Source organism: Microbacterium rhizophilum, assembly GCF_039605615.1.
In the GTDB taxonomy this organism is placed as follows: domain Bacteria; phylum Actinomycetota; class Actinomycetes; order Actinomycetales; family Microbacteriaceae; genus Microbacterium; species Microbacterium rhizophilus.
Map to the genome: position 1 here is coordinate 1 of NZ_JBCNUN010000011.1, position 43432 is coordinate 43432.

Annotated in this window: 38 protein-coding genes and 1 riboswitch; of the genes, 15 read left to right on the forward strand and 23 right to left on the reverse strand. The window is 72.2% G+C overall.

The genetic code is table 11. The annotated features are described in order from the left end of the window. Nucleotides 1–175 precede the first annotated feature (175 nt). Complete coding sequence (gene rlmN / locus AAD528_RS15200) at nt 176–1423, reverse strand: dual-specificity RNA methyltransferase RlmN (RefSeq protein WP_345752928.1); 1248 nt, start codon at nt 1421–1423, stop codon at nt 176–178. A 56-nt stretch (nt 1424–1479) separates the two neighbouring features. Then, entirely contained in the window at nt 1480–2361 is an 882-nt protein-coding gene (locus AAD528_RS15205; RefSeq protein ID WP_345752929.1) for a PhzF family protein, read from the reverse strand. Between the two features lie 108 nt (nt 2362–2469). Between AAD528_RS15205 and AAD528_RS15210 the strand changes: the two genes are divergently transcribed. From AAD528_RS15210 to AAD528_RS15225, 4 genes are all read left to right on the forward strand, one after another. Then, on the forward strand, nt 2470–3495 hold the full coding sequence (locus AAD528_RS15210) for a TIGR03617 family F420-dependent LLM class oxidoreductase (protein ID WP_345752930.1): 1026 nt from the start codon (nt 2470–2472) through the stop codon (nt 3493–3495). Nucleotides 3496–3600: 105 nt separating this feature from the next. After that, nucleotides 3601–4881, forward strand: coding sequence for an Nramp family divalent metal transporter (locus tag AAD528_RS15215; RefSeq protein WP_345752931.1), 1281 nt, complete (start codon nt 3601–3603; stop codon nt 4879–4881). A gap of 71 nt (nt 4882–4952) precedes the next feature. Next, entirely contained in the window at nt 4953–5687 is a 735-nt protein-coding gene (locus AAD528_RS15220; protein WP_345752932.1) for a phosphotransferase, read from the forward strand. Between the two features lie 56 nt (nt 5688–5743). After that, complete coding sequence (locus tag AAD528_RS15225; RefSeq protein WP_345752933.1) at nt 5744–6259, forward strand: nitroreductase family deazaflavin-dependent oxidoreductase; 516 nt, start codon at nt 5744–5746, stop codon at nt 6257–6259. A 10-nt stretch (nt 6260–6269) separates the two neighbouring features. Here AAD528_RS15225 and AAD528_RS15230 read toward each other — a convergent pair whose 3' ends face one another. The 3 genes from AAD528_RS15230 to AAD528_RS15240 form a co-directional block, all read right to left on the reverse strand. After that, on the reverse strand, nt 6270–7058 hold the full coding sequence (locus AAD528_RS15230; RefSeq protein WP_345752934.1) for an energy-coupling factor transporter transmembrane component T family protein: 789 nt from the start codon (nt 7056–7058) through the stop codon (nt 6270–6272). After that, nucleotides 7055–8560 carry an ABC transporter ATP-binding protein gene (locus tag AAD528_RS15235; protein WP_345752935.1) on the reverse strand — a complete coding sequence of 502 codons (1506 nt, stop codon included), beginning with the start codon at nt 8558–8560 and terminating at the stop codon, nt 7055–7057. The genes AAD528_RS15230 and AAD528_RS15235 overlap by 4 nt, the downstream gene beginning before the upstream one ends. Nucleotide 8561: 1 nt before the next feature. After that, nucleotides 8562–9185, reverse strand: a complete 624-nt coding sequence (locus AAD528_RS15240) for an ECF transporter S component (RefSeq protein ID WP_345752936.1) — start codon at nt 9183–9185, stop codon at nt 8562–8564. Beyond that, nucleotides 9177–9286, reverse strand: a riboswitch (TPP riboswitch). (Overlaps the previous gene by 9 nt.) An 82-nt stretch (nt 9287–9368) precedes the next feature. On the opposite strand from AAD528_RS15240, the gene AAD528_RS15245 reads away from it, so the two are divergent. Next, nucleotides 9369–11021 (forward strand): D-alanyl-D-alanine carboxypeptidase family protein, encoded by a 1653-nt coding sequence (locus AAD528_RS15245; RefSeq protein WP_345752937.1) that lies wholly within the window; start codon nt 9369–9371, stop codon nt 11019–11021. A 106-nt stretch (nt 11022–11127) separates the two neighbouring features. Here the strand turns inward: AAD528_RS15245 and AAD528_RS15250 are convergent, their stop codons facing one another. The 3 genes from AAD528_RS15250 to AAD528_RS15260 all read right to left on the reverse strand — a co-directional run bounded on the left by AAD528_RS15250 (nt 11128) and on the right by AAD528_RS15260 (nt 15963). After that, on the reverse strand, nt 11128–12072 hold the full coding sequence (locus AAD528_RS15250) for a DUF559 domain-containing protein (RefSeq protein WP_345752938.1): 945 nt from the start codon (nt 12070–12072) through the stop codon (nt 11128–11130). Between the two features lie 85 nt (nt 12073–12157). Beyond that, complete coding sequence (locus AAD528_RS15255; protein ID WP_345752939.1) at nt 12158–14239, reverse strand: ABC transporter ATP-binding protein; 2082 nt, start codon at nt 14237–14239, stop codon at nt 12158–12160. Beyond that, nucleotides 14236–15963: an ABC transporter ATP-binding protein gene (locus tag AAD528_RS15260; RefSeq protein ID WP_345752940.1), complete on the reverse strand. Its 1728-nt coding sequence runs from the start codon at nt 15961–15963 to the stop codon at nt 14236–14238. The genes AAD528_RS15255 and AAD528_RS15260 overlap by 4 nt, the downstream gene beginning before the upstream one ends. A gap of 188 nt (nt 15964–16151) precedes the next feature. On the opposite strand from AAD528_RS15260, the gene AAD528_RS15265 reads away from it, so the two are divergent. Both AAD528_RS15265 and AAD528_RS15270 read left to right on the forward strand, forming a co-directional pair. Then, nucleotides 16152–17795, forward strand: coding sequence for a sensor histidine kinase (locus AAD528_RS15265; protein WP_345752941.1), 1644 nt, complete (start codon nt 16152–16154; stop codon nt 17793–17795). Further along, complete coding sequence (locus AAD528_RS15270; RefSeq protein ID WP_345752942.1) at nt 17792–18955, forward strand: hypothetical protein; 1164 nt, start codon at nt 17792–17794, stop codon at nt 18953–18955. The genes AAD528_RS15265 and AAD528_RS15270 overlap by 4 nt, the downstream gene beginning before the upstream one ends. A gap of 20 nt (nt 18956–18975) precedes the next feature. On the opposite strand, the gene AAD528_RS15275 is transcribed toward AAD528_RS15270, so the two are convergent. The 8 genes from AAD528_RS15275 to AAD528_RS15310 form a co-directional block, all read right to left on the reverse strand. After that, nucleotides 18976–19716, reverse strand: a complete 741-nt coding sequence (locus AAD528_RS15275) for a response regulator transcription factor (RefSeq protein WP_345752943.1) — start codon at nt 19714–19716, stop codon at nt 18976–18978. 173 nt (nt 19717–19889) lie between these two features. Then, nucleotides 19890–20549: a signal peptidase I gene (locus AAD528_RS15280; RefSeq protein WP_345752944.1), complete on the reverse strand. Its 660-nt coding sequence runs from the start codon at nt 20547–20549 to the stop codon at nt 19890–19892. Then, a complete protein-coding gene (locus AAD528_RS15285; protein ID WP_345752945.1) occupies nt 20546–21322 on the reverse strand; it encodes a hypothetical protein in 777 nt (258 codons plus the stop codon). Before AAD528_RS15285 ends, AAD528_RS15280 begins: the two co-directional genes overlap by 4 nt. Continuing rightward, nucleotides 21313–22299 carry a hypothetical protein gene (locus tag AAD528_RS15290; protein WP_345752946.1) on the reverse strand — a complete coding sequence of 329 codons (987 nt, stop codon included), beginning with the start codon at nt 22297–22299 and terminating at the stop codon, nt 21313–21315. The genes AAD528_RS15285 and AAD528_RS15290 overlap by 10 nt, the downstream gene beginning before the upstream one ends. After that, nucleotides 22299–22850, reverse strand: coding sequence for a TasA family protein (locus AAD528_RS15295; protein WP_345752947.1), 552 nt, complete (start codon nt 22848–22850; stop codon nt 22299–22301). Before AAD528_RS15295 ends, AAD528_RS15290 begins: the two co-directional genes overlap by 1 nt. Before the next feature lie 85 nt (nt 22851–22935). Beyond that, entirely contained in the window at nt 22936–23499 is a 564-nt protein-coding gene (locus AAD528_RS15300; RefSeq protein WP_345752948.1) for an alternate-type signal peptide domain-containing protein, read from the reverse strand. Between the two features lie 333 nt (nt 23500–23832). Continuing rightward, nucleotides 23833–24669, reverse strand: coding sequence for a TIGR03620 family F420-dependent LLM class oxidoreductase (locus AAD528_RS15305; protein WP_345752949.1), 837 nt, complete (start codon nt 24667–24669; stop codon nt 23833–23835). 39 nt (nt 24670–24708) lie between these two features. Then, on the reverse strand, nt 24709–25797 hold the full coding sequence (locus AAD528_RS15310; RefSeq protein ID WP_345752950.1) for an enoyl-CoA hydratase/isomerase family protein: 1089 nt from the start codon (nt 25795–25797) through the stop codon (nt 24709–24711). Between the two features lie 156 nt (nt 25798–25953). Between AAD528_RS15310 and AAD528_RS15315 the strand changes: the two genes are divergently transcribed. Beyond that, a complete protein-coding gene (locus AAD528_RS15315; RefSeq protein ID WP_345752951.1) occupies nt 25954–27372 on the forward strand; it encodes an ATP-binding cassette domain-containing protein in 1419 nt (472 codons plus the stop codon). Nucleotides 27373–27389: 17 nt separating this feature from the next. On the opposite strand, the gene AAD528_RS15320 is transcribed toward AAD528_RS15315, so the two are convergent. Next, nucleotides 27390–27758, reverse strand: a complete 369-nt coding sequence (locus AAD528_RS15320; RefSeq protein WP_345752952.1) for a hypothetical protein — start codon at nt 27756–27758, stop codon at nt 27390–27392. A 100-nt stretch (nt 27759–27858) separates the two neighbouring features. Between AAD528_RS15320 and cofG the strand changes: the two genes are divergently transcribed. Genes cofG through cofC form a run of 4 tightly spaced genes read left to right on the forward strand, consistent with a single transcriptional unit; the run spans nt 27859 to nt 33407 of the window. Then, entirely contained in the window at nt 27859–30270 is a 2412-nt protein-coding gene (cofG, locus tag AAD528_RS15325; protein ID WP_445974734.1) for a 7,8-didemethyl-8-hydroxy-5-deazariboflavin synthase CofG, read from the forward strand. After that, nucleotides 30267–31748, forward strand: coding sequence for a flavin-containing monooxygenase (locus AAD528_RS15330; protein ID WP_345752954.1), 1482 nt, complete (start codon nt 30267–30269; stop codon nt 31746–31748). Before cofG ends, AAD528_RS15330 begins: the two co-directional genes overlap by 4 nt. A gap of 22 nt (nt 31749–31770) precedes the next feature. Next, the gene (fgd, locus tag AAD528_RS15335; RefSeq protein ID WP_345752955.1) at nt 31771–32781 is read left to right on the forward strand and encodes a glucose-6-phosphate dehydrogenase (coenzyme-F420); all 1011 of its coding nucleotides are present in this window, start codon (nt 31771–31773) and stop codon (nt 32779–32781) included. 32 nt (nt 32782–32813) lie between these two features. Continuing rightward, nucleotides 32814–33407, forward strand: a complete 594-nt coding sequence (gene cofC, locus AAD528_RS15340; RefSeq protein WP_345752956.1) for a 2-phospho-L-lactate guanylyltransferase — start codon at nt 32814–32816, stop codon at nt 33405–33407. Between the two features lie 31 nt (nt 33408–33438). Here the strand turns inward: cofC and AAD528_RS15345 are convergent, their stop codons facing one another. The 4 genes from AAD528_RS15345 to pyrE form a co-directional block, all read right to left on the reverse strand. Further along, a complete protein-coding gene (locus AAD528_RS15345; protein WP_345752957.1) occupies nt 33439–36471 on the reverse strand; it encodes an alpha-mannosidase in 3033 nt (1010 codons plus the stop codon). Nucleotides 36472–36553: 82 nt separating this feature from the next. Beyond that, nucleotides 36554–37204: a GntR family transcriptional regulator gene (locus AAD528_RS15350; RefSeq protein ID WP_345752958.1), complete on the reverse strand. Its 651-nt coding sequence runs from the start codon at nt 37202–37204 to the stop codon at nt 36554–36556. A 231-nt stretch (nt 37205–37435) separates the two neighbouring features. Then, the gene (locus AAD528_RS15355; RefSeq protein ID WP_345752959.1) at nt 37436–38338 is read right to left on the reverse strand and encodes an ROK family protein; all 903 of its coding nucleotides are present in this window, start codon (nt 38336–38338) and stop codon (nt 37436–37438) included. 2 nt (nt 38339–38340) lie between these two features. Then, on the reverse strand, nt 38341–38916 hold the full coding sequence (gene pyrE, locus AAD528_RS15360) for an orotate phosphoribosyltransferase (protein ID WP_345752960.1): 576 nt from the start codon (nt 38914–38916) through the stop codon (nt 38341–38343). A 186-nt stretch (nt 38917–39102) separates the two neighbouring features. On the opposite strand from pyrE, the gene AAD528_RS15365 reads away from it, so the two are divergent. Continuing rightward, nucleotides 39103–39948 (forward strand): exodeoxyribonuclease III, encoded by an 846-nt coding sequence (locus AAD528_RS15365; protein WP_345752961.1) that lies wholly within the window; start codon nt 39103–39105, stop codon nt 39946–39948. A 107-nt stretch (nt 39949–40055) separates the two neighbouring features. On the opposite strand, the gene AAD528_RS15370 is transcribed toward AAD528_RS15365, so the two are convergent. Together AAD528_RS15370 and AAD528_RS15375 are read right to left on the reverse strand one after the other, a co-directional pair. Next, complete coding sequence (locus AAD528_RS15370) at nt 40056–40751, reverse strand: winged helix-turn-helix transcriptional regulator (RefSeq protein WP_345752962.1); 696 nt, start codon at nt 40749–40751, stop codon at nt 40056–40058. Nucleotides 40752–40754: 3 nt separating this feature from the next. Continuing rightward, a complete protein-coding gene (locus AAD528_RS15375) occupies nt 40755–41198 on the reverse strand; it encodes a VOC family protein (protein WP_345752963.1) in 444 nt (147 codons plus the stop codon). 177 nt (nt 41199–41375) lie between these two features. Between AAD528_RS15375 and AAD528_RS15380 the strand changes: the two genes are divergently transcribed. Next, on the forward strand, nt 41376–42671 hold the full coding sequence (locus AAD528_RS15380; RefSeq protein WP_345752964.1) for a sensor histidine kinase: 1296 nt from the start codon (nt 41376–41378) through the stop codon (nt 42669–42671). Then, a complete protein-coding gene (locus AAD528_RS15385) occupies nt 42668–43303 on the forward strand; it encodes a response regulator (RefSeq protein ID WP_345752965.1) in 636 nt (211 codons plus the stop codon). The genes AAD528_RS15380 and AAD528_RS15385 overlap by 4 nt, the downstream gene beginning before the upstream one ends. Nucleotides 43304–43432 lie beyond the last annotated feature (129 nt).

The window sequence follows — 43432 nt, forward strand, 5'->3', positions numbered from 1 at the left end:
AGTGTCACCACCAAACACACCCGAAGTGTCACCGATGTCCTGATACAGAACTGTCACCAATGTCCTGCGACATGACATGCCGGATCGGGCCGGATCAGGCGTGTCCCCGCTCAGAGGACGTGTTCTGAGGGGAGTACAGCAGGTCGGGAGTACAGCAGGTCGGGAGGCGCGAGGGTCAGACGCCCGCCGCGGCGGCCTGATCCTCTTCCGTGGCGACGAGCTGGCCGCAGGCGCCGTCGATCTCCTTGCCGCGGGTGTCGCGGATCGTCGTGGGGACGCCGGCGTCGTTGAGGCGGCGCACGAACTCGCGCTGCACGGACTTCTCCGACGCGTCCCACACGGAGCCGGGGGTCGGGTTCAGCGGGATCGGGTTGACGTGCACCCAGCCGCGGCCGCGCGCGTTGAGCTTCTCGGCGAGGAGGTCGGCGCGCCACGGGTGGTCGTTCATGTCGCGGATGAGGGCGTACTCGATCGAGACGCGGCGGCCGGTCTTCTCGAAGTAGCCGCGCGCGGCGTCCAGCACCTCGTCGACCTTCCACCGCGAGTTGACCGGGATCAGCTCGTCGCGCAGCTCGTCGTCGGGCGCGTGCAGCGAGAGGGCGAACGTGACCGGGATGTCCTCGTCCGAGAGCTTCCGGATCGCCGGGGCGAGCCCGACGGTCGACACCGTGATGCCGCGGGCGCTCATGCCGAGTCCGTCCTTCTTGTCGACCATGGTGCGGACGGCGTGCATCACGCGGGCGTAGTTGGCCAGCGGCTCGCCCATCCCCATGAACACGATGTTCGTGACGCGCTCGTCGGCGTGCTCGCGGCGTCCGAGCTCGCCGTTCGCGATGGCGCGGTTGGCGCGCACGATCTGGTCGAGGATCTCCGCCGCCGACATGTTGCGCGTCAGGCCCGCCTGGCCGGTCGCGCAGAAGGGGCAGTTCATGCCGCAGCCGGCCTGCGACGAGACGCACAGCGTGATGCGGCCGGGATAGCGCATCAGCACGGACTCGACCAGCGCGCCGTCGTGCAGGCGCCACAGGAACTTGATCGTGTCGCCGTTGTCGGTCTGCAGCCGACGCACCTCGGTGAGGAGGTTCGGCAGCACCCCCGCCACGAGCTCCTGGCGGCCGGCCGCCGGGAGGTCCGTCATGTCGGCGGCGTCGCTCGTCCAGTGCTGGAAGTAGTGCTTCTCCAGCTGCTTGGCGCGGAAGCCCGGCAGGCCGAGCTCCTTGACCTTCTCGACGCGCTGCTCGGGCGTCAGATCGGCCAGGTGCACGGGCGGCTTGCCGCGCTTGGGGCTCGCGAACTGCAGCAGCGGCCGTCCGGTGTCGTCCTTCTGCTGCTGCCAGCCCTCGGTCTGGGGCCGGACCTGACGCGTGCCGCCGGTCGATCGAACGGGCGTGTTCGCGGGGCGGCGCGCGGGCGTGTCGGTCATGGACCCAGGCTAGGGGAACGCTCCTGCGAGCGCGCTGGTGCGGATCCGGTGACGAATCAGCGGATCGGCAGCGCCGTGCCCGACACCGTGATGCCGCCGCGCGGCGGGATGTCGACCTCCAGCACGCTCGGACGCCCGACGTGCGCGCCCTGGTGCACGACGAGCCCGGCGGGCGCACCCGCCCCGAGCACGTCCCGGACGTATGCGCCGAGCGCGGCGGCGGCCGATCCGGTCGCCGGATCCTCCGTGATCCCACCCGTGGGGAAGAGGTTGCGCGCGTCGACGACCGGCTCGGGTGCCTCCGGATCGGAGAACCGGACGATCGTGACGGTTCCGGTCCAGCCCGCGCGATCCATGAGCGCACGCATCGCGGCCGGATCGAAGGCGAAGCCGTCGAAGACATCCCCGTCACGGAGGGCGACGATCGGGTGCGGATTGCCCGCGAACGCCTCGCGGAGCGGCCAGCGCGGGTCGAGGTCGTCGCGCGTGACGCCGATCAGACCGAGCAGCTCGTCGGCCAGGCCCGCGTCGAGCTCGCGCACCCACGGCTCGACGCTCGTGAACGACGCGCGGGGAGCCGGATCGCCGGCCTCGGTCCGGATCACCACCTCGCCGACCGGCGTGGCGAAGCGGAAGGCGCCCACGCCCCTGCGCTCGGCGGACGCCACGGCCAGCGCGATCGTGGCGTGCCCGCAGAACGGCACCTCCGCGCTCGGCGAGAAGTAGCGCACTCGCATCCGGCGGGCGTCGCCCCCGATCCCGGGCTCGACGACGAACGCCGTCTCGGAGTATCCGACGTCGGCCGCGATGCGCTGCATCCGCGCGTCGCCGAAGCCGCGGGCATCGAGCATCACTCCGGCGGGGTTGCCCCCGCCGGCCGCGGCCGGGAACGCCGCGAGTCGGAGGATGTCGATGTCGGTCGTGGGGACGTCGGTCATGCGGCCATTATCCGGACGGCACGGGGATGTGCGGTGATCCCGGGTGCTGGATCGGCAGGATCCGACAGGGGAACGGCCGCTGGAGGACGGATCGGGCAGGATGGCCGGATGAGTGAGACGACGGGGTTCCACATCGAGGTCGGCACGCGCGACGCCAGCCCGCGGGGCGCGGAGAGCGCGGCGCGATTCGCGGCCGAGTCCGGCTTCGAGGGCCTGCAGCTGACCGAGCTGCAGCACGATCCGTTCATCGGCGCGGCGCTCGCCGCGCGCGAGGCGCAGCGCGCGGGACGGGCCATCCGCGTCTCCACCGCGATCGCCGTCGCGTTCGCCCGCAACCCGATGACCGTGGCGGCGGCGGCCAATGACGTGCAGCTCGCCGCCCAGGGCCGCTTCGCGCTGGGCCTCGGGTCGCAGGTGCAGCCCCACATCGAGCGGCGCTTCTCGATGCCGTGGTCGGCACCGGCACCGCGCATGCGCGAGTTCATCGGCGCCGTGCGGGCGATCTGGCGCGCGTGGGAGACGGGCGACAAGCTCGCGTTCCAGGGCGAGCACTACCGGCACACGCTCATGACGCCCATGTTCGATCCCGGCCCCAACCCGCACGGCAACCCGCCCATCTGGCTCGCGGGCGTCGGGACCGCCATGACGCGCTTGGCCGGCGAGGCGGCCGACGGCTTCGTCGCGCACGCGTTCACGACGCGCGAGTACCTGTCCGAGGTGAGCGTGCCCGCCCTCGCCGCAGGACGCGCCCGCTCCGCCCTGACCGAGCCCGTGAAGCTGATCGCGCTGCCGTTCGTCGTCGTGGGGCCGGACGCGGCCGCGCGCGCCGCCCAGGAGGCCGCCGTCCGCCAGCAGATCGCGTTCTACGGCTCGACGCCCTCGTACCGCGCGGTGATGGAGCTGCACGGCTGGGCGGACACCGCCGATCGGATGCACGACGCGTCCCGCCGCGGCGAGTGGCGCGAGATGGCGGGGCTCGTGGACGACGACATGCTCGACGCGTTCGCGGTCGCCGGCACGCCCGCCGAGGTGCGTGCGGCGCTCGACGACCGCTTCGCGGGCCTCGCGGACACGGTCTGCATCGGCGTTCCCGACGCCGCCGCCCCGGAGGACATCGCCGCCCTCGCGGGCTGACCCCACGACCTGGTGACTTCTCCCCATCCCGGACGGGATGGCCCGAGAAGGGCCGGGGCCGCCCGATAGGGTCGGGCGCATCATCGATCCGATCGAGGAGGACGGATGAGCGCACAGCAGACAGAGGACACGACGGACACCCCGCGCTGGCGGGTGATCGGCCCCGGGCTGGTGGTCGCCGCGACGGGCGTCGGCTCGGCCGACATGGTCGCGACGCTCGTGGCCGGGTCCAACTACGGCTACATGCTGCTGTGGGCGGTGGTCCTGGGCGTGATCCTCAAGATCGTGCTGGTCGAGGGCGCCGGCCGCTACACGGTCGCGACCGGCAACACGATCTTCGAGGGCTGGCGCTCGCTCGGCCGCTGGCCCGTCTGGTACTTCGCGCCCTACATCGTCATCTGGGGCTTCGTGTACGGCGCCTCCGCGATGAGCTCGACCGCCCTGCCGATCGCGGCGCTGTTCCCCGAGGGCAGCTTCGGCGCCAACACGTGGTTCTGGGCGATCCTGACCGGCCTCGCCGGCTTCGTCATGATCTGGTTCTCGAAGTACAAGATCTTCGAGCGCATCAGCGCGGCGCTCGTCGGCCTGATGTTCGTCACGATCGTGATCCTGGCGATCATCGCGGCCCCGAACTTCCTCGAGACGATCTCGGGCCTCGTGCCGATGATCCCCGAGGGCGGCGTGTTCAACACGCTCGCGCTCGCGGGCGGCGTCGGCGGCACCATCACGCTCGCGGCATACGGCTACTGGCTGCGGGAGAAGGGCTGGGACAAGCCGAAGTTCCTGCGCGTGATGCGGATCGACAACACCGCCGCGTACGTCATGACCGGGATCTTCGTGATCGCGATGCTGATCGTCGGCGCCGAGGTCGTGCGCGCCGCGGGCCTGGCACTCTCGGCCGGCGACCAGGGCCTGCTCGAGCTCGATGCCGTGCTGCGCGAGCGCTACGGCGACTTCGTCGGCGTCTGGTTCCTGGTCGGCTTCTGGGCCGCGGGCTTCTCTTCCGTGCTCGGTGTGTGGAACGGCGTCTCGCTGATGTTCGCCGACTTCATGGGCAACGTCACGGGCAAGGGATCTGGTCACCCCGACTCGCAGGCCGGCGGCAAGTGGTTCAAGGTCTACCTGGTCTGGCTGACGTTCCCGCCGATGCTGCTGCTGATGCTCGACCAGCCGATCTTCCTCGTGCTGCTGTACGGGTTCCTCGGCGCGCTGTTCATGCCGTTCCTGGCATTGACGCTGCTGCCGATCCTGAACACGGATCGCGTGCCGCGCGAGTTCCGCAACAAGTGGTACCTGAACGTGGCGCTCGGCATCACGACGCTGCTGTTCATCGCGCTCGGCGTCTACCAGGCGTACAACGCGATCGTGGGCGCGCTCGGCGGCTGACGCGACCGCACCGAGCGTGGGTCTCGGGCGATGCCCGGGACGCGCGCTCGTGTGGAGGGCAGGATGGGCGCATGTCGCTGCGCTCGTTCATCCCGGATGCCGGCATGGCCGTGCCCGATCGCGTGCGCGCCGTGGCGGGGGACGCCGAGCTCGTCCCCGTGTGGCGCAACGAGCTGGGCGGGCTGACGTTCCGCGCGGGCGACCGGCACGTGAAGTGGGGGCCGCGGCACGGGGAGGCGTCCATGGCCGAGGAGGCCGAGCGGCTCGCGTGGGCGGCGCGCTGGACGCCGGTGCCCACGGTGCTCGAGCACGGCGAGACCGACGACGAGGAGTGGCTCGTGACCGCGACCATCGCGGGCGAGTCCGCGGTCGCGCCGCGGTGGAAGGACGATCCCGGGACCGCGGTGCGGGCGATCGCCTCTGGTCTGCGGGCGATGCACGACGCGCTTCCCGTCGAGCAGTGCCCGTTCGACTGGTCCGTGCCCGTGCGCGTCCTGCGGGGGCGCGAGCGGGGGGTCATCCTGGCGTCGGACTTCGGCGATCCGCCGCCGATCGATCGGCTGGTCGTATGCCACGGCGACGCGTGCTCGCCCAACACCCTGATCGGCGACGACGGCCGCTGGATCGCGCATGTCGACCTCGGCGCGCTGGGCGTCGCCGACCGCTGGGCCGACATCGCCGTCGCGACCATGAGCCTCGAGTGGAACTACGGTCCCGGCTGGGACGCGACGTTCCTCGCGGCGTACGGGGTCGACCCGGATCCGGTCCGCACGTCCTACTACCGCGCCCTCTGGAACGCCACCTGACCACGGACCCCGACCAGACCCTGGCCACCGACACGCCGGAGCGGCAGGATCGAGACATGTCGCGAATCGTGCAGGGGGTGCGGTCGGCGCTCGCGCCCGTCACGCGCACGCGGGTGTTCCGCTGGATCGGGCCGATCGCCCTGCCCGTGGCGGAGCGGATCGTGCGCGCCCTCAGCGGCGGCCGCGCCCAGGTATCGGGGCTGCTGGTGCCGTCGCTCACGCTGCACACGGTGGGCGCGCGATCCGGCGACTTCCGCGCCAGCGAGCTGATGTACACGCCGGACGGGAGCGGATCCGCCCTCGTCGCGGGCACCAACTTCGCGCGAGGGCGCCACCCCGGCTGGACGCACAACCTCATCGCCCACCCGGAGGCCGAGATCGAGGTGCGCGGGCGCCGGTATGCCGTCGTGGCGACGCGCATCGACACGGATCCGGATGAGCGCGAGGCCGCGTGGGAGCGGATCCAGCGGCAGTGGCCGGGCTATCGCGCGTACGAGCACGACTCGGGACGCCAGGTGCGGCTGTTCCGCCTGCGCCTGGTGCGCGAACTGGACGGCCCGGCCCCGTCCTGAGCGCGTCCGGTCAGTCCGCCGGACCGAGGATCACGTTCCACGATCCCGTCGCGACCGACACCGTGACCGCGATCGCCGAGATCGCGGCCCCCGCGACGAGCAGCGCCCACTCGAGCGCGCCCCAGCGCGACGGCCGCGCCCACGTGCGCGGCGTCGGCGCGCCGAATCCGCGCGCCTCCATCGACGTCGCGAGCGTCGAGCCGCGCCGGATCGCCAGCACGATCAGCGCGAAGGCCATGCCGAGCAGGCGGCGCAGGCGCCCCGCGTCGGCGACGCCCCGCGCGCGGCGCGCGACCGCGAGCTCCCGCCAGTCGTCGACCAGCAGGCCGACGAGGCGCAGGCCGCCGAGCGCTCCGAGCACGAAACGGGTCGGCAGCCGGACACGCTGCGACAGCCCGTCCGCGAGGTCCGTCGGATCCACGGTCGCGAACAGCGCGATTCCCGGCAGCGCGATCGCCATGATCCGGAACATGGCGGCGAGCGCGAGGGCGAGCGATCCCTCGCTGATCCGCACGAACAGCCATTCGAACAGGATCGCCCCGCTCGCCTGCCCGTACAGCGCGATCGTGAGGCCCGTCAGCGGGGCGCCGATCCAGACGGGGGACGTCCGCAGCCAGAACTCGCGCCAGCCGAGCCCCGCCGCGAGCATCAGCGGCACCTCCAGGACGAGCGCCGTCACGGCCGACACCCAGTCCACCGTGAGGATGAGGGGCAGCGCGATGAGGAGCCCCGCCCCGAGCTTGGCGACGGGGTTCGCCCCGACGAGGAACCCGGATCGCGCGCGGGTGGCGGGGATCACGTCCGCTCCCCCGCGGGCAGCGCGAGGACCCGCGCGCGGAGCGCTTCGAGGACGTGCGCGTCGTGCGTGATGGCCGCGACCGCGACCGGCGGCTCGTCGCCGCGGCCGTCCCGCACCGACGCGATGATGTCCACGAGCTCGGCCCACGTGCGGGCGTCCTGCCCGAAGGTCGGCTCGTCGAGCACGACCACGCGCGGGCGCGTCGCGAGCATGGCCGCCACCGTCAGCCGCCGCTTCTCGCCACCCGAGAGCGTGTGGGGGTTCGCCTCGGCCAGGCGATCGAGCCGCAGCCGCGCGAGCAGCTCGTCCACACGGGCGCGCACCTCGGGCTCGGGCAGCTTCAGCGCGCGCGGCCCGACCTCCAGCTCGCGCCGCACGGTGGCGGTCAGCAGCTGATGATCCGGCGACTGCAGCACGGTGCCGATGCGGGTCAGCAGCTGCCGCGACGACCACCGGATCGGCGCCGGGTCCGCCCCCGCCGCGAGGACGGCGGCCGCCTCGACGACACCACCGACCGGAGGCAGCAGGCCCGCGAGCGTCCGGCCGAGCGTGGACTTGCCCGCGCCGTTGGGCCCCGTGATCCCGAGCACCTCGCCCGCACGCAGCGCGACGTCGAACGGCCCGGCGACCGGGCGCCGCGCCCGCCCGACCTCCAGGTCGCGCGCGGTGACGAGCACCTCGCCGCCGGACGCGACCGGCGGCGCCGGGTGCCGTGGCGGGATCCCGGGCACCCACACCCCGCGCTCGGCCAGCAGGGTCCCCTGCGCGCGCAGCACGTCGTCGGGTGCGCCGTCCGCGAGGACCCCGGATCCGTCGGACCCCGCGTCGAGGACGACGATCCGGTCGATCAGCGGCAGCCATACGTCGAGCCGGTGCTCGACGACGACGAGCGTCGCGCCCGTGCGGTCGAGCACGCGCGCGACCGCGTCGCGCACCGAGACGGCGCCCTCGGGGTCGAGGTTGGCGGTGGGCTCGTCGAGCAGCAGCAGGCCCGGCCCCATCGCGAGCGCGCCCGCGAGTGCCAGCCGCTGCTTCTGCCCGCCCGAGAGCGCGGACGTCGACCGGTCGAGCGGCACGTCCAGCCCGACCAGGTCGAGCGCCTCGCGCACGCGCGGCCAGATCTCCTCGCGCGGGACGCCGAGGTTCTCGCAGCCGAACGCCACGTCGTCGCCGACACGGGCGAGCACGGCCTGCGCGTCCGGGTCCTGCTGCACGAGCCCCGCCCTGCCCCGCGCGTCGCGAGGGTCCCTGCTGTCGAGGAGGAGCGATCCGGTCTGCTCGCCCTCCTCGTCTCCGCCGAGAACACCGGCGAGGGCGTGCAGGAGCGTCGACTTGCCGGATCCGCTCGCGCCGAGCAGCAGCACGCGCTCTCCGGGGGAGATCGACAGGTCCAGCCCCTGCGCCGCCCAGGCCCGGCGGGTCGCGTAGCGCCAGCCCCAGCCGCGCGCCTCGACGGCGACGGGGCCGCGCGACCGGGACGCCGTGCGCGCGTGGACCGTCACGTCAGACGCGCTTGGCCGAGGACCTGCCCGACGCGAACCGGTTGAGCGCGCCCGTGGCCGCGAGGCCGCGCGTGATCGCCCAGCCGCCGACGCCCGCGATCAGGGCGCCCGAGACGGTCGTGGAGACGATGTACACGGTCGCGAACAGCGCGTCCGCCCCGGCGTACCAGAGTACGAGGTCGTTGATGCCGCACGCGACCCCCGCCGCGGCGCCGGCGAGGACCGCGACCGGCAGCCGGAAGGACGCGTAGAGGAACACCGCGAAGATCAGCTCGGCGCCAAGACCCTGGACGAGGCCGGACACGAGCGTCAGCGGACCCCAGGTGTTCCCGATCAGCGCCGAGATCGTGGCGGCGAGCAGCTCGGTGTACAGCGCGGCGCCGGGCTTGCGGATGATCAGGCCGCCGAGCACGCCGGCGATCAGCCACGGGCCGGCCATGAGACCGCCGAGGCCCGGCAGCGCGGCCGTGAGCAGGGCTCCCGGGGCCTCGTAGCCGATGTTCCAGAGCGCGAAGGTCACCGCGCAGGCGACGCCGACGACGCTGGCGACGACGATGTCGACGACCCGCCAGGTGAAGCGGCGGCCGGTCTTCGCACTCGGGGCGACGGACGTGAACGTGTTCATCTCTCTCCTCCCTGCGCCGGCATGATCCGGATCAGGTTCGACGGTCGAAGCGCGGTTCGCTTCCTCTCAGCCCGGCTCGCCGGACTCCCGTGGTGTGTGAGGGAGATTCTAGGGCGGATCCGGCGCGCTCGCTGACCAGCGGATCTCCGGCTTCTTCGGGGGATCGGCGGGTACCGTGATCGAGTGGCCCTCGACGAACTCCCCCCACGCCGCGCGCACGCCGCCGATGACGCGGCATCCGCCCCCGCGACCGAGTTCGCCGACGGCACGAGCGCCGACGCGTTCGGGGAGACGCCGGATGACGAGCTCGAGGCCACGCAGGCGTTCGACGTCGCGGGTTTCATCGCGTTCGAGAAGAGCGCGACCCGGCGCGCGGTGTCGGCCGATGACGTGGATCCGCAGCCGCCGGCCACGGAGGGACGGCGCGCGCGCCGCGAGACGGCGCTCGTCGTCGAGGCCCTCGGCTTCGCGGCCGCGGCGGACGAGCCGCGCGGCCCCACCACCGCGGCGCTCGCCTGGGTGGACCCGGCGGCGCTCTCCACGCGCCCCGCCCCGACCTCGCTGAGCACGTCGTCGCACGTGCCCGCCACGACCGACCTGCTGCCGCCGCCCCGCCGGCGCCGGCGCGGCTCGGCCGCGGCACCGCTGATCACCGCCGGCGCGCTCGCGGTCGCCTACCTCGGCGGCTGCGCGCTGTGGCCGCTCGGAAGCGTCGCGCCCACCGTCTCGGAGGCCACCGTGGCACCGGCGCCCGGGCACCCGCTGGGCGTGACCTGGCCCGGCGCCGGCACGGCCGCGGTCGGTGCCGAGGGTCTCGGGACGATCGCCGCGCTGAACAGCGAGGCCGTGCCGATGGCGAGCATCGCGAAGCTCGTCACGGTGCTGATGATCCTCGAGGAGGCGCCGCTCCCCGTCGGCGAGGACGGCCCGTCCTACGCGTTCACCGCGGCCGACAACCAGCTGTACTGGCAGTACCGCTTCCAGAACGAGTCGGCGCTCGACGTGCCGATCGACGGCACCCTCACGGAGCGCGAGATGCTCGAGGGCATCCTCATCGGATCCGCCAACAACTACATCGACCGCCTCACGACCGAGCTGTGGGGCTCGAAGGACGCGTTCGTGCTGGCCGTGCCGGAGTGGCTCGACGCGCACGGGCTGAGCGACATCACGATGGTGGACCCGAGCGGCATCGATCCGCGCAACACCGCCACCCCGGCGGCGCTGGTCAAGCTCGCAAGCGCGGCCCTGGCGGATCCGGTCATCGCGGAGATCGTCGCGATGCCCGAGATCGACCTGCCCGGCGCGGGGGTCGTGAAGAACACGAATCCGCTGCTGGGCGAGCCGGGCGTCGTCGGCGTCAAGACCGGCACGCTGCTCGACGGCTGGCGGGAGCAGTGGAACCTGCTCACGGCCAAGGACATCACGATCGGCCAGACCACCGTGCGCGTGTACGCCGCGGTGCTCGGGCAGACGGACGAGAAGGCGCGAGAGAGTGTGAGCCGCTCGCTGCTCGAGCAGGTGGAGCACTCACTGCAGCCGGGGCCGTCGGTGGCCGAGGGCACCACGATCGCCACCATCACGACCGAGTGGGGCGAGGACGCGCAGGTCGTCGCGGACGACGACGCCTCGGTCGTGCTGTGGGATCGCGGCACGGCCGCGGTCGAGACCGACTACGACGTCGAGGTCGGTCTCGCCGACGGCGCCGAGGTGGGCGAGCTCACCGCCACGGGCCCGTTCGACTCGACCAGCGTGCCCCTCCGCCTCGAGGGCGACGTCCCCGGCCCCTCGCTCCTCTGGCGCCTCACGCACCCCCTCGACCTCCTCGGGCTCCAGTAGGCGCTTCGCGCCGCCGCCACCAGCGGAGGAGAAGTCCCTCGACAAGGGGCGGATGGCGGCGATCCGTCCTCCATCCTGGATTTCTCCTCGGTCCACGGCGGCGCGGTCACGCACGCGCCCGGTGGAGACCCTGCGCGATGGCGGTCAGGATCAGGTCCTGGACGGTCGCCCAGTCGTTCATCAGCTGCCAGTACCCGATCCGGATCACGTGGTAGCCCATCAGTCGCAGCCGTGCGTCATGCTCGTTGTCCTTGAGCCGTTGCGCGTCGACGTGATGGCCGCCGTCGATCTGGAGGACCAGACGATCACCGATCAGAATGTCGACGGGGCGGCCGGCGATGACCGTCTGGCGGCGCAGCGGGATCCCGAGCCGGAGTCGGCTCAGACGGCTGAACGCGATCGTCTCGGTGCCCTCGTCGGCGAAATTCCGCGCATCGGCCAGAAGCCGACGCGCGTCGGGAGGCAAGGGCAGCCCCCGGAGGACGTCGACGTCCACCAGCTCTCTGCGGATCGCCGCCTCCCACGCGGCCAGCCCGTGCTCGTACGGCTGGCAGGTGGCGAGGATCACCAGCGCGTTGATCAGTGGGTCCTCGAGTCCATCGGGGTCCCGCGGGATCACGGGCTTCGCCCAGTGCACGTGCGCCGAGATCGGCGCGAGCAGCTGCCCGTTCGCGCGCACCGCGAGGTGCGGCTCATCGATCTCGTGCGTCCACAGGCCCTGCCGGCGTGCGACCGTGACGCAGGTGAGGACAGCGCCCACCTCGACCGCCTGGCGCAGCTCGGCATTCACCAGCGGCAGGCACAGCCAACCGTGACGTGGTCGGTGGATCCGTCCGGCGGCGAGCGAGCGTCGCAGCGCATGCCGGGTGACGCCGAGTCGTGCCAAGGTCGGTGTGCGCGCGATTCCGCCGAGTCGCATGAGTGCGGTCACAGGGTCCATGCCGCCATGGTGGCGATCACGCCCACCCGGAACGGGTCGATTCGCGAGTCGGGGACGAGCCGGAGTCCGTCGCGCACCTGTGGACGACTCATCCGCGGGGGCACTGTCCACCCTCACGGAAGGAGAAATCCCCCAGCGAGGGGCGGATCCCGGTGATCCGTCCTCGCTGAGGGATTTCTCCTCGCCCGGCGGCGGGTCAGGCCGAGTCGGCGCCGGCCGCGGCCTCCTGGACCGGGACGGACGCCGTGCCGGTCGGGGCCTCGGCCGCCTCCACGGCGTCGATGTCGACCGCGGCGTGCTCGAACTGCGACTGGTACAGGCGCCAGTAGGCGCCCTCGCGGCCGATCAGCTCGTCGTGCGTGCCCTGCTCGACGATGTCGCCGTGCTCCATCACCAGGATGAGGTCCGCGTCGCGGATCGTCGACAGGCGGTGCGCGATCACGAACGACGTGCGCCCCTGGCGCAGCGCCGCCATGGCGTTCTGCAGCAGCTGCTCGGTGCGCGTGTCGACCGAGCTGGTGGCCTCGTCGAGGATCAGCACGCTCGGCTGCGAGACGAACGCGCGGGCGATCGTGAGAAGCTGACGTTCGCCGGCCGACACGTTGGCCGCGTCCTCCTCGAGCACCGTGTCGTAGCCGTCCGGCAGGGTGTGCACGAAGCGGTCGACGTAGGTCGCCTTGGCCGCCTCGACGATCTCCTCGTCGGTCGCGTCCTGGCGACCGTACCGGATGTTCTCGCGGATCGTGCCCGAGAAGAGCCACGGATCCTGCAGCACCATGCCGGCGCGCTCGCGCACGTCGTGCCGGGTCATCTTCGAGATGTCCTGGCCGTCGAGCAGGATCGCGCCGCCCTCGAGCTCGTAGAACCGCATCACGAGGTTCACGAGCGTCGTCTTGCCCGCGCCGGTCGGGCCGACGATCGCGACGGTCTGACCCGGCTCGACGCGGAACGACAGGTCGCGGATCAGCGGCTGCTCCGGCGTGTACGAGAACGCGACGTTCCGGAACTCGATCACGCCACGGCCGTCCGGCGCCTTCGGAGCGCCCTCGGCGTCGGGCTCCTGCTCGTCCTCGTCGAGCAGCTCGAACACACGCTCGGCCGAGGCCGTGCCCGACATGACCGCGCTCGTCATGCCGCCGAGCTCCATGAGGGGCTGAGTGAACTGCTGCGAGTACTGCACGAACGCCTGCACGTCGCCGATGCGCAGCTGACCGCTGGCGACCATCACGCCGCCCAGCACGGCGATGCCGGCGTACGTGAGCGAGCCGATGAACTGCACGCTCGGCATCATCAGGCCCGAGAAGAACTGCGCCGTGAACGCCGACCTGAACAGCTCGTCGTTCTCGGCGGCGAACGCCTCGCGATTGGCCTTCTCGCGACCGTAGACCTTCACCAGCGCGTGACCGGAGAACGCCTCCTCGACGCGCGCGTTCAGACGGCCGACCTTGGCCCACTGCGCCTGGAACGCCTTCTGCGAGCGCGGTCCGATCACGCCGAAGATCACGGCCATGAGCGGCAGCGCCACGAGTGCGACCAGGGCCAGCTGCCACGAGATCGAGAACATCATGATCAGCACGCCGACGACGGTCAGGATCGACGTGACCGCCCCCGACAGCGACTGCTGCAGCGTCTGGGTCATGTTGTCGATGTCGTTCGTGACGCGCGAGATCAGCTCGCCGCGCTGGACCTTGTCGAAGTAGGCCAGGGGCAGGCGGTTGATCTTCTCCTCGACCTGCTGACGCACGCGCCACATCGTCTTGACCATGACGATGTTGATCACATAGCCCTGCAGCCACTGCAGGAGCGCCGAGACCACGTACAGCGCGAGCACCCAGCGGATGACGACGCCGAGAGCGGCGAAGTCGATGCCGACGCCGAGCTCGAAGTGCTGCATCGCCGCGATCGTGTTCGCGAAGTCGGTCTGACCGGCCTGGCGCAGCGCCTCGACGACCTGATCCTGCGTCATCCCCGCCGGGAACTGCGCCCCCAGCATGGTCGACATGAAACCCTCGAACACGATGTTCGTGGCCTCACCCAGCACCTTGGGCGCGATGATCGACAGCACGACGCCGACGGCGCCGAGCACGAGCACCAGCCCGAAGACCCACTTGTACGGGCCCAGCAGCCCGACGAAGCGGATGAAGCTCGGGCCGAAGCTCTTCGGCTTGCCGGGAGGCGGAGAATCCCAGCCGCCGCCCTCCTGGCGCGCCTTCTCGGCGAGTTCGGCCTCGATGCGGGCCTGCTCGTCGTTCACGACCTCGTTCTCGACGGCGCTCATGCCCTGGCTCCCAGCTGCGAGTCGACGATCTCGCGGTAGGTCTCGCTGCTCGCGAGCAGCTCGTCGTGCGAGCCGACGCCCGCCACGCGGCCGCCCTCGAGCACCACGATGCGGTCGGCGTCGGTGATGGTCGACACGCGCTGCGCCACCACGATCTTCGTGACGTCGGGCAGCTCGCGCCACAGCGCCTGCCGCAGGCGGGCGTCCGTGGTGAGGTCGAGCGCCGAGAACGAGTCGTCGAAGATCAGGATGTCCGGCCGGCTGACGATCGCTCGCGCGATCGCGAGCCGCTGCCGCTGGCCGCCCGAGACGTTGGTGCCGCCCTGGGCGATCGGCTCGTCGAGCTGCTTCGGCTTCTCGCGCACGAAGTCGGCGGCCTGGGCGATCTCGAGCGCGTCCCACAGCTCGTCATCCGTGGCGTCCTCGCGACCGAACCGCAGGTTCGAGGCGATCGTGCCGTTGAACAGGAAGGGGCGCTGCGGCACCAGGCCGATGCCGGCCCACAGCACCTCGAGGTCGGCTTCGCGGACGTCCACGCCCGCGACCCGCACCGACCCGGCCGTGACGTCGTACAGGCGTGGGATCAGGTTGATCAGCGTGGTCTTGCCGACGCCGGTGGATCCGACGATCGCGACGGTCTCGCCGGGCCCGGCCCGGAACGAGACTCCCGAGATGACGGGCTCCTCGGCTCCCGGGTAGGTGAAGGCCACGTCGTCGAGCACGATCTCGCCGCGGGCCGGCAGCTCGGTCACGGGCGAGGCGGGCGGCGTCAGCGAGCTCGGCACGGCCATCACCTCGCCGATGCGGTCGGCCGACACGGCGGCACGAGGGATCATCACGGTCATGAACGCGGCCATCATCACGCCGCCGAGGATCTGGCCCACGTACTGCATGAACGCGAACAGGGTGCCGATCTCCACGTTCCCCTCGTTCACCTCGAAGGAGCCGAACCACACGACCCCGACGACCGTGACGTTGAGCACGAGCATCACGAGGGGGAACATCAGCACGAACAGCGAGCCCACCTTGCGGCCCACCGCCGCGATGTCGTCGTTGGCCGCGCCGAAGCGCTGCTCCTCGATCGGCTCGCGGACGAAGGCGCGCACGACGCGCACGCCCGTGAGCTGCTCGCGCATCACGCGGTTCACGGCGTCGAGCCGGGTCTGGTAGCTGCGGAACAGCGGCACCATGCGCCAGATGATGAGCCCCATGAGCACGAGCAGCACGGGCACGGCGACCCCGATGATCCAGCTCAGCCCGACGTCCTGTCGGATGGCCATGATGATGCCGCCGATCGCGAGCATGGGGGCCTGCACGAGCATCGTGGCGCCCATCATCGCGAGCATCTGGATCTGCTGCACGTCGTTCGTGTTGCGGGTGATGAGCGATCCCGCGCCGAACTGCGAGACCTCTCGCTCGGAGAACGATCCGACCTTCTCGAACACGTCGGAGCGGAGGTCCCGACCGGTCGCCATGGCGGCGCGGGCGGCGCACGCGGTCGCGATGATCGAGGCCACGATCTGGCCGAGAGACACCGCCAGCATGAGCATGCCGGTGCGGACGATGTAGCCGGTGTCGCCGCTGGCGACGCCCTCGTCGATGATGTCCGCGTTGAGCGAGGGCAGGTACAGCGCGGCCATCACGGAGGCGAACTGGAAGACCAGCACGCCGGCGAGGAGCCACTTGTATCGCCAGAGATATCGGAACAGGAGCTTGCCGAGCACGGGGGCCTCCACACAGAACACCTCGCACGGGCGCGCGCGAGGACGGATCGACTCTGCCACCCCTCTCGGACATTCCACCAGCGACGGCGCCCGCTGTCCGCTGAAGGCGCAATCGGGGCCGGTAGCACGATCCGGCGCTCGGCGGGAGCGCATCGTGGACGTCCGCGGGCACAGGGTAACGTCGCCACATGGCCCCCGACTCCCGATCGCCGCGCGATCCGTCTCGGGAGCGCACCGTCATCCTGAACCAGCTGCTGCTGGGTCTGATCGCGCTGATCGCCGGAGTGCTCGTGCTGGGCGCGGGCGAATACCGGAGCCTGGACGCGCTGATCGTCGGGATCGGCCTGATGTTCCTCGCGTGCGCATGCGCGGTCGTCATCCGCTGGGACCGGCTGCCGTCCTACACCGTCGCGATCATCCCGTTCGCGGACGTCGTGGCGATCGCGTTCCTCGAGATCTCCCAGCCGCTCGTGGGCATCGGCCTGCTGTGGGTGTTCCCGGTGCTGTGGGTCGCCGTGGTGTTCGGACCGCTGCTCACGGCCGCCGTCACCGTGGCCGTGATCGCGATCTACTGGTCGCTGCTGGCCACGTCCGACTCGGAGTTCCAGGTCCGCGGGCTGATGCTGCCGCTCACCGTCATCGCGCTGGCGTCGTTCGGACAGCTGCTGTCGCGGCGCACCGCCGCGCAGCGCACCCTGCTCGCGCGTCAGTCGCGCATCCTGCGCGGGGCGTTCGAGCGCGCCCGCAGCCAGGAGGCGCTGCTCAGCGAGGTGCTGCAGACGGTCGACTTCGGCGTCATGCGCGTGGGCTACGACGGGCGGATCGCGGTGACGAATCCGGCGCACGCGCGCATGTACGGCGAGCCGGATGCTCCGCTGTTCCGCGCCGACGGCATCACTCCGCTCCCGCCCGACGAGCGGCCGCTCGCCCGGGCCCGACGCGGCGAGTCGTTCGACGGCGTGGACCTGTGGCATGGCGGCCTCGGCAGCGCCCGCCGAGCCCTGCACGTGACGGCACGACCGGTGCGAGCGGACGGCGATTCCGGCATCGTGGTCGTCTCGCGAGACGTCACCGCCGAGCGCACGGCGCTGCGCGCGCGCGACGACCTCGTCGCCTCGGTCTCGCACGAGCTGCGCACCCCGCTGACCTCGATCATGGGGTTCCTCGACCTGGCGCTCGACGATCGCTCCGTGCCCGCGCCCGTGCGCCGGAACCTCGAGGTGGCCGAGCGCAACGCCCAGCGTCTGCTCGCGCTCGTCAACGACATGCTCTCGGCCTCCGCCGATCCCCACGCCGACCTCGACACGCGACTGCGGCTCGCGCCCATGGACGTCGCGGCCGTGCTGAGCCAGGCCGTCGAGTCCGCCACTCCGCGCGCGGCCGAGCGCGGGATCGTGATCGATGCCGAGGGGATCGAGCCGACGACCGCGCACGCGGACGCCGCCCGTATCCGCCAGGTCGTCGACAACCTGCTGTCCAACGCCATCAAGTACGCGCACCACGCCGGACGCGTGTGGATCGGATGCACGAACGAGGGCGACCACGCGATCATCGCCGTGCGCGACGACGGCCCGGGCATCGCCGCGGCGGAGCAGGAGCGCCTGTTCGAGCGCTTCTACCGGGCCGACGCGGTGCGCCGGTCGAGCACGCACGGCAGCGGCCTCGGTCTCGCGATCAGCCGCGACATCGTGCGCGCGCACGGCGGGGACATCCGGCTCCAGAGCGAGGCCGGCGAGGGCGCGACGTTCGTGGTCACACTCCCCGCCGCCGCCCCGGTGACCACCCCGCCCGTCCCGATCCCCGACCCGGCCCGCGCCGAGGAGGACCGATGACCGAGCTCGATCTGTTCACCACGTCGTTCGTCACCGCGGTGGTCGTGATCTCGGCGGGAGTCGTCTTCCTGTTCGAGACCGTCGTCCGCCGCGAGAGCGGATCGGGACGGTACTGGGCGGCGTCGTTCGTCGCGGGCATCCTGACGACGTTCTGCTACGTCGCGTGGTCCGTGGACCGGGATCTGTGGCTCGCCGTCGCGCTCGGCAACGCGGCGTTCGTCACGCAGATGGGCATGATGTGGCTGGGCTGCCGCGTGTACAACGGCCGGCTGGGTCTCCTGCACCGCTGGCTGGTCGCGGGCGTGGTCTTCCTGGCACTGGCGGCCGCGGCGCTGGATCGCGAGGCCGGCGACTGGGCCGGCGCCGCGGTGCTGTTCACGGGCGTCGCGCTGTTCGCCGCGCTCGGCGCGCTCGAGACCCTGCGCGGCGCCCTGCGCGCGGTGTTCGCGGCCTGGGGACTGACCTTCGTGCTCGGCATCGCCGGGGTGTACTACGCGCTGCGCACGGTCGTGTTCCTCGCCGCCGGCCCGGACAGCTCCCTGTTCGCGGAGTGGTTCGACACCAGGATGGCGTCGTTCGTCACGATCCCGCTGACGATCATCGCGGTCGTGACGACATCGGTGCTGCGCGTGACGTCCGTGTCGTCGCCGCCCGTGCCCGGATCCCTCGCCGCGACCCGCACCCGCACGGTGCTCCTTCCGCGCGAGATCATCGTGCGCGCCCTGGAGGACGTCGCGGGACGCAGCGAGCGCGCCGCGACGCCCCTCGCGGTCGTCGTGATCCGCATCTCCGGGCTCGCGGAGATCGCCACGGCCTTCGGACCGGAGACCGCGGAGCTCATCGAATCGAGCTGGCACGACGCCCTGCACCGTCACCTGGCCCCGCTCAGTCCCGCGGGAGCGCTCGACGACGTCACGGCCTGCGTCGTCATCGATCCGCACACCGCGGACGAGGCCGCCGCCGCGGGCGACGACCTGCGGCAGAACCTCATCGACGAGCTCGCGTCGCTGAAGGACGCGGTGCTGCCGGCGATCGGCGTCGGCTTCGCCCTGACCGAGGACTTCGGATATGACGCCGGCGTGCTCGTGGCGGCGGCGGCGGAAGCGGCGGAGCGGTCGGCGACGACGTCCGGCCTGCCGGTCGTGCGCGCCGAGCGCTGATCCGGCGGCCGACCCCGCGCTCAGGCGGCCGTGAGGCGGTAGCCGATGCCGCGGACCGTCTCGATCCAGCGCGGGCTCGTCGCCGACTCGCCGATCTTGCGGCGGAGATTCGCCATGTGCACCTCGATGGCGCGCAGGTCGTGGTCGCTCACGAAGCCGCCGTGGCGGTCGCCGCGCAGCGCGAGCGAGAGCTGATGCTTCGAGACCACGCGCGATCCGGCTTCGAGCAGCTCCTGCAGCAGGTCGAACTCCGTGCGGGTGAGGTCGAGCGGCGCGTCGTCGGCCGTGGCCGCGCGCATCTCGGGATGCAGCCGCAGCCCGCGGTGCTCGAGCCAGCCCTCCTGCTCGGGCGGGCCATCGGGCTCCGCGGGCGGCGCCACCGCTCCCGCGATGCGGGGCCGGCGCAGCATCGCCTCGATCCGGGCGCGCAGCTCGCGCGGCCGGAACGGCTTGGTGACGTAGTCGTCCGCGCCCGCCTGCAGGCCCTGCAGCACGTCGATCTCCTCGGACCGCGCGCTGAGCATCACCAGATACGTGGGGCTGATCTCGCGGATGCGTTTGGCCGTCTCGAAGCCGTCCATACCGGGCATGCTGACGTCGAGCGTGGTGATCACGGGGTCGAACTCGCGCACGAGCTGGACGCCCTCGGCACCGGTCGAGGCGGCGTGCACGTCGAACCCGCCCTGGGTCAGAACCTCGGCGAGAAGGCCCCGGATGTCGGGATCGTCCTCGATCACGACGGCGACACGTGGGTCCTCCACTGCACCGCCTCTCGCACGATCCGAATCCGAGGCGAAGATATCGCAGAAAACTCGGCGGAACGCACCGCGCTCCCGGAGCCCGGGATTTCCGGACTGGATCCAGGATCCCGTATCGCGGACATGGCGAGCACCGGATCCGAGCGCACCGGGACGCCGGATCAGCTGGTCGGGACTCACGAGCGGCGTCTCCTGCGGCGGCGATCGACGATGCCGCTCACGACGAGCCAGCCCGCGTACGCGAAAAGTCCCCCCGAGACGATGGGCACGATCCAGCTGCGCGCGGATCCGCTCACCGCGCTGTTGACCCATCCGATCCAGGGCACGGCGTACCAGACGGTGCCGCGGATCTGCACCGGCATCACCGGATCCGGGTCGGGCACGTCGTTCGCGTCGCCCTGCGTGATGAAGCGCAGCTCGCCCGAGGCGGAATCCGTGATGCGCGAGATCACGCGGTGGCTCACGAGCGCGGCCTGACCCGACTCGAGCTGGAAGGTCAGCACGTCGCCGATGCCGATCTCCTCGACGGGCGTCGGCTTGACGACGATCAGGGTGCCCGGGGGCAGATTCGGGCGCATGGACCCCGTCAGGATCGTCAGCGGGATGCCGCCGACCGCCGCCGGAACGCCGATCACGAGGACGCCCAGGCCGAGCACGAGAACCAGGATCCCGATGCTGACGCCGCGGATCAGGGCGCGCAGCGTCTCGCGCAGGCCGCTCGGCCGGGGCGCCTCGTCCGCGGCGCCGGGCTCGGAACCGGCTTCGACCTCGTCGCCGGGATCGGGCGCACCGCTCGGGGCCGCCAGTGCGTCGCGGTGCGCGCGGCGCTCGCTCACGCGCGGCGGCGTCGGCGCCGCCGCGCCAGAAGAAGCATCAGCCATCCCGCACCCCCCAATGCGCTACCCACGATAACCGCGGAGAGCGCGACGGTGCCGCCGGTCGCGGCGAGGCCGCCCGGTCCGGGGATGAAGTCGCCGGGCCCCGGGACGGGCGGCGCCGCCGCCGCGTCGTCGGGGTCCTCGGTGGGAAGCGCGGCAGGCGGCGCCGGATCCAGTCCGGGGTTGTTCTGGACGAACTGGGGGCAGCCGTCCTCGTCCACCCCGGCGACCGTGGCGTCGGTCAGCCCGAACCACAGGTCGAAGTCGATCGCTTCGTTCTGGACCTCTTCGCCGGACAGACCCGGGTCGAGCTGCACGCCGAGATCGACCGCGACGGACTCGCCGGGCGCGAGCATCTGCGGCGAGACGACGGACGTGCAGACGCCGAGATCCGCGACGGCGGTGGGCGCGAGGCCGGGCCCGCGCTCATCCTGACCCGAGAGGCGGAACGCCCGTTCGGCTGCGGGACTCTGGCCGCTCGGCTCTCGCACGACGACGACGAGCACGCCGGACGTCTCCTCCGCATTGCGGACGTGCATCGTCGCCGTGGTGCGGTCTCCGGGAACGAGCCGGAGACCGTCCGCGAAGAGCGAGGCCGGGGCCGCGTGCGACCACGTGGAACCGTCGACGGAGAGCTCGAGCGGGGAGTCGTCGACCGCCGCCGGCACGACTGGCAGCGCCAGCGCCGACGCCGCGACAAGAGCGAGAGTCGAGGCGGCGATCACTGCCACCCGCAGACGACACCCTGCACGGGATTGGCGGAGAGGATGTGGATCTTGCCGACTCCGGCGGGCTTCCAGGCTCCGGTTCCCCCCACCTGCTCCTCGACATAGACCCAGGTGTTGCCGGTGCCGCCGCCAGCTGCACGCACGTAGGCCTGGAGGTCGGCGTTCCCCTGAGAGAACTGAAGCACTGTGTACCAGGGATTCATCGACGTCGCGGGAAATTCGACGCGAGTGGTGGGCGACGACTCCCGGGCGAGATATGCCCGGAACTTCGTTCCCTGCTGGGGGTTCGTCGCCGGGTAGGACAGCTGGATGTGCCAGGGGTCGTTTCCGCTGCAGGTCATCGTCTGGCCCAGGCTCGCCGCGGCGACCTTCTGGTCGAACGAGGTCGTCTCACTGGACTTCTGCCAGCCGGTGCCGGTCGAGTACGTGAGCTGCGACTGCAGCGCGAGCGTCGCGGTCGCTCCGCCGTACGTCGAGACGCTGCCGGAGGTGATCCACGTCTGCACGCACAGCACCACGCTTCCGCCGCGCTCCGCCAGAGGGGTCGTCCCCGAGTAGGTGAATGAACCCGACGAGAGCGAACCCGTCTTGAGCGCCCCCAGCTGAGCCGTGGACGTGCACGCCGCAACGCTTCCCACCGTCCCTGCCGCGACCTGGATGGCGCCGGTGAAGCCGGGTGTCGTCGACGTGCCGGACAGGGTCAGCGAGTATGCCGACGTGGGCCGGCTGCCGGTGTTCGCAAGTGTCACCGCTCCGCCGACGCGGAGGTTCTGCGTCGTGTACGTGGTGCCCAGCGGCGTGCCGCCGGAGGCAGGTGCGTACACCGCCTGGGTGACTCCGACCGTCGCAGCCTTGGCCTGCAGGGGAGCCGTGGCGCTCGCCGCCCAGTACGCGGACGCGATGCCGCCGCCGGCGAGGGTGAGGAAGACGGCGAGGGCAGCGATCAGTCCGGCGCGGCGCCGGCGGAGAAGGGGCGCCATCAGCGCACCTGCGTGCCGTCGAAGGTCACCGTGTAGTCCGCGGCGGCGCCGGGCGCGGGAGCGGCGGTGCCGCTGAGAGCGCGGACCTCGAGGCACACGGTGGTGAACTGCGACCCGGCGAGCTTCGTCGCGATCGACGGATGTGCGCCGGTCGCCAGGGTGGTGAACGTGCCCGAGCAGCCGCCCGCCGCGATCCGAAGCTCGAATCCTGCGACGGCCGCACCCGTCGCCGTGACGGCGAGGGCGGCCTGGCCGGTGTTGGTGACCGTCATCGTCTGGCGGACGGACTCACCGGGCAGCATGTTCGACACGAGGGCGCTGTCGATGCCCGAGAGGGACAGGGCAGCGGTACCGGACTGCACCGTCGTGCCGGTGACCGCCGCTCCGTCGACCCACATCGCGTAGGTGCCGCCGACCCCCGTCAAAGCGACGAGGAGGAGGGCCGTCGCGCTGAGCGCGGAGGCGACGAGTCCACGGACCCGCTGCGCCCTGCGGACCCGTGCGCGGCGCAGCCGGCGGGGCTGCGAGGCGGGACTGCTGGGCTGGGACACGGCGACTTCCTGCGGGGTGTGGGACGGGAGCGGCTGAGGCGCCGCCGTGCCCCGTTCGCGGAGGAACGGGGCACGGCGGACTGGATCACGGCTGGGTCTGAGTCGCGACGAACTTCAGGCCCGTGAGGTCGACCGACTTGCTCATCGAGTTGTTCTGAGCGGCGGTGTCCTTGAACGCGAAGTTCGCCGTCACCGTGACGGGGATCGTGTAGACGCCCGGCTTCTTGAAGGTGAACACCCCGCCGGCGAACGAGAGCTCGCTGCTGGTGGCGGCAACGGCAGACCCAGAGGACGACGCCTTGTACGTGGCACCGGTTCCCTGGGTCGCGACGACCGTGAAGTCGCTGCCGAACTCGGCCGGGATGACGTACGACGTGCTGTCCACAGCGACGGTGCCGTGGATCTGCGCTCCCTCAGCGGTCAGGGTCAGCGTCGTGGTGTAGGTCGACTTGTCACCGGGCACCCAGGCCTCGGCAGCGGGCTTCGACCACGTGGCGGTCTCGTCGGCGGCGAGCTCGAGCTTGCCGGCGTTCACCGTCACGTCGGCCAGGTCGGCCGAGTCGTTCCAGTAGGCGAGCGAGCCGGCGCCGCCGAGGAGGAGGACGATGCCCGCGGCAGCGGCGATCGAGCTCTTTGCAAACTTGTTCACGAGTATCTCCAGGTGTTTCGGGGGTGGGGGGAAGCCGGTGGGGCGTGCGGGCACGCCGAATGATGGGGCGGCCACGCGGCAGAGCAGGTCTTTTCGCCGGGGGGTGCGAGGCTCTGCCGCCGCGGTCACGGGTGTTCCGCTGTGGTCGCCGCCAGGGAAGAACATACGGATGAATACTCAGGCGAGCGTCAAGTTCGCCCTAAGACCGGCTTTGGATTTGTCCCCCACATGGGGGACAAATCGTGTCCCCCATGTGGAGGACACCAACCAATGGGAGCGCTCCCATGCCCAATCCCGCTGACCGGGACGGAGCGCGTGGCGCGGTGAGCCCGCTCAGGCTCCGAGGCGCAGCGCCTCCCCGAGGCGCGCCAGCGAGCCCAGGGGGTCGTCGCCGAGAGCCTGGACCGGGACGTGGTCGGCGCCCGCGTCGAGGTGCGCGCGGATGCCCGCGACCGCGGCGCCGACCGTCGGATTCGAGGCCACGAGGTCGATCAGCGCGTCCGAGCCCCCGCCGGTGAACTCGGCCTCGTCGACACCGCTGCGGATGAGCGCGCCGACGTAGTTCTCGAGGCCGAAGTAGCGCTTCAGGTAGCGGCGGGCGACGGCGCGGGCCTCGTCCCGGTCCGCGTGGATCACGACCTTCTGCTCGGGCGCCAGCAGCGCGCCGGGGCGGGTGCCGTCCAGGATGGCGCGCGCGTGCGCCGTGTGGACCGGCACGGTCAGGTACGGGTGCGCGCCGAGCGAGCGCTCTGCGGCGAGCGCGAGCGTGCGATCGCCCAGCGCGGCGAGCAGCCGCTGGTCCCGGCCGACCCCCTCCGCGTCGAACACGTCGAGGTACGCCGAGAGCGTCGCCAGCGGCCGGACGCGATGCGCGGTGGCCTCGCGGTGACCCGATCCGATGCCGACGACGAATCGGCCGGGGTGACGGTCCTCGATCCGCCGGAAGGAGCGCGCGACGACCGCCGCGTCGTCCTTCCAGATGTTCACGATGCCGGTGGCGATCCGGATCCGCGCGGTCGCGTCGAGCAGGTCCTCGACGATCCGCAGATCGCCGCCCGGCGATCCGCCGACCCAGAGCGCTCCGTAGCCGAGGCGCTCGACCTCCGTGGCGAAGCGCGCATCCAGAGTCGCCGCGCCCCGCCATACCCCGTACGTGCCGAAGTCCGTCATGCAGCCAGTGTCCCAGCGCGACGCGCGCGCGGGGCCGGATCAGTCGAACAGCGGGCGCTCGGGTTCGAACGCGAACGCGTCGCCCACGGTGTCGGTCGTGACCTCGGCGAGCGTCGCGGGGCTCCACTTCGGCGCGCGGTCCTTGTCGACCATCTGCGCGCGGATGCCCTCGGCCATGTCGGGCTGGGTCGCCATGAACCACAGCACGAGCGCGAACTCCTGCGACAGCGCGTCGCGCAGGCCCCGCAGCGCGCGCGACGAGCGCACGGCCGCGAGCGTGACCGTGAGGGCGACGGGCGAGCGCTCGTCGATCGCGGCGAGCGCGGCGGCGGGACTCACGGCCTCGCCCTCGGCGACGCCGTCGGCGGCGAGGGCGCGCAGCCGATCCACGATCTCGGGCACGGTGTCGGCCGCGAAGGCGTCGTCGATCCAGTCGCGGGCGCGCTCGATCGGGCCGGCCTCGGCGGTCTCGTCGAACAGCAGGACGAGCTCGGTGGGGGTGGACGGATCCGCGCGCGTCGTGAGCGCCTCGTGCAGCGAAGGCAGGCGCTCGGCTGGCACGAAGTGATCGGCGAAGCCGGCGTGGATGGCGTCGGCGGGGCCCATGGCCCAGCACGTCAGCGCGAGGAACTCCCCGAGGCGGCCGGGCGCCGCCCCGAGCAGCCACGAGCCGCCCGCGTCGGGCGTGAAGCCCAGGCGCGTCTCGGGCATCGCGAGCTGCGACGTCTCGGTGACGATGCGCACGTGCGAGTGCCCGGCGATCCCGATCCCGCCGCCCATCGTGACGCCGTCGGCGAAGACGACGATCGGCTTCGGGTACTCATCGATGAACGCGTTCATCGTGTACTCCGCGCGGAAGAACCGCTCGGCCGCGGTCACCTCGCCGCCGGCGACCGCGGCATGCAGGCGCCGCACGTCACCGCCCGCGCTGAAGCCACGCTCCCCCGCCCCGTCGAACAGCACGACCTGGACGTCCGGATCCGTCAACCACGCGTCGAGCACGCCGCGGATCGCCTCGATCATGTCGAGGTCGACCGCGTTGATCGCCTCCGGTCGGTTGAGGGTGATGGTGCCCAGTCCGCCCTCGCGGCGGGTGAGGATGCGGGGATCCGGCGTCGGAGAGGTCACGGGTCCACGCTACCGGGGCCTCTCGCGCGGGCGGCCTGCGCGTCGCGCGGGCGCCGGCGCGGGGGTGCGGATCGCCCGGCGAACGGCCCGGATCCCCAGGTTCCGCGGGATATCCGCCAAGATAGGGGGGACCTGTACACCCAAGAGAGGGAGCGGATGGCCGACGGCAAGGTGCTGGAGTTCCGCGGAGTCACCAAGATCTTCGGTGACGTCGCCGCGGTCTCCGACTTCACCGCACGCGTCGAGCCCGGTGTCGTGACCGGCTTCGTCGGACCGAACGGAGCGGGCAAGTCGACGACGCTGCGCATCCTGCTGGGCGACATCAGGCCCACGGCGGGCACGGCGCTGATCGGCGGCGTCCCGTACGCGAAGCTCTCGCAGCCGCGCCGGGAGGTCGGCGCCCTGCTCGAGAACACGACCTACCGGCCGCGGCGCACGGCCGAGCGCCACCTGCTGGCGATGGCCCGCGCGATCGGCGTGCCGGCCGCGCGCGTGGCCGAGGTGCTCGACGTCGTCGGGCTCGGGGGCGTGGGCGACATGCGCATCGGCGGCTTCTCCCTCGGCATGCGCCAGCGTCTGGGCGTCGCCGAGGCGCTGCTGGGCGACCCCGCCGTGCTGGTGTTCGACGAGCCGGCCAACGGCCTCGACCCGGAGGGCATCCGCTGGATGCGCCTCCTGATGCGCCGCCTCGCGGACGAGGGGCGCACCGTGCTGATGTCGTCGCACGTGCTCAGCGAGGTCCAGCAGGTCGCGGACAACATCCTGATCATCTCGAACGGCCGCCTGCTGTTCAGCGGCGGGATCGAGCAGCTCGCGGTCATGGACGCGGTCGTCGCCGTCGACTCGCCGCACCGCTCGGCGCTGCGCGACGCGCTGCGCGCGCGGGGCCTGCAGTTCGAGCTGCTGCGCTCGGGCATCAATGTCACCGGCGCCACCACGGCCGAGATCGGCGAGCTCGCCGCCGAGGCCGGCGTGCCGCTGTCGGCGCTGCAGCTGCGGCAGCAGAGCCTCGAGGACGTCTTCCTCAAGATCGTGAACGGCACGTGGGACGTCCCGGCTCCGGCCGAGGCGGGCGAGGCCGAAGATCAGCCGGACGGCACGGACGCGGATGAGGCCGACGACGCGCCGGAGGTCGCCGCGAACGAGGACGAGCCGGGGGCGGATGACGCAGAGCCCGCGGCGGACGAGCCCGAAGCGCCGGAGACGGACGAGGCGGGTGCGCAGGTCGAGACCGTCGACCAGCTGCCCTTCACGCCGACCACCGTGGACAGCGAGGTCGTCGTGGACGAGCAGGCGACCGCGAGCGACCTGAGCGCCCCGTCCCTCGTGACCGACGCGGATCCGGATCCGTTCGGCTTCCTGCGCCGCCCGCTGTGGGAGATCGAGAAGGACGTCACGGCAGGCGAGGCCCAGCTGATCGCCGCGTCGCCCGCGGGCGAGCAGCCCACGCCGGGCTGGGTGCCCGCGCCCGAGGTCCTCCTCTCGCCGCGCGAGGAGGACGCCGACGATCCCGATGCGCTCGAGACACCCGATTCGGTGATCGAATGGCCGGACGAGGACGAGCGCCACGGCTGACGGCGCATCGGCAGGCGTCAGCCCTCGGCTTCGCCCGCCTCCAGCTGCAGGGCCTTGGCGAGGGCATGACCGTGGCGCGTCGAGAGGATCAGGCGGCTGAAGCGCTCGTGGCCGTCGAGGTCGATCACGACGCCGGGGCGGCCGTGGCGGATCGCCACGAAGTCGTCGCCCTGGGCGGAGCGCCACGTGCCCAGCGCGAGGACCTGCGGCAGGTGCGTGCCGGGCGCGCGGACGCCGCGCAGCCACGTCGCCGGTTCGTCCGTGAGCTGCAGCTTCGCGATCGAGGTGCGGTCGAAGCGCAGATCGCCGCGCTGAGCCGCGAGCACCCGCTCGACGCGCGTGAGCACGATCTCCAGCTGCCGCTGGTCGAGAAGCAGAGTCACCATGGATCCATCCTGCCCGCTCTGGTGCGCGCGTCTCCTCACAGGACGGCAACGATCGGTCGGCCCTCGCTGCCGCCCGCGGTGCGAGACTGATTCGGTGACCCTGCTCGATCCGCACCGTCCCAGCCAGGGCGTCGAGTCCGGCGTCGCCGCGCTCGAGGCCGCGCTGGCCCATGCCGAGGCGGGCCGCCAGATCGGCGTCGACGACGCCGAGGCGCTGCTCGGGGCCTCGGGCTACGCGCTCGACCGCCTGCTCGCAACCGCCGCGCGGGTGCGCGACGCGGGCCTGGGGGCCATCGGGCGCGCGGGCGTCATGACCTACTCGCGCAAGGTGTTCATCCCGCTCACGACGCTGTGCCGCGACCGCTGCCACTACTGCATCTTCGTCGACACGCCCGGCCAGCTGCTCACGCAGCACAAGCCGACGTACATGTCGCGCGAGCAGGTGCTCGCCGTCGCGCGGCAGGGCCAGGCGCTCGGCTGCAAGGAGGCGCTGCTCACCCTCGGCGACCGTCCGGAGGACCGCTGGCCCGAGGCGCGTGCGTGGCTCGACGACCACGGCTACGCCTCCACGCTGGACTACGTCGCCGACATGGCGCGCGCGATCGTCGCCGAGACGGGCCTGCTGCCCCACCTGAACCCCGGGATCATGACCGCCGACGAGCTCGCGATGCTGCGTCCCGTCGCGCCGTCCATGGGCGTCATGCTCGAGACCACGTCGCGGCGCCTGTACGAGGAGCCGGGGCAGGTGCACTACGGCTCGCCCGACAAGGATCCGGATGTCCGCCTGCGGCTTCTCGAGGACGCCGGCCGGGCGCGCATCCCGTTCACCACCGGGATCCTGGTCGGGATCGGCGAGACCCTGCGCGATCGCGCCGAGTCGCTCGTCGCGCTGCGCGAGACCCAGGCCCGGCACGGTCACGTGCAGGAGATCATCGTGCAGAACTTCCGCGCGAAGCCGCGGACCGCGATGCAGGATGCGCCCGACGCCGACCTCGTCGAGTACGTCGCGGCGGTCGCCGTGGCGCGGCTCGTGATGGGGCCGGGCATGAGGATCCAGGTGCCGCCGAACCTGTCGGACCCGCAGGAGTTCGACCTGCTCGTGCGCGCCGGCGCCGACGACTGGGGCGGCGTCTCTCCGCTGACCGCCGACCACGTGAACCCCGAGCGCCCCTGGCCGCACCTGGACGACCTCGCGCGCTTCACCGCGGAGGCCGGATTCGAGCTGCGCGAGCGGCTCACGGCGCACCCGCCGTACGTGACGGACGCCTGGCTGGACCCCGCGATCCGCGACGCCACGTACGCGCTGGCGGATCCCGTCACGCGGCTCGCGCGCACCTCGCCGATCGCGCCGGCGCGTCAGGCGCCGCGCCCGCGCGCCGACGCGGGGTTCGGCGCCGTCCTCTCGCGCGCCGCGTCCGATCCCGCGTCGCTCGACGACGCCGAGTGGGAGATCCTGCTGCGCGCGTCGGGCGCCGACGCGGACGCCCTCGCCGCGACGGCCGACGACGTGCGGCGGTACACGGTCGGCGAGGCGCTCACGATCGTCGCGAACCGCAACGTGGCGTCGGCGAACTTCCGGCGCGTGCCCACCGGGGAGCCCAACACCTACGACCCGGCGGTGCTCGCGGACATCGCACGCGACGCGCTCGAGCTCGGGCTGACCGAGATCTGCGTGCAGGGCCTCGTCGCGCCGTCCGAGGACGCCGAGGCGTACCTCGACATCGCGCGGGCGATCAAGCATGCCGCTCCGGGCATGCACCTGCACGCCTTCCGCCCGCAGGACGTCGCGGACCTCGCGGACCGCTCGGGCCTCGGACTGGCGGGCGCCCTCGCGGCGATGCGCGACGCCGGCGTGGACACCGTGCCGGGCACGGGCGTCAAGGTGCTGAGCGAGCGCGTGCGGGAGCTGATCGCTCCCGGCGACCTCGAGATCGACCGGTGGCGCGAGAACATCGCCGCCGCCCATCGCGCCGGCTTCCGGTCGACATCCGTGCTGTTCTACGGGCACGTCGAGACCGCCGGCGAGCGGATCGCCCACCTTCGCGAGCTCGCGGCGATCCAGCGCGAGACGCGCGGCTTCACGGAGTTCGTGCCGATCCCGCTGCCGGAGGCGATGGGCGGCGGCGTGCCGCTGGTCCCCGGCCGCGCGCCGCTCGACGAGCACCGCGCGATGGCCGCGGTGTCGCGCCTGCTGCTGTCGGGCGTGATCCCGCACATCCAGATCCCGTGGACGCGGCACGGCATCCCCGCTTCCATCGAGCTGCTGCGCGCCGGCGGCGACGACCTCGGCGGCACGCTGCTCGACGGGCGCGTGCTGCCCGGCGCGGGTGTCGAGCGCGGCCTCGAGCTGCCCGTCCACGAGGCGCGCGCGATCGCGCGCGGCCTGTTCCGCCCGTTCCGGCAGCGCTCCACGACCTACGGCGACGTACCCGCGCGGACCGGGATGACCGCCGTGCGGACGACCCGGCTTCACGAGGAGACCCGGCTTCGCGAGGAGGATTCCCCTCGATGATCTCCTCTGGATCGAGGATCTCCTCGGGAAGCGAACGAACCGACACGGTGATCGTCGGCGCGGGCTTCGCGGGAATCGCCGCGGCGCTCGCCCTGCGCGCCGAGGGCGTCTCCGACTTCCTGATCCTCGAGCGGGCGCATGCCGTCGGCGGCACGTGGCGTGACAACATCTACCCCGGCGTCGCGTGCGACGTGCCGGCGCACCTCTACGGTCTGTCCACCCACCCGTGGCCAGGGTGGTCCCGAGCATTCGCGCCGGGCGCGGAGATCCGCGCCTACCTCGAGCGCATCGTGCGCGACGAGGGCCTCGACCGGCATCTGCGCCTCGGCACCGCCCTGACCGACGCGCGCTGGGACGAGGACCACTGGGTCGTCGCGACCGGCACTGGGCCCGGGATCATCCACGCGACGAACGTCATCCTCGCCGCGGGCCGGCTCACCGAGCCCGTGATCCCCGACATCCCCGGGCTCGCGGACTTCCCGGGGGCGGTGTTCCACTCCGCGCGGTGGGACGACCGGATCCGGATCGAGGGCGCCCGCATCGCCGTGATCGGCACGGGCGCGAGCGCCGTGCAGCTCACGCCCGAGCTCGCGCGCCGGGGCGCGGATGTCACGCTGTTCCAGCGCACGCCGGCGTGGATCGTGCCCCGCCGCGACCGCGCGTACGCCGCCGCCGAGCGCTCCACGTGGGCGGATGATCCCGCGGCGCTCGCGGCTCTGCGCGACGAGCTGCACGTCGAGGGGGAGGCGCGCTTCGCATCGCGGTCGGGCGATCCGGTCGCCGCCGCGGAGGCGCGCGACGTCGCCCTCGCGCATCTCGCGCGACAGGTGCCGGATCCGGCGCTGCGCGCCGCGCTCACGCCGGGCTACGCGTTCGGCTGCAAGCGCGTGCTGCTGAGCGACGCGTTCTACCCGGCGATCGCGGACGGATCCGTCACGCTCGAGGCCTCGGCCCTGGCCGCGGTCGACGACGACGTCCTCGTGGCCGCGAGCGGGGCCCGGCACAAGGCCGACGTCATCGTGTTGGCCACGGGCTTCGAGGCCGCGAGGCAGCCCTACGCCCGCCTCATCACCGGCGAGCACGGCCTCACGCTCGACGAGCACTGGTCGGAGGGCATGACCTCGGTCGGATCGACGCTGGTCCATGGATTCCCGAATCTGCATATCCTCAACGGGCCGAACGCCTCGCTCGGCCACAACTCCGCCGTGCTGATCATGGAGCAGCAGGCCGCGTTCTCGGCGGCCGTGGTCGCCGCGGGCCGGACCGTGCGGGTCACCGCGGAGGCCGAGGCCGACTACACCGCTGAGATCGCCGAGCGCGCGGCGGGCACACCCTGGCTCGAGGGTGGATGCCGGAATTGGTATACGGATCCGCGTTCGGGTCGCCTCACCCTGCTCTGGCCCGGCACCGTCGCCGACTTCCGCGACCGTCTCGCGCGCGTGCGCGACGACATCCTGGATCCCGCACTCATCCCCTGACCTCCGAAGAAGGAGCCCCGACATGACCATCCCGATGCGCTTCGGCTACAAGGCGTCGTCCGAGCAGTTCGGACCCCGCGAGCTGCTCGACTACGCCGTGCTGGCGGAGGAGATGGGCTTCGACTCGGTGTTCCTCTCCGACCACATGCAGCCGTGGATGCACGACGGCGGCCACGCGCCCGCCGCGCTCCCCTGGCTCGGGGCGGTCGGCGAGCGCACGAAGCGCGTGCTGCTCGGCACCTCGGTTCTCACCCCGACGTTCCGGTACCACCCGGGCGTCGTGGCCCAGGCGTTCGGCACACTCGGCGCGATGCACCCGGGCCGCATGATCCTCGGCGTCGGCACGGGCGAGGCGCTCAACGAGGTGACCCTCGGCCTGGAGTGGCCCGAGTCGCCCGAGCGCTTCCAGCGCATGAAGGAGGCGATCACCCTCATCCGCACCCTGTGGACCGAGGAGCGCGTCACGTTCGAGGGCACCTACTACTCCACGAGCAACGCGACGATCTACGACCGGCCCGAGACGCTGGTGCCGATCTACATCGGCGCGTCCGGCCCCGCGGCGACCCGCCTGGCCGGACGCATGGCCGACGGCTGGATCACCACGAGCGGCAAGGACCCGTCGCTGTACACCGACAACCTCCTGCCCGCGTTCGAGGAGGGGATCGAGAAGGGCCGCCGCTCCCCCGACGACGTCGACACCCTGATCGAGGTGAAGGTCTCGTTCCGTCCGGATCTCGCCCAGGCGAAGGAGAACACGCGCTTCTGGGCGCCGCTGGCGCTCAAGCCCGAGGAGAAGACCGGCATCCACGACCCGATCGAGATGCAGCGCCGCGCCGAGGAGCTGCCGATCGACCGCGCCGCGTCCCGCTTCATCGTGTCGGACGACGTCGAGCAGCACATCGAGGCCATCGCGACCTACGTCGAGCTCGGCTTCCGGCACCTCGTCTTCCACGACCCCGGCCACGACCAGGAGGCGTTCCTGCGCCTGTACGGCGAGCAGGTGCTGCCGCGCCTGCGCGAGCGCTTCCGTTGACCGGGGTCCCGTCGTCCGGGAGCTGGACGGTCGTGATCCCGGTCAAGGGGTCGACCGGCAAGTCACGCCTTGCGCATCCGGACCGCGCGGAGCTCGCCTCGGCGATCGCGCTCGACACGATCGAGGCCGTATGCGGCGCGCGGCATGTTGCCGAGGTCGTGGTGGTGACGTCGGACGGCCAGCTCGCCGTGCGGACGGTCAGCGAGGTGGGCGGGGGCCGCAGGCCCGAGGTCCGCGTGGTGCCCGACCCGGGCGCGGGCCTCAACCCGGCGATCACCGCCGGCCTGACCGCCGCGCGCCCCGACCGGCCGCGCGCCGCCCTGCTCGGCGACCTGCCGGCCTTGACCGCGGCCGACCTCGACGCGGCGCTCGACCTCGCCGCCGCGCACGAGCGCGCCTTCGTCCCGGACGCAGAGGGCACGGGCACGACCCTCATCACCGCGTCGGCCGGGGCGCCGATCGAGCCCGCGTTCGGCGCCGCCTCCGCCGCGCGCCACGCGGCATCCGGATTCGCGTCGCTGCCGATCCCGGCGGCGTCCACCCTGCGCCGCGACGTCGACACGGCCGACCAGCTGAGCGTCGCGGCCCACCTCGGCCTCGGCCCGCGCACCTCCGCCCTGCTCTGAGCCCGCACCCCGGTCGCTGAGCGACCGGGCGTCAGAGCGTGACCCGCAGCGTGCGCACCTCGAACGGGGTGAGCGCGAGGGCGACGTCGCGGCCGCCCACGAGCTCGACCGGCGCGAGCGACGGGTCCGCGTCCTCGATGAGCGACACGGTCGCGACGGACGACACGGCGCGGCCGAACCGCAGGCCCGCCGCCGTGCGACGCCCGTACGGCTCGTACACGCGCACGATCAGGTCGCCCGAGCGGTCCGCGGCGAGCTTGACCGACGACACCAGCGCACCGCCCGACGCCTCCACGACGGGCGCCACGGGCGATCCGGTCGCCGCACGCAGCGGCAGGTTCATCGCCAGGCCCGCGGCGGTCGCGTCCTCGATGCCGACGCCGATCACGAGCGCGTAGCGGTGGGTCTGCTCGCCCTGATCCGTCTCGGGATCGGGGAAGCGCGGTGCGCGCAGCAGCGACAACCGCACCGTGGTCGTGACGCCGTGCTCGGGCGTCGAGTCGCGCGTGACGTCGTAGCCGTACGTCGAGTCGGTCGCGAGCGCGACGCCGAAGCCGGGCTCCTCCACGTGCACGAAGCGGTGCATGGAGGTCTCGAACTTCGCCGCCTCCCAGCTCGTGTTGGTGTGCGTGACGCGCTTGACGTAGCCGAACTGCGTCTCGGCCGCCGTGTGCTCGGCATGGATGTCGAGTGGGAACGCGACCTTGAGGAACTTCTCGGTCTCGTGCCAGTCGGCCGTCTGCGCGATCTCGAGCACGGGGGATCCGGCCCGCAGCGTGAGGCGCTGGGCCAGCGACGACTGCGAGAACCGGCGCGACACGGTCACCGAGACGCCGTCCGCTGTCTCCTCGACCGTCATCGACTCCACGTCGCGCAGGTCGTCGACGCGGTTGCGGTAGTAGCGGTCGACGTCCCACGCGTCCCACATGTTCGGGAAGTCCTGGTGCAGCTGCAGCAGGTTCGCCTCGGACCCGGCCGGGATCGCATCGCGCCCGCTGGCCAGGTCGACCGCCGACGTGATGAGCCCGTCGGCCGTGATCACGACCCGGACGATCCCGTTGTCGAGCACGTAGCCGCCGGCCTCGGGCGAGACCGTGACGGAGCCGGATGCCGCCGCCGGCGCGGCCGCCCCGAGGGCCGCGACGCCGCCCTGCGCGATCGGCGCGGCGTTGAACACGACCGTCTCGTCGCCCCATCCGGCGAGCGCCGCCAGCGACCACTGGATCAGTGCCTCCGCCGCGACGGCCACGCGCGCGTACTGCTCGACGGCCTCGCGATGCACCCACGCGATCGAGGTGCCCGGCAGGATGTCGTGGAACTGCTGTAGCAGCACCTGCTGCCACAGCGCGTCGAGCTCGTCGTAGGGGTACTCGGCGCCGGTCCAGAACGCGGCCGACGCGGCCCACAGCTCGGCCTCGATCAGCAGGTGCTCTGTGCGGCGGTTGCCCTGCTTGGTCCTGTGCTGGCTCGTGAGCGTCGCACGGTGCAGCTCCAGGTACAGCTCGCCGACCCACACGGGCGGCTGCGGCAGCTGCTCCCTGGCGCGGTCGAAGAACGCGTCCGGATGCTCCCACCGCACCTTCGCCGACCCCTCGAGATCCGCGAGGCGCCGGGCCTTGCCCGTCATCTCGCGCGTCGTGCCGCCGCCGCCGTCTCCCCACCCGACCGGGGCGATCGACCCGTTCGCGAGACGCGACTCCCGGAACTGGCGGGACGCGCGCGCCACCTCCGATCCGGACAGCTGCGAGCTGTAGGTGTCCATCGGGGGGAAGTGGCTGAGGATCCGGGACCCGTCGATGCCCTCCCACGCGAACGTGTGGTGCGGGAAGCGGTTCACCTGATTCCAGGAGATCTTCTGCGTGAAGAACCACTCGAAGCCCGCGCGCCGGATCAGCTGGGGCAGCGCCGGCGAGTAGCCGAACGAGTCGGGCAGCCACACGCCCTTCGAGCGGATGCCGAACTCGCGCTCGAAGAACCGCTGGCCGTACAGGAACTGACGGACGAGCGCCTCGCCCGTGGGCATCACGGTGTCCGACTCGACCCACATCCCGCCGAGCGGCAGGAACCGGCCCTCGGCTACGGCCTCGCGAACCTTCTCGTACACCTCGGGGCGGTGCCGCTTGATCCACGCGTACTGCTGCGCACTCGACATGCCGTAGAGGAAGTCGTCGGTCTCGCCGATCAGGTCGGTCATGGACGACGTCGTGCGTGCGACCTTGCGGATCGTCTCCCGCACGGGCCACAGCCACGCCGAGTCGATGTGCGCGTGGCCGACCGCCGAGATCTCGTGCGCCGACGCCTCGGCCGGCGACGCGAGCGCCGGGGCGAGCGCGGCGCGCGCCTCCGCGGCCGTGGCCGCTATGCGCTGCAGGTCGAGCAGGTCCAGCGCGTCGTCGAGCGCCTGCAGGATGCGCATGCGCCGCGGCGCCGACGGGGGCAGCTCGGCCTGCAGCTCGAGCAGCACCTCGATGTCGAGCGCGAGCTCGAACACCTCCCGGTCGAACACCGCGAGGTCGAAGTGGCGCGTCGTGTAGAGCTTCTTCGGCGAGGACGTGCGGATGTCGCCCTCCTGCGTGGGCAGGAAGGGGTGCCCCGTCCGCCAGTGAGCGACGTCGAGCAGCACCGGATTCGACGCCGCCTCGATCAGGAACTCGACCCGCTCGCCGCCCGCCGCGGCATCCGCGATCCTGACCCACTGATTGCGCGGGTTGAGGGACTTCACGGGCGTGCCGTCGGGCAGGTGGACGAGGCCCTCGCACTGGAAGCCAGTCATATCGACGTCGAAGCCCAGGTCGACCACCGCCTCCACGCGCTGCCCGGCCCACTCCGCCGGCACGGTGCCGCGCACGCGGAACCAGGTCGTGCCCCACGCGGCGCCCCACGGCGATCCGACCTCGAACGGCGCGTAGTCGAGAGCGAGGCCGTCGGCCGGCGCGATGGGCTCGCCCGGCAGCTCGTGCACGCCCACCTCGAGCGGGACGCGCAGGGCGTGGACCGCGGGCTGGATCCGCTCCTTCAGCACGCGGGTCGCGCGGCCGACGGTGAGTGGGATGTCGTCATGCATGGGGATGGGTGCTCCGGATCGAGGACGAGCGGTCTGCATCAGGGGCGAGCTGACGCGCCCCGCCACACCGAGACAACCATCCTCAGCGCTCGGCGCGACGTGCCTCGCCGAGCATGGCCTCGCGGATCGACGCCAGGTGCGCGCGCATGGCCGCCGCGGCATCCGCGGGCGATCCGGACTCCAGCGCGTCGAGGATCCGCTCGTGCTCGGCGATCTCCTGCGGCTGGGTCATGTAGCGCTGCATGCCCGTGAGGATGTGGTGCGCCCGCGAGGTCTCGTCGAGCGGGCCCGCGATGGCCTCGGCCAGGCGCGTGTTCCCCGACGCCGTGGCGATCGCACGATGGAAGTCGCGGGCGTCCCGCATGGCCTCCAGCGGCTCCTCCCCCGCGTGCGCGCGCTGCGTGTCGATCACGCCATGGAGCAGCGCGAGCTCGTGGCGCGTGATGCGCGACGCGGCCGCGGCGGCGGCGTGCGGCTCGAGCAGCTCGCGCAGGGTGAGCACGTCCTCGACGTCGCGCAGGGCCATCGGGCGCACCAGGTAGCCCTTCTTGGGCAGCACCGCCACGAGGCCCTCGCCGGCCAGGCGCCCGAGTGCCTCGCGCACCGGTGTCTTCGAGACCCCGAACTCGTCGGCCAGGCGCGGCTCCACCACCATCGACCCGGGCTCGAGCGCCCCGGTCAGGATGCGGGCGCGCAGGTCGTCGGTGAGCCTGTCCGTCAGCGATGCGGCCATCTCTACTCCGTCGTTCCGGCCTCGTCGTCGAGCGCCGATCGATCACCCGGGCATCCCCCGGGCGGACCCCCAGTCCTATCATCGTCGCTCGGGCCTTTGTTGACAGAGTGCCGAAGGTCCCTGCGCTCGGTCGCGCGTGAAAGATGTCTCGGTCGAGCACGGCTTCTGCCTCGGCGCCCGCCGCGCGGTCGTCGCCTGCCGGAGCCGCCGAGGCGCTGAGAGGCTGGGGCCTCAGCGCAGCACGAGGGCGGCGGCGCCCACGAGCGGGCCCTCGTCGCCGAGCGCGCTGCGCACGACGCGCGTCGCCCGCGCGTAGGGCAGCACGGCCGTGCGCCGCAGGGCGGCGGCCGCGAGATCGACGTAGTCGTCCGAGACGCGCGAGAAGCCGCCGCTGATCGCGATGACCTCGAGGTCGAGCAGCGTCGAGGCGTTCGCGAGGCCGAGGCCCACCATCGCGGCGGAGCGCTCGATCGCCGCGCGGGCGATCCGGTCGCCGTTCGCGGCGTCACGCGCGATGTCCTCGCCGGTCTCCCCCGTCCATCCCTCGCCCCGCGCCCAGTTCACGCTCGACGGGCCCGAGGCGATCTCCTCGAGCGTCAGGTCGCCGATGACGGTCTGCCCGAGATGCCCGGCATTGCCCGAGGCTCCGCCGATGGGGGCGCCGTCCACGACGATCCCGCCGCCCACCCCCGTCGAGACGACGATCGAGAGCGAGGCGCGCGATCCCGCGGCCGCGCCGATCCAGGACTCGGCGAGGGCGAGGCAGCCGCCGTCGTGCCGCAGACGCACCGGCACGTCGTCCGCGCCGAGCACCTCGGCCGCCGAGCGCCGCGCGGTCTCGACGAGGCCGTACCCTCGCAGCTCGGGCATGTTGACCGGGTGGATCGCGCCCGCCACGAGGTCGATCGGGCCGGCGCTGCCGATGCCGACGCCCGCGAACTCCGCGTCCGACGGCAGGTGCGCCAGCGCCTGCGCGACGGTCGTCGCGATCGCGGCGTCGAGGTCCGCGGGCGTGGCGGTGCGCCCCGTGGGGCGACGGTTGCGGCTGCCCGGCAGGACGGATCCGTCCTCCGCGACCAGGGCCGCGTCCAGTTTGGTGCCGCCCAGGTCGAGGGCGAGCGCGAAGCGCGTCATGCCTACTGGGGGTCGAGACCGAGGTCGACGAGGCCGATGGCCGCGCGCCACTCGAGGCCCTCGGCCTCGATCGCGGCCTGGGCGCCGGTCGAGCGGTCGACGATCACCGCGACGGCCACGACCTCCGCGCCTTCGCGGCGCAGCGCCTCGACGGCCTTGAGGGCCGACTGGCCGGTGGTGGACGTGTCCTCGACCACGACCACGCGCCGTCCCTTGACGTCCGCGCCCTCGATCTGGCGGCCGCGGCCGTGGTCCTTCGGCTCCTTGCGGACGACGAACGCGTCGACCGGGCGATCCGAGCGTGCCGACTCGTGCATCACCGCGTTGGCGATCGGGTCGGCGCCGAGCGTGAGGCCGCCGACCGCGACGACATCCGGGATGTCCGCGATCAGGTCCCGCATGATGCGTCCGATCACGGGGGCGGCGCGGTGATCGAGGGTCAGCTTGCGCATGTCGACGTAGTACGTCGCCTTCTTGCCGCTCGAGAGCGTGAAGTCGCCGTGGAACACCGCCTCGTCCTTGATCAGGCGGACGAGCGCCTGGCGGTCCTCTTCGAGCTCGGGCGTGGATGCGGCCATGAGGGCCAGTCTAGAAGTCGCGGCGGATCGACCGCGCCTCGCCCAGGAGCTCGGCGAGCGCGTGCCGGCCGATCCGCTGGATCCAGGCGAAGATTTCTTCGAAACTCGTTGGCCACCACCTTCGGTATTGCCGGTCGCGTGCCGGCGCGAACGGCGACGTCGGCACCCCTCATTAGGCTGGACGGCATGCGGCTTGCCACCTGGAACGTGAACTCCATCCGCGCGCGCGTGGGGCGCATCGTCGCCTTCGCAGAGCGCGAGCACATCGACGTGCTCGCCATGCAGGAGATCAAGTGCAAGCCCGAGCAGTTCCCCTTCGCGGAGTTCGAGGCCGCCGGCTATCACGTCGAGGCGCACGGACTGAACCAGTGGAACGGCGTCGCCATCGCGAGCCGCGAGCCCATCCAGGACGTCGAGTATTCCTTTCCGGGAATGCCCGGATTCCTGAAGGACCATGACGGCCCCGATGCGCCCCTCGAAGCCCGCGCGATCGGCGCCACCGTGGGCGGCGTCCGCGTCTGGAGCCTCTACGTGCCCAACGGCCGCTCCCTGCAGGATCCGCACTACGTCTACAAGCTGCACTGGCTGAAGGCGCTCGAGGAGCACACCCGCCAGACCCTCGCCGCCCAGCCCGACCTCCCGCTCGCACTCGTCGGCGACTTCAACATCGCGCCGACCGACGCGGACAACGGCGACCCGCAGGTCGTCGAGGGCGTCACGACCCACGTCTCCCCCGCCGAGCGCGAGGCGTTCGCGGCCCTCGAGTCGGCCGGGCTCAGCGACGTCGTCCGCCCCCTCGTGCCCCAGGGCTACACCTACTGGGACTACAAGGCGCTGAAATTCCCCCGCAACCAGGGACTTCGCATCGACTTCATCCTCGGCTCCCGCGCCCTCGCGGATGCCGTGGCGGGTGCCGCGATCCATCGCGACGAGCGCAAGGGCGACGCCCCCAGCGACCACGTGCCGGTCGTCGTCGACCTCGACTTCCCGAGCGGGGACGAGGACGACGACGTCCCGATGATCTTCGGCTGACCCGAGCGAGGGGCTACGACGGTCGCTTCGGCTCGCAGGCGCGCGCAGCAGCCGGGCCGGCCATCGAGCGAGCGAGCGAGTCGAGATCACCCGCTGAAGGTCGACGGTCAGGCGGCTCGCTCCCCTGGCTCGATGTGGAACGTCGCCGCGAAGCGCGCCAGCAGCGCGGGGTCGCCGTCAACGACGTGCACGTGTCCCCCGGCGATCGCATCGTCCGGCGACAGCTCCCCCGAGATGACGCGCCGGATCGCCGGCCCGGCCGCGATCCGGACGTCGGGCTCCACGTCCGGGAGCGCCCCGCCCACCGGTGGGGCTGCGGGCGCGATCTGCCACACCTGCAGCGCTCCCCCGGCCACCCGCGCGCCGAGCGTCACGAGGCCGACCGCCAGCTCGTATGTCGTCTCCGGCATGCTCCCGCCGACGTCCACCCGGTACGCGGTCCGCAATGCCATGGTGAGCGAGTCCGCCGTGACGATGTCGCCCTCGCCCGGGTCACCCATCTGCTGGAAACCCCATCGTCCCAGCGCGAGCACGATCGGCTCGAGCTCGCGCCCGTACTCGGTCAGCTCGTACACCAGACCGCACCGCGGAATCGGGACGCGGCGCACGACGCCGCCCTCCTGCAGCTCCTTGAGGCGGGTGCTGAGGATGTTCGTCGGGATCTTCGGCAGTCCCTGCTTGAGGTCCGTGTAGCGCCGCGGGCCGACGAGCAGGTCGCGCACGATGAGCAGCGCCCATCGCTCCCCGACCCGCTCGACGGCCGTCGTCACGCCGCAGTACTGCCCGTAGCTGCGCGAGGCCACGCGTCAGCCCTGCGGGATGCCCTGCTCCGCCCACGCCTCGGGGCCCTGCTCGGCGGCGACCGGATCCATCCACATGAACTCGATGATGTTGCCGTCGAGGTCGTTGAGGCTGACCTGGTACATGAAGCCGTAGTCCTTGGCCTCGCCGTTCTGCGTGCCCCCCGCGACGAGCACCGCGTCCCGGATCGCGTCGACGCCGTCGCGCGACTCGCGGCTCAGCGCCGTGATCACCTGTGCGCCCGCCGCGGGGTCGTAGACGGGCTTGTCGGTGAAGGAGGCGAAGTACTCCTTCGTGAGGATCATGAAGAAGACGTTCTCGTCCCACTTCACGCAGGCGGCGTTGTCATCCGTGAACTCGGGCACCATCTCGGCGCCGAGCGCGGTGTAGAAGTCCTTCGCCTTCGGCAGATCGGCCGTCGGCAGGTTGACGAAGATGTGCGTGACCATGACGTTCTCCTGCTTCGCTGCTGGGGCGCGGATGGCCCCGCCGTGCTGGATCCGGGTGGGTCCGACGTCATGCTTGCAAAAAACAAGTGCGTGGACAAGACCTCTCGCGAAGGATCTTTCACGCGCGTCCGTCGCGCGGGGGAGGAGAGGCGACTCGCGGTTCCGTAGCGTGGGGGCATGGCGCTCCTCACGCGTACACCAGCCGCGGGCCCGGCATCCCCGGCGTCCGGCAGCACCCCGCGCGCCCGGCCTTCCGCGCGCGACCTGCGGATGGACATCCTGCTGGCGATCGGGCTGTTCGTCGCCTCGGTGCTGAGCGTGGCACTGTCCACGGTGTCCCAGCTGTTCACGTTCCGCGACGACGCGGGAGCCTGGCCGCTGCTGCTGGCGGCCCTCACGACGCTGCCGCTCGCCGCGCGGCGCCGGTTCCCGATCGCCGTCGCGGTGACGATCGCCGCCGCCTACTTCGCCGGGGTCACGCTCGAGATGATCGAGCTCTACGTGAGTCAGGTCACGATGTTCGTGTCGTTCTACACGATCGGCGCGTGGGTCGACGACCGTCGCCGTGCGGCGTGGAGCCGCGGCGTGATCATCGCGGGCATGTTCGTGTGGATGCTCGCAACGACATATCTCGGTGCGGTGAACCCAGGGGAGCATACGCCGGACACCGCGGGCGCCTTCTCCCCGTACGTCGCGTACATGCTCATCATGTGGCTCGTCAACGCGGCGTACTTCGGCGGCGCCTACTACCTCGGCGATCGCGCCTACGCCGCGGCGCGCGATCGCGAGGCGCTCCGACGCCGCTCGCGTGAACTCGAGGAGGAGCGCGAGATGTCGGCCGCGCAGGCCGTCACCCTGGACCGCATCCGGATCGCTCGCGAGCTCCACGACGTCGTCGCCCATCACGTCTCCGCGATGGGCGTGCAGGCGGGTGCGGCGCGCACGGTGCTCGCCCGGGATCCGGATGCCGCGACGGGAATATTGAGTTCGGTCGAGCAGTCCGCGCGCTCGGCGATCGACGAGCTGCACCTGCTGCTCGACACGCTCCGCGCACCTGGCCTGGGTGACGAGGCCGCCTCCACCCTGCGGATCGACGGCCTGGCGGCGCTCGCGCACGAGACGTCCGCGGCCGGCACCCCGACCACCTTCCAGGTCGTGGGCGAGCCGCTCGAGGTTCCCGAGACGGTGCACGTCAGCCTGTACCGGATCGCGCAGGAGGCCCTCACGAACGCCCGGCGGCACGCGGGACCCGACGTGACGGCGGACATGCGGCTGCGGTATGCGAGCGACGCCGTCGAGCTCGAGGTCTCCAACACGGGCCGGGCGCCCGCGAACGCCCGTCCCGGGCTCGGTCAGCTCGGCATGCGCGAGCGCGCGATCGCGTCGGGCGGGTCGCTCGAGTTCGGCCCGCGCGACCGCGGCGGCTACCTCGTGCGCGTGCGCGTGCCGGTGCCCGGCGGGAGCGCGGCATGACTCCGCGCGTCCTGCTCGTCGACGACCACGCGACCATGCGGATGGGCTTCCGCACGATCCTCGAGGCCTCCGGGATCGCCGTGGCGGGGGAGGCGGCGACCGGCGCCGCCGCCGTCGCTGCCGCGGCCGCCCTGTCGCCCGACGTGATCCTGATGGACGTGCAGATGCCCGACATGGACGGCATCGAGGCGACCCGGCGGATCCTCGGCGCGGACCGCGCACCCCGGATCCTGATCGTGACGACCTTCGACCGCGACGACTACCTGTTCGCGGCGCTCGATGCGGGGGCGAGCGGCTTCCTGCTGAAGAACGCCGGCCCCGAGGAGCTCGTCGCGGCCGTGCGCGTCGTCGCGGCCGGCGACGCGCTGCTCGCCCCGGAGGTCACGCGCCGCGTGATCGAGCGCCACGCGCGGCCCGCCGCGGCGCCGGTGGCGTCCGATCCCGGGTTCACCGAGCGGGAGGGCGAGGTGCTGCGCCTGCTCGCCGACGCGCTCAGCAATGCCGAGATCGCGGAGCGGCTCTTCATCGGCGAGGCCACCGTAAAGACGCACGTCTCGAACATCCTGCAGAAGCTCGGCGCGCGCGACCGCGTCGCCGCCGTCGTCTACGCCCACCGCCAGGGCCTCGCCTGACCAACCCTCCCGAGAACACGTGCTCTCCCCGAGAACACTCCGTTTCGGCGCATGTCATGTCGCAGGACATTGGTGACAGTTCTGTATCAGGACATCGGTGACACTTCGGGTGTGTTTGGTGGTGACACT

Coding starts and splice junctions, on each gene's coding strand:
- AAD528_RS15255 (WP_345752939.1), bottom strand. CDS start 14,239: ATGAGCGCCGTCGAGAACGAGGTCGTGAACGACGAGCAGGCCCGCATC.
- AAD528_RS15265 (WP_345752941.1), top strand. CDS start 16,152: ATGGCCCCCGACTCCCGATCGCCGCGCGATCCGTCTCGGGAGCGCACC.
- pyrE (WP_345752960.1), bottom strand. CDS start 38,916: ATGGCCGCATCCACGCCCGAGCTCGAAGAGGACCGCCAGGCGCTCGTC.
- AAD528_RS15375 (WP_345752963.1), bottom strand. CDS start 41,198: ATGGTCACGCACATCTTCGTCAACCTGCCGACGGCCGATCTGCCGAAG.
- AAD528_RS15220 (WP_345752932.1), top strand. CDS start 4,953: ATGTCGCTGCGCTCGTTCATCCCGGATGCCGGCATGGCCGTGCCCGAT.
- AAD528_RS15385 (WP_345752965.1), top strand. CDS start 42,668: ATGACTCCGCGCGTCCTGCTCGTCGACGACCACGCGACCATGCGGATG.
- AAD528_RS15225 (WP_345752933.1), top strand. CDS start 5,744: ATGTCGCGAATCGTGCAGGGGGTGCGGTCGGCGCTCGCGCCCGTCACG.
- AAD528_RS15270 (WP_345752942.1), top strand. CDS start 17,792: ATGACCGAGCTCGATCTGTTCACCACGTCGTTCGTCACCGCGGTGGTC.
- AAD528_RS15320 (WP_345752952.1), bottom strand. CDS start 27,758: ATGGTGACTCTGCTTCTCGACCAGCGGCAGCTGGAGATCGTGCTCACG.
- AAD528_RS15290 (WP_345752946.1), bottom strand. CDS start 22,299: ATGGCGCCCCTTCTCCGCCGGCGCCGCGCCGGACTGATCGCTGCCCTC.
- AAD528_RS15210 (WP_345752930.1), top strand. CDS start 2,470: ATGAGTGAGACGACGGGGTTCCACATCGAGGTCGGCACGCGCGACGCC.
- fgd (WP_345752955.1), top strand. CDS start 31,771: ATGACCATCCCGATGCGCTTCGGCTACAAGGCGTCGTCCGAGCAGTTC.
- AAD528_RS15345 (WP_345752957.1), bottom strand. CDS start 36,471: ATGCATGACGACATCCCACTCACCGTCGGCCGCGCGACCCGCGTGCTG.
- AAD528_RS15215 (WP_345752931.1), top strand. CDS start 3,601: ATGAGCGCACAGCAGACAGAGGACACGACGGACACCCCGCGCTGGCGG.
- AAD528_RS15305 (WP_345752949.1), bottom strand. CDS start 24,669: ATGACGGACTTCGGCACGTACGGGGTATGGCGGGGCGCGGCGACTCTG.
- AAD528_RS15315 (WP_345752951.1), top strand. CDS start 25,954: ATGGCCGACGGCAAGGTGCTGGAGTTCCGCGGAGTCACCAAGATCTTC.
- AAD528_RS15330 (WP_345752954.1), top strand. CDS start 30,267: ATGATCTCCTCTGGATCGAGGATCTCCTCGGGAAGCGAACGAACCGAC.
- AAD528_RS15205 (WP_345752929.1), bottom strand. CDS start 2,361: ATGACCGACGTCCCCACGACCGACATCGACATCCTCCGACTCGCGGCG.
- rlmN (WP_345752928.1), bottom strand. CDS start 1,423: ATGACCGACACGCCCGCGCGCCGCCCCGCGAACACGCCCGTTCGATCG.
- AAD528_RS15355 (WP_345752959.1), bottom strand. CDS start 38,338: ATGACGCGCTTCGCGCTCGCCCTCGACCTGGGCGGCACCAAACTGGAC.
- AAD528_RS15365 (WP_345752961.1), top strand. CDS start 39,103: ATGCGGCTTGCCACCTGGAACGTGAACTCCATCCGCGCGCGCGTGGGG.
- AAD528_RS15380 (WP_345752964.1), top strand. CDS start 41,376: ATGGCGCTCCTCACGCGTACACCAGCCGCGGGCCCGGCATCCCCGGCG.
- AAD528_RS15350 (WP_345752958.1), bottom strand. CDS start 37,204: ATGGCCGCATCGCTGACGGACAGGCTCACCGACGACCTGCGCGCCCGC.
- AAD528_RS15240 (WP_345752936.1), bottom strand. CDS start 9,185: ATGAACACGTTCACGTCCGTCGCCCCGAGTGCGAAGACCGGCCGCCGC.